Origin of the sequence: Actinomadura sp. WMMA1423 (assembly GCF_006547145.1) — a bacterium.
Lineage (GTDB): Bacteria > Actinomycetota > Actinomycetes > Streptosporangiales > Streptosporangiaceae > Spirillospora.
Genome location: NZ_CP041244.1, coordinates 6,593,644 through 6,648,515, shown reverse-complemented (window position 1 = coordinate 6,648,515; position 54,872 = coordinate 6,593,644). Strand labels below are relative to the sequence as shown.

64 protein-coding genes, 1 tRNA gene and 1 pseudogene (2 of these 66 only partly in view) are annotated in these 54,872 nt (G+C 71.6%); 26 read left to right on the top strand and 40 right to left on the bottom strand.

The annotated features are described in order from the left end of the window. From FKD65_RS30855 to FKD65_RS30810, 11 genes are all read right to left on the bottom strand, one after another. Positions 1–1,023: the 5' portion of a glycosyltransferase family 4 protein gene (locus tag FKD65_RS30855; RefSeq protein WP_141581411.1), read on the bottom strand. It extends 162 nt beyond the left edge of the window; only the first 1,023 of its 1,185 coding nucleotides appear in the window; the start codon lies at positions 1,021–1,023; its stop codon lies off the left edge, out of view. Further along, on the bottom strand, positions 1,020–1,958 hold the full coding sequence (locus FKD65_RS30850; protein WP_141581409.1) for a glycosyltransferase: 939 nt from the start codon (positions 1,956–1,958) through the stop codon (positions 1,020–1,022). Before FKD65_RS30850 ends, FKD65_RS30855 begins: the two co-directional genes overlap by 4 nt. 13 nt (positions 1,959–1,971) lie before the next feature. Then, entirely contained in the window at positions 1,972–2,103 is a 132-nt protein-coding gene (locus tag FKD65_RS46370; protein WP_268843230.1) for a hypothetical protein, read from the bottom strand. Continuing rightward, positions 2,103–3,815, bottom strand: a complete 1,713-nt coding sequence (locus FKD65_RS30845; RefSeq protein ID WP_141581406.1) for a hypothetical protein — start codon at positions 3,813–3,815, stop codon at positions 2,103–2,105. Before FKD65_RS30845 ends, FKD65_RS46370 begins: the two co-directional genes overlap by 1 nt. 30 nt (positions 3,816–3,845) lie before the next feature. Further along, positions 3,846–5,981 (bottom strand): acyl-CoA dehydrogenase, encoded by a 2,136-nt coding sequence (locus tag FKD65_RS30840; RefSeq protein WP_141581403.1) that lies wholly within the window; start codon positions 5,979–5,981, stop codon positions 3,846–3,848. A 95-nt stretch (positions 5,982–6,076) separates the two neighbouring features. After that, the gene (locus tag FKD65_RS30835; RefSeq protein WP_141581400.1) at positions 6,077–7,390 is read right to left on the bottom strand and encodes a hypothetical protein; all 1,314 of its coding nucleotides are present in this window, start codon (positions 7,388–7,390) and stop codon (positions 6,077–6,079) included. 149 nt (positions 7,391–7,539) lie between these two features. Then, positions 7,540–8,472, bottom strand: coding sequence for an EI24 domain-containing protein (locus tag FKD65_RS30830; protein ID WP_240809680.1), 933 nt, complete (start codon positions 8,470–8,472; stop codon positions 7,540–7,542). A gap of 11 nt (positions 8,473–8,483) precedes the next feature. Further along, positions 8,484–9,353 (bottom strand): SDR family NAD(P)-dependent oxidoreductase, encoded by an 870-nt coding sequence (locus FKD65_RS30825; protein WP_141581398.1) that lies wholly within the window; start codon positions 9,351–9,353, stop codon positions 8,484–8,486. A 73-nt stretch (positions 9,354–9,426) separates the two neighbouring features. Further along, positions 9,427–11,601 (bottom strand): hypothetical protein, encoded by a 2,175-nt coding sequence (locus FKD65_RS30820; RefSeq protein ID WP_141581394.1) that lies wholly within the window; start codon positions 11,599–11,601, stop codon positions 9,427–9,429. Next, positions 11,598–12,359: a hypothetical protein gene (locus FKD65_RS30815; protein WP_141581391.1), complete on the bottom strand. Its 762-nt coding sequence runs from the start codon at positions 12,357–12,359 to the stop codon at positions 11,598–11,600. The genes FKD65_RS30820 and FKD65_RS30815 overlap by 4 nt, the downstream gene beginning before the upstream one ends. A gap of 67 nt (positions 12,360–12,426) precedes the next feature. Next, the gene (locus FKD65_RS30810) at positions 12,427–13,056 is read right to left on the bottom strand and encodes a Crp/Fnr family transcriptional regulator (RefSeq protein WP_141581387.1); all 630 of its coding nucleotides are present in this window, start codon (positions 13,054–13,056) and stop codon (positions 12,427–12,429) included. A gap of 66 nt (positions 13,057–13,122) precedes the next feature. On the opposite strand from FKD65_RS30810, the gene FKD65_RS30805 reads away from it, so the two are divergent. From FKD65_RS30805 to FKD65_RS30785, 5 genes are all read left to right on the top strand, one after another. Then, complete coding sequence (locus FKD65_RS30805) at positions 13,123–13,989, top strand: TIGR03619 family F420-dependent LLM class oxidoreductase (RefSeq protein WP_141581384.1); 867 nt, start codon at positions 13,123–13,125, stop codon at positions 13,987–13,989. 23 nt (positions 13,990–14,012) lie between these two features. Beyond that, positions 14,013–14,450, top strand: a complete 438-nt coding sequence (locus FKD65_RS30800) for a nuclear transport factor 2 family protein (RefSeq protein ID WP_240809679.1) — start codon at positions 14,013–14,015, stop codon at positions 14,448–14,450. Positions 14,451–14,551: 101 nt separating this feature from the next. Further along, positions 14,552–14,905, top strand: coding sequence for a helix-turn-helix transcriptional regulator (locus FKD65_RS30795; RefSeq protein ID WP_141581382.1), 354 nt, complete (start codon positions 14,552–14,554; stop codon positions 14,903–14,905). Then, entirely contained in the window at positions 14,902–15,399 is a 498-nt protein-coding gene (locus tag FKD65_RS30790; protein WP_141581380.1) for an SRPBCC family protein, read from the top strand. Before FKD65_RS30795 ends, FKD65_RS30790 begins: the two co-directional genes overlap by 4 nt. Further along, the gene (locus FKD65_RS30785; RefSeq protein WP_141581375.1) at positions 15,396–15,803 is read left to right on the top strand and encodes a VOC family protein; all 408 of its coding nucleotides are present in this window, start codon (positions 15,396–15,398) and stop codon (positions 15,801–15,803) included. Before FKD65_RS30790 ends, FKD65_RS30785 begins: the two co-directional genes overlap by 4 nt. Positions 15,804–15,844: 41 nt before the next feature. Here the strand turns inward: FKD65_RS30785 and FKD65_RS30780 are convergent, their stop codons facing one another. Beyond that, the gene (locus tag FKD65_RS30780; protein ID WP_141581373.1) at positions 15,845–16,459 is read right to left on the bottom strand and encodes a hypothetical protein; all 615 of its coding nucleotides are present in this window, start codon (positions 16,457–16,459) and stop codon (positions 15,845–15,847) included. Positions 16,460–16,822: 363 nt separating this feature from the next. Here FKD65_RS30780 and FKD65_RS30775 point away from each other — a divergent pair, with 363 nt between their 5' ends. The 6 genes and pseudogenes from FKD65_RS30775 (at position 16,823) to FKD65_RS30750 (ending at position 22,510) form a co-directional block, all read left to right on the top strand. Further along, the gene (locus FKD65_RS30775; protein WP_141581370.1) at positions 16,823–17,383 is read left to right on the top strand and encodes a GNAT family N-acetyltransferase; all 561 of its coding nucleotides are present in this window, start codon (positions 16,823–16,825) and stop codon (positions 17,381–17,383) included. A 178-nt stretch (positions 17,384–17,561) separates the two neighbouring features. Continuing rightward, positions 17,562–17,988 (top strand): annotated as a pseudogene (locus FKD65_RS30770) (transposase); the annotation flags it as partial. 512 nt (positions 17,989–18,500) lie between these two features. Further along, on the top strand, positions 18,501–19,502 hold the full coding sequence (locus tag FKD65_RS30765; RefSeq protein WP_141581366.1) for a hypothetical protein: 1,002 nt from the start codon (positions 18,501–18,503) through the stop codon (positions 19,500–19,502). A 73-nt stretch (positions 19,503–19,575) separates the two neighbouring features. After that, positions 19,576–20,412: a helix-turn-helix domain-containing protein gene (locus tag FKD65_RS30760; protein WP_141581364.1), complete on the top strand. Its 837-nt coding sequence runs from the start codon at positions 19,576–19,578 to the stop codon at positions 20,410–20,412. A 74-nt stretch (positions 20,413–20,486) separates the two neighbouring features. Then, positions 20,487–21,098 carry a dihydrofolate reductase family protein gene (locus tag FKD65_RS30755; protein WP_141581362.1) on the top strand — a complete coding sequence of 204 codons (612 nt, stop codon included), beginning with the start codon at positions 20,487–20,489 and terminating at the stop codon, positions 21,096–21,098. 182 nt (positions 21,099–21,280) lie between these two features. Then, complete coding sequence (locus FKD65_RS30750; RefSeq protein ID WP_141581359.1) at positions 21,281–22,510, top strand: PP2C family protein-serine/threonine phosphatase; 1,230 nt, start codon at positions 21,281–21,283, stop codon at positions 22,508–22,510. Positions 22,511–22,534: 24 nt separating this feature from the next. Here the strand turns inward: FKD65_RS30750 and FKD65_RS30745 are convergent, their stop codons facing one another. Together FKD65_RS30745 and FKD65_RS30740 are read right to left on the bottom strand one after the other, a co-directional pair. Beyond that, positions 22,535–23,443 carry an alpha/beta hydrolase gene (locus FKD65_RS30745; RefSeq protein WP_141581355.1) on the bottom strand — a complete coding sequence of 303 codons (909 nt, stop codon included), beginning with the start codon at positions 23,441–23,443 and terminating at the stop codon, positions 22,535–22,537. Positions 23,444–23,468: 25 nt separating this feature from the next. Then, entirely contained in the window at positions 23,469–24,290 is an 822-nt protein-coding gene (locus tag FKD65_RS30740) for an MBL fold metallo-hydrolase (RefSeq protein WP_141581353.1), read from the bottom strand. A 92-nt stretch (positions 24,291–24,382) separates the two neighbouring features. On the opposite strand from FKD65_RS30740, the gene FKD65_RS30735 reads away from it, so the two are divergent. Then, positions 24,383–24,709 carry a helix-turn-helix domain-containing protein gene (locus tag FKD65_RS30735; RefSeq protein WP_141581349.1) on the top strand — a complete coding sequence of 109 codons (327 nt, stop codon included), beginning with the start codon at positions 24,383–24,385 and terminating at the stop codon, positions 24,707–24,709. Positions 24,710–24,783: 74 nt separating this feature from the next. Here FKD65_RS30735 and FKD65_RS30730 read toward each other — a convergent pair whose 3' ends face one another. Further along, positions 24,784–25,350 carry a GNAT family N-acetyltransferase gene (locus FKD65_RS30730; protein ID WP_141581344.1) on the bottom strand — a complete coding sequence of 189 codons (567 nt, stop codon included), beginning with the start codon at positions 25,348–25,350 and terminating at the stop codon, positions 24,784–24,786. After that, complete coding sequence (locus tag FKD65_RS30725) at positions 25,347–26,633, bottom strand: XRE family transcriptional regulator (RefSeq protein WP_141581340.1); 1,287 nt, start codon at positions 26,631–26,633, stop codon at positions 25,347–25,349. Before FKD65_RS30725 ends, FKD65_RS30730 begins: the two co-directional genes overlap by 4 nt. A 225-nt stretch (positions 26,634–26,858) precedes the next feature. Here FKD65_RS30725 and FKD65_RS30720 point away from each other — a divergent pair, with 225 nt between their 5' ends. From FKD65_RS30720 to FKD65_RS30705, 4 genes are all read left to right on the top strand, one after another. Continuing rightward, positions 26,859–27,302 (top strand): hypothetical protein, encoded by a 444-nt coding sequence (locus FKD65_RS30720; protein WP_141581337.1) that lies wholly within the window; start codon positions 26,859–26,861, stop codon positions 27,300–27,302. Continuing rightward, entirely contained in the window at positions 27,299–27,565 is a 267-nt protein-coding gene (locus FKD65_RS30715; RefSeq protein WP_141581332.1) for a hypothetical protein, read from the top strand. Before FKD65_RS30720 ends, FKD65_RS30715 begins: the two co-directional genes overlap by 4 nt. Before the next feature lie 135 nt (positions 27,566–27,700). Beyond that, entirely contained in the window at positions 27,701–28,249 is a 549-nt protein-coding gene (locus tag FKD65_RS30710) for a hypothetical protein (protein WP_141581328.1), read from the top strand. 11 nt (positions 28,250–28,260) lie between these two features. Continuing rightward, positions 28,261–29,067: a phosphotransferase gene (locus FKD65_RS30705; RefSeq protein WP_141581323.1), complete on the top strand. Its 807-nt coding sequence runs from the start codon at positions 28,261–28,263 to the stop codon at positions 29,065–29,067. Between the two features lie 350 nt (positions 29,068–29,417). On the opposite strand, the gene FKD65_RS30700 is transcribed toward FKD65_RS30705, so the two are convergent. Beyond that, a complete protein-coding gene (locus FKD65_RS30700) occupies positions 29,418–29,660 on the bottom strand; it encodes a hypothetical protein (protein WP_141581318.1) in 243 nt (80 codons plus the stop codon). Positions 29,661–29,839: 179 nt separating this feature from the next. Here FKD65_RS30700 and FKD65_RS30695 point away from each other — a divergent pair, with 179 nt between their 5' ends. From FKD65_RS30695 to FKD65_RS44510, 10 genes are all read left to right on the top strand, one after another. After that, positions 29,840–30,514 (top strand): hypothetical protein, encoded by a 675-nt coding sequence (locus tag FKD65_RS30695; protein ID WP_141581316.1) that lies wholly within the window; start codon positions 29,840–29,842, stop codon positions 30,512–30,514. Between the two features lie 78 nt (positions 30,515–30,592). Further along, on the top strand, positions 30,593–30,862 hold the full coding sequence (locus FKD65_RS30690) for a hypothetical protein (protein WP_141581314.1): 270 nt from the start codon (positions 30,593–30,595) through the stop codon (positions 30,860–30,862). Beyond that, entirely contained in the window at positions 30,859–31,326 is a 468-nt protein-coding gene (locus FKD65_RS45810; protein ID WP_240809678.1) for a DUF1707 domain-containing protein, read from the top strand. Before FKD65_RS30690 ends, FKD65_RS45810 begins: the two co-directional genes overlap by 4 nt. Continuing rightward, the gene (locus FKD65_RS30680; RefSeq protein ID WP_141581311.1) at positions 31,323–32,147 is read left to right on the top strand and encodes a DUF2637 domain-containing protein; all 825 of its coding nucleotides are present in this window, start codon (positions 31,323–31,325) and stop codon (positions 32,145–32,147) included. The genes FKD65_RS45810 and FKD65_RS30680 overlap by 4 nt, the downstream gene beginning before the upstream one ends. Further along, positions 32,144–34,258, top strand: a complete 2,115-nt coding sequence (locus FKD65_RS30675) for an FtsK/SpoIIIE domain-containing protein (protein ID WP_205718291.1) — start codon at positions 32,144–32,146, stop codon at positions 34,256–34,258. The genes FKD65_RS30680 and FKD65_RS30675 overlap by 4 nt, the downstream gene beginning before the upstream one ends. Before the next feature lie 186 nt (positions 34,259–34,444). Next, entirely contained in the window at positions 34,445–34,825 is a 381-nt protein-coding gene (locus FKD65_RS30670) for a hypothetical protein (RefSeq protein WP_141581308.1), read from the top strand. Between the two features lie 413 nt (positions 34,826–35,238). Next, complete coding sequence (locus FKD65_RS30665; RefSeq protein WP_240809677.1) at positions 35,239–36,414, top strand: helix-turn-helix transcriptional regulator; 1,176 nt, start codon at positions 35,239–35,241, stop codon at positions 36,412–36,414. 151 nt (positions 36,415–36,565) lie between these two features. Beyond that, positions 36,566–37,003: a hypothetical protein gene (locus tag FKD65_RS30660; RefSeq protein ID WP_141581303.1), complete on the top strand. Its 438-nt coding sequence runs from the start codon at positions 36,566–36,568 to the stop codon at positions 37,001–37,003. Next, positions 37,000–37,266, top strand: coding sequence for a hypothetical protein (locus tag FKD65_RS30655; RefSeq protein WP_141581300.1), 267 nt, complete (start codon positions 37,000–37,002; stop codon positions 37,264–37,266). Before FKD65_RS30660 ends, FKD65_RS30655 begins: the two co-directional genes overlap by 4 nt. A gap of 264 nt (positions 37,267–37,530) precedes the next feature. Further along, entirely contained in the window at positions 37,531–37,674 is a 144-nt protein-coding gene (locus FKD65_RS44510; protein WP_168221165.1) for a hypothetical protein, read from the top strand. Between the two features lie 196 nt (positions 37,675–37,870). Here FKD65_RS44510 and FKD65_RS30645 read toward each other — a convergent pair. The 23 genes from FKD65_RS30645 to FKD65_RS30535 all read right to left on the bottom strand — a co-directional run. Continuing rightward, a tRNA-OTHER gene (locus FKD65_RS30645) sits at positions 37,871–37,941 on the bottom strand. A gap of 93 nt (positions 37,942–38,034) precedes the next feature. Beyond that, positions 38,035–38,265, bottom strand: a complete 231-nt coding sequence (locus FKD65_RS30640) for a holin (RefSeq protein ID WP_141581294.1) — start codon at positions 38,263–38,265, stop codon at positions 38,035–38,037. A gap of 2 nt (positions 38,266–38,267) precedes the next feature. Beyond that, positions 38,268–38,810, bottom strand: a complete 543-nt coding sequence (locus tag FKD65_RS30635; RefSeq protein WP_141581291.1) for a 3'-5' exoribonuclease — start codon at positions 38,808–38,810, stop codon at positions 38,268–38,270. Position 38,811: 1 nt separating this feature from the next. Further along, positions 38,812–39,612 (bottom strand): CHAP domain-containing protein, encoded by an 801-nt coding sequence (locus FKD65_RS30630; RefSeq protein ID WP_168221166.1) that lies wholly within the window; start codon positions 39,610–39,612, stop codon positions 38,812–38,814. A 10-nt stretch (positions 39,613–39,622) separates the two neighbouring features. Then, positions 39,623–40,183 (bottom strand): collagen-like protein, encoded by a 561-nt coding sequence (locus FKD65_RS46365; protein ID WP_141579648.1) that lies wholly within the window; start codon positions 40,181–40,183, stop codon positions 39,623–39,625. Further along, entirely contained in the window at positions 40,183–40,485 is a 303-nt protein-coding gene (locus FKD65_RS30620; protein WP_141579649.1) for a hypothetical protein, read from the bottom strand. Before FKD65_RS30620 ends, FKD65_RS46365 begins: the two co-directional genes overlap by 1 nt. Positions 40,486–40,522: 37 nt before the next feature. After that, complete coding sequence (locus FKD65_RS30615) at positions 40,523–41,299, bottom strand: PIG-L deacetylase family protein (protein ID WP_141579650.1); 777 nt, start codon at positions 41,297–41,299, stop codon at positions 40,523–40,525. 26 nt (positions 41,300–41,325) lie between these two features. Then, entirely contained in the window at positions 41,326–41,787 is a 462-nt protein-coding gene (locus FKD65_RS30610; protein WP_141579651.1) for a hypothetical protein, read from the bottom strand. Between the two features lie 12 nt (positions 41,788–41,799). Then, entirely contained in the window at positions 41,800–43,992 is a 2,193-nt protein-coding gene (locus tag FKD65_RS30605) for a hypothetical protein (protein ID WP_141579652.1), read from the bottom strand. Further along, a complete protein-coding gene (locus tag FKD65_RS30600) occupies positions 43,992–44,450 on the bottom strand; it encodes a hypothetical protein (protein WP_141579653.1) in 459 nt (152 codons plus the stop codon). The genes FKD65_RS30605 and FKD65_RS30600 overlap by 1 nt, the downstream gene beginning before the upstream one ends. Further along, entirely contained in the window at positions 44,450–47,422 is a 2,973-nt protein-coding gene (locus tag FKD65_RS30595) for a phage tail tape measure protein (protein ID WP_141579654.1), read from the bottom strand. Before FKD65_RS30595 ends, FKD65_RS30600 begins: the two co-directional genes overlap by 1 nt. Positions 47,423–47,512: 90 nt before the next feature. Then, positions 47,513–48,004 carry a hypothetical protein gene (locus FKD65_RS30590; protein WP_141579655.1) on the bottom strand — a complete coding sequence of 164 codons (492 nt, stop codon included), beginning with the start codon at positions 48,002–48,004 and terminating at the stop codon, positions 47,513–47,515. Further along, positions 48,001–48,507, bottom strand: a complete 507-nt coding sequence (locus FKD65_RS30585) for a hypothetical protein (protein ID WP_141579656.1) — start codon at positions 48,505–48,507, stop codon at positions 48,001–48,003. Before FKD65_RS30585 ends, FKD65_RS30590 begins: the two co-directional genes overlap by 4 nt. Before the next feature lie 6 nt (positions 48,508–48,513). Further along, positions 48,514–49,293 carry an endonuclease VII domain-containing protein gene (locus tag FKD65_RS45080; RefSeq protein ID WP_240809577.1) on the bottom strand — a complete coding sequence of 260 codons (780 nt, stop codon included), beginning with the start codon at positions 49,291–49,293 and terminating at the stop codon, positions 48,514–48,516. 27 nt (positions 49,294–49,320) lie between these two features. Continuing rightward, a complete protein-coding gene (locus FKD65_RS30575; RefSeq protein ID WP_141579657.1) occupies positions 49,321–50,349 on the bottom strand; it encodes a phage tail tube protein in 1,029 nt (342 codons plus the stop codon). Next, positions 50,349–50,594 (bottom strand): hypothetical protein, encoded by a 246-nt coding sequence (locus tag FKD65_RS30570; RefSeq protein ID WP_141579658.1) that lies wholly within the window; start codon positions 50,592–50,594, stop codon positions 50,349–50,351. Before FKD65_RS30570 ends, FKD65_RS30575 begins: the two co-directional genes overlap by 1 nt. Positions 50,595–50,604: 10 nt before the next feature. Next, positions 50,605–51,075 (bottom strand): hypothetical protein, encoded by a 471-nt coding sequence (locus tag FKD65_RS30565; RefSeq protein WP_141579659.1) that lies wholly within the window; start codon positions 51,073–51,075, stop codon positions 50,605–50,607. Next, positions 51,072–51,653, bottom strand: coding sequence for a head-tail connector protein (locus tag FKD65_RS30560; protein ID WP_141579660.1), 582 nt, complete (start codon positions 51,651–51,653; stop codon positions 51,072–51,074). Before FKD65_RS30560 ends, FKD65_RS30565 begins: the two co-directional genes overlap by 4 nt. Before the next feature lie 3 nt (positions 51,654–51,656). After that, positions 51,657–51,980, bottom strand: coding sequence for a hypothetical protein (locus FKD65_RS30555; protein WP_141579661.1), 324 nt, complete (start codon positions 51,978–51,980; stop codon positions 51,657–51,659). Between the two features lie 62 nt (positions 51,981–52,042). Further along, entirely contained in the window at positions 52,043–53,539 is a 1,497-nt protein-coding gene (locus tag FKD65_RS30550) for a phage major capsid protein (RefSeq protein WP_141579662.1), read from the bottom strand. A 114-nt stretch (positions 53,540–53,653) separates the two neighbouring features. Further along, the gene (locus FKD65_RS30545; protein WP_141579663.1) at positions 53,654–54,127 is read right to left on the bottom strand and encodes a hypothetical protein; all 474 of its coding nucleotides are present in this window, start codon (positions 54,125–54,127) and stop codon (positions 53,654–53,656) included. 64 nt (positions 54,128–54,191) lie between these two features. Beyond that, positions 54,192–54,857 carry an HK97 family phage prohead protease gene (locus tag FKD65_RS30540; RefSeq protein ID WP_205718236.1) on the bottom strand — a complete coding sequence of 222 codons (666 nt, stop codon included), beginning with the start codon at positions 54,855–54,857 and terminating at the stop codon, positions 54,192–54,194. Further along, positions 54,857–54,872, bottom strand: partial view of a phage portal protein gene (locus tag FKD65_RS30535; RefSeq protein ID WP_141579665.1) — the 3' portion only. It continues 1,181 nt past the right edge of the window; the window shows 16 of its 1,197 coding nt (coding positions 1,182–1,197); the start codon falls outside the window, past its right edge — the gene reads right to left on this strand; it ends in the stop codon at positions 54,857–54,859. The genes FKD65_RS30540 and FKD65_RS30535 overlap by 1 nt, the downstream gene beginning before the upstream one ends.

Sequence of the window (54,872 nt, the reverse complement as noted above, 5' to 3'; positions counted from 1 at the left end):
GCGATCGGCCAGCTCCTTGAGCGCCCGCCGGACGACGTCGGCCTGGTCGTCGCCCTCGCGGACGAGCCATCCGGTGGCCCCGTCTCGGACGGCGTCGCGCAGGCCGTCCACGTCGTGGGCCACGGTCGGGACGCCGAGCGCCGCGGCCTCGATGACGCTGAGGCCCCAGCCCTCGCCCTGGGACGTGCTGAGGTGCAGGTCGGCACGGGCGACCAGGGCCGCCTTCATGTCCTCTGGCACGTAGCCGTGGGCGGTGACGACGCGCTCCAGCCCGCGGGCTCTGATCTCGGACGCGAGCATGCCCGCTTCGGGGCCGTCTCCGACGATGTGGAGCTTCAGCCCGGGATGGGTCCCGGCGAGGTCAGCGGCGAGGTCGAGGAGCAAGGAGAGGCGCTTGTGCGGGACGAGCCGGGTCACGCAGACGAGATCGGGGTCCCCGGCGGGCTCCGCGAGCACGCCTCCGGGTTCGGCGACCACCGTTCCGTTGGGGACGACGTGGGTCGGCCCCGTCCATCCCAGTCGCTCCCTAACGGCGCGCTGCGTGGACGGCGAGACGACCACGAACGCATGCCGCCGGTACGTCCAGCGGCTCACCGGTCCCTCCAGCACTTGGCCGACCCACGCGAGCCATCTGGGGAAGTACAGGCCGAACTGGGCGTCGTGCACATGGTGGATGACGCAGAACACCGGCACGCGGCGCGGCAGGACCCAGGGCGTGAAGAACGGGATGCCGTTCTGGCAGTCGATGACCACGTCGAAGCGGCCCCGCCGTAGGCGGAACGCCAGCATCCACAGCAGCACGAGGGGGTAGACGGTGAAGCGGCCGCCGAGACGCACGAACTCCACGTCCTCGACCCGCTCCCCGCGTTTCTGCCCCGGCGCCCTGCTCGTCACGTAATGGACGCGAGCCCCTTCGGCGGCGAACCGGCGCGCCAGCTCCCAGGCGTAGCGCTCGGCGCCGCCGGCGGACGGATGCCAGGGATCCCGCCAGTTGACGACCGCCAGCCGCAGGTTCCCGCTCATCCCGTCTTCGCGCGCGACGTGGAGGCGTTCTCCGGCAGGACCACCGGCTTCGAGAGGATGCCGGTGTTCGAGAGGGTCACGGCCTCCGCCCGCTCTACGGCCTCCGCCAGGATCACGGACTGCGCCAGAGCCACCGGGACGGGGCTCGGCTCCCCGAAGACCGCACGGAGCGGGACGATCGGGATGTTCGACACCAGCGGCACGGCGGGCAACCGGATTCCGGCGCGCGCCCGGATCCGGATCAGGTCGAACAGGCATTGCAGCGAATGCCGCCGGACCGAGAACGTCGACCCCGGCCGGTCGCGCCAGATCACCGGGATGTCCGTCACGGACGCCCCCCGCCGCACGCAGTGGGCGAGGAGTTCGACGTCGAACGAGAAGCCGTCCGTGCGCAGGTCCGCCGCCGCGGCCCGCCCCAGCGGGCCGTAGAAGAACTTGAACCCGCACTGGGTGTCGGGGATGCCGCCCACGAGGTCGCGGACGATCCGGTTGAACGTGATGGCGCCGAGGCGCCTGACGGGCAGCGTGTACCCCTGGACGACCGACCGACCGTGGCGCCTTGACCCGACCACGACCGGGCGGCCCTCGCGCAGCAGGACGATGGCTTCGTCCAGCGCGGCGAGGTCTGTTGCCATATCGGCGTCCATGAAGCCCACGTAAGGGGCCCGTGTGGCGAGCAGTCCGGCCCGGACCGCCGCCCCCTTTCCTCGGCGCTCGCAGCGCACCAGCCGGACGGGGACCGGCCCCTCGAAGGACTCGACGATGCCGGCCGTCCCGTCGGTGCTGGCGTTGTCGACGACGATGACCGCCGCGCGCACCGGCAGCCCGGCGAGCTTCGCGCACAGCAGATCAAGCCCCGCCGGAAGCCGGTCGGCCTCGTTGTAGGCGGGGACGACGATCTCCAGAAGCGCGGGCCGGTCACGCCGAGTCCCCATCAGGGCCTACACGTCACCGGGAGCCGTAGTTGTACAGCGGCTTGATGACGGGGTCCTTCTGGGAGGCGTTCGCGAGCTGGACGGCGCCGAACGACGCTCCGGCGGCCAGCAGGACGCCGACGATTGCGGCGATGGCGATGCGCATCAGGGGGTCCTTCGTCGGGGGTCGGATCTGCGGCGCGTGATACCGCCGAGTAACGGGAAGCTCAGAGTAGTCCCTGAGGGCGTGATTGACCAGAAAACGACCAGACTCGTCACCGCCCAGGCGGCCACCGCGGGCGCTGCGGGCACCTCGTCCTCGGCCCCGCCGCCGGCTCCTTCGATCCGGTAGACGGCCAGGTCAGGGCCGCGCAGCACCTCGGTGGCGGCACCGGAGGGCCGGTTCCGGCCCGGCTCCGCGTCCACGACGACGTACCGTACGCCCTCGTGACGCAGCGTGTCCACGGAGGGTGTTCCGGTCCGCGCGGCGGGTGCGAGCCTGACCGCCTTGGGGTCCTCGGGGGCGACGGTCGTGCCGCCCACGGTGACGGCGTCGTCCCCGATGACGCTGCGGTGCAGATAGCGGGGTAGCGGGTCGAGCACCCGGCGCCCGTTGTTCCACGGGTAGCTGCGGTAGGACGCCCACGGCAGGACCAGCACGTCCCCGGGCGCCGGGTCGCCGTCGATGATCTGCTTGGCGCGCGCCCAGTCGGCGGGGTATCGGACGGACCGCAAGTCGCCCGCCGCCCCCCACGCCAGCGTCGGCAGCAGCAGGACCGGAACGGCCGCCGCCGCGGCGGCCACTCCCGGCCACCGCGCCTCGGCCGCCCTGTCGGCGGCGACCCCGAGGCCAACGGCGACGACGACGGCGAGCGGGGCCGCGTACTGCTGCCCGTCGCGGAGGACGGCGAACCCCGGCCAGAGGTCGATGAGCGCTCCGAGGACCGGGGCGGCCACCGCGCCGAGAGCCGCGACGGCGAATCCGGCGACCGCCGCGACGCCCGCCCCCCGCCGCCAGACGGGCTCGCGGCACCATCGCCAGTAGGCGGCCAGCGCGACGACCACCACGACCAGCCAGATCGACGCGGTGACGGGTGCGCCGTAGCCGCGCGGCACCGTCTCGCCGTTCCAGACCCCGCCGAGCAGGAGCAGGCTCCCCAGCGTCCCGAACGGCGTGTCCGCCCTGGCGGCGAAAAGGTCGACGGCCGTCGCGTCCCCTGGAACGCCCGCCGGACGCAGGGCCCCCGGTATCAGCCAGGGCAGGCTCAGCACGCCCGCGGCCGCCACCACCCGCAGGCCGGCGCGGGGGCGCCGGGCCCTCGGCGGGGTGACGAGAGCGACGGCCAGGGCCGTCATGGCGGAGATCGTCAGGGCCGCGAAACCGCCGATCGCCGCGGGGATGAGGGCCCGGACGAGGCGGCGTCCACCGCCGGGCTCCTCCGTCCGCGCGGCCGCCGCGACGACCCAGGGCAGGGCCGCGTAACCGAGGAGGAGCGCCCACTGCCCCAGCAGCAGGCGTTCGGCGACGAACGGGTTCCAGGCGTAGCAGACGCCGGCGGCCAGGCGCGGCAGCAGGCGTGCCGAGGGGACCAGCGACGCCGCCGACGTGCACGCCATCACGAAGATCGCCAGCAGGACGAGCTTCTGCACCGCGTCCGCCGGCGCCGCGGTGGACAGCGCCGTGACGAACGCGTCGCTCGGCACGTGCCGGGGCACGATCCCGGTCAGCCCGAACGTCATGCGGGTGAACGCGGGATCGGGCACGAACACCATGTCGTAGGACAGCACGAAGCCGGGCGCGAGCCCCGGCCCCAGTGCCGCGAGCCCGAGCCCGAGGCCGGTGAGGGCGGCCACCAGGTGCCGCGTCCGGTCGGTCAAGCAGTCCGCTCCCGCATGTGAGCCTGGACGCTACCCGACCGGCTCGGGGTCCCGGGGCAGGCCGAGGATCCGCTCACCGATCACGTTCAGGTTGACCTCGGTGGTGCCGCCGCCGATCGTCATCGCCCGGGACGCGAGCAGGTAGCGGGTCCAGCGGGCGCGCAGCGGGTCGCGCCGCCCGCCGGTCAGGGCCCCCTCCTCGCCGAGCAGCGTGAACCCGAACTCGGTGACCTGCTGGCCGTGCTCCATCGCCACCAGCTTGCGGACGTTCGCCGTCGCGCCCGGGTCCGTGCCCGACAGCCGCTTGAGCGTGGCGCGCAGCCCGAGGAGGTTGAACGCGTGCTCGTCGCAGGCGAGGCGCCCGATCGCGTCGCGGACGACGGGGTCGGCGTCCAGGCCGAGCTCCGCGGCGAGTTCGAGGAGCTTGGGCAGGTCGCCGCCGAGCTGGAAGCTGCTCGTCAGGCCGACCCGCTCGTTCGCCAGCGTCGTTCGCGCGACGCGCCAGCCCTCGTTGACCGGGCCGACGACGAGGGCGTCCGGCACGAACACCCCGTCGAGGAACACCTCGTTGAACACGGCGTCGCCGGTGCACTCCCGCAGCGGGCGGACCTCGATGCCGGGCGAGGACATGTCGACGAGGAAGTAGGTGATCCCGTCGTGCTTGCGGCGGTCCGGATCGGTGCGCGCGACGCAGATCCCCCACTGCGCCTCGCGGGCCAGCGACGTCCAGATCTTCTGCCCGGTGATCTTCCAGCCGCCCTCGACGCGCTCGGCGCGGGTCCGCAGCCCGGCGAGGTCGGACCCCGCGCCCGGTTCGGAGAACAGCTGGCACCAGATGATCTCGCCGCGCAGCGTCGGCGGCAGGAACCGCTCCTGCTGCCCGGCCGTCCCGTACTGGACCAGCGACGGGACGACCCACGCCGCGATCATCAGCGGCACCGGCCGCACCTTCGCCGCCCTGAGCTCCTGCTGGATCACGATCTGCTCGAGGGGGCCGGCGCCGCGCCCCCACGGCTTCGGCAGGTGCGGCGTCACCCAGCCGCCCTCGGCCATCGCGGCGCGCTGTTCGAGCGGCTCCATCGCGGCCAGCTCCCCGACGCGGGACCGGATCTCCTCGCGGACCGGCGCGGCGTCCTCGTCCAGCTCGATGCTCATCGGACGCCGGACGCCCCCGACCGCCAGGGCGGCGACGCTCGCATGGTGCGTGGTCGTCCGCCCCAGGAGCGCACGGAGGGTCAGGGCGCGCCGGTAGAGGAGGTGGGCGTCGTGCTCGTAGGTGTAACCGATGCCTCCATGGACCTGGATGTTGCCCTCGGCGCAGGTCACGGCTGCGTCCGCGGCCAGAGCGGCGGCCACTGCGACGGCGTATGCGCGTTGTCCTTCTGGCTCGTCCAGAGCGCGCGCGGCGTCCCATATCGCCGCCCTGGCGCGCTCAACGGCGATGAGCATCCGCGCGCACCTGTGCTTGACGCCTTGGAACTGGCCGATAGGGCGGCCGAACTGCTCGCGCAGCTTCGCATAGGCGACGGCGTCGTCCAGGGCCCGCCCCGCCACACCGCATGCCTCGGCCCCGAGGAGGACGACGGCGAGAGCGTGCACGTCAACGCCCTCGATGAAGCGCTCGTCCGGGACGGACACGGCCTCCACCGTGACCGCCCCGACTGGACGGGTGATGTCGAGGGACTCCAGCGGTTCGACGGTGACATCGTCCCTTTCGAGGACGACCCAGCGGTCACCGGCGGGGAGCACGAAGAGGTCGGCCAGGGGCGCGCCGAGTACCGGCTGGACCGTCCCCGAGAGGGTGGTGGAGCCGCCCGTGCCGAGGCTGCCCGTGAGGCCGACCGCCGCCTTCCGGGTCCCCGCGACGAGCCCGCGCACCTCGGCTCCGGCCGCGTGCAGGATCGCGGACGCCAGCACGGTCGGGGCGTACGGGCCGGGGGCGAGCGCCCGGCCGAGCTCCTCCAGCGCGACGGCCTGCTCCAGGATCCCGAACCCCTCGCCGCCCGCGTCTTCGGGCAGGTGCAGCCCGAGCAGCCCCTGCTCGGCGAGCGCCGGCCAGAAGCCCGCGTCCGCGTCCCGGACGGCCTGCCGCGTGACGGCCCGCTCGGCGAAGCCGCGCACCGACGCCGCGAGCGCCTCGTGTTCCTCGGTCAGCCCGATGGCCATGGCCACACCTTTCTCGGAGGTGGCCCCAGCGTATTAGAACGCCATTCGGCTGTCAGGAGCCGCCCGGCCGGAACGGGACGGCCGGGGACGGCCGGTCAGGAGGCGATCTTGAGGTGGCCGACGAACTCGTTGACGTCGGCCCAGTGCTTGCGGTGCGTGTTCGGCATCGACGCGAAGACCACCGCCGGCGACTTGCGGCCGGTGTCGACCACCGCCATGGCGACGATCTCCCCGGTCGCGCGCACCCCGGCCCGCTTGTAGGTGAGGTAGGAGGCGACCAGCCAGCCCTTGTGCCCGTCCACGTTCAGGGCCTGCGACGCCAGGGGCGCCGACTTGTGCGGGAACGCGTAGTACTGCGCCTCGTATCCCTTGGCGGCCAGCCCGGCCACGCTCTTGACGCTGTCAGGCCCCTGGTAGGCGCTCTGCAGGGTCGGGATGAGCGTGCCGGTGAGGAGCTGCCCGTACCAGAGCCGCCCCGCCTGACGCTCGGTCACCAGGACCTGCTGCCCCGACCATCCCGGCGTGCCCAGCCTGTTCTTCTTGGTGGGCACCTGCCAGGGGGCGGCCAGCCGCGGGTACGACAGCCCGGAGTGGACGTCGTTGACCCGCCCGAGCATCCGGCTCGGCCTCCCGGGGAACGTCGCGAGGGGCTTGTCGGGCGGCATCTCCACCTGCGCCGCCTCGGACTGCTCCGCCGCGGCCCGCCGGTCGGCGTTGCCGGACGTCTCGGACGTGTCGGCGGGCTCGTCGTCGCCGCTCTTCATGTAGTACACGGCGCCGGCCGCCAGCAGCGCGGCCACCAGCAGGCCGATCCCGCCGAACAGGACGAGCCGGGAGCGGCCGCCGCCCTCGTCCAGGTCGTCGCGCCGCGGCTTCGGCGAGTCGCCGAGCTTGGCGTCGGCCGCGTTCTCGTCCGCCATCCAGTCGGGCATCTGCCAGTTGCCGCTGCTCGGCTTGCCGGGCTTCGCCGGCTGTCCGGAGCCGGTGGGGACGGCCGGCACGTACCGGTCGTCGCCGCCGCCGTCGTCGGCGCCCTCGTCGAAGAGCGACCCCTCCCACTGGGGCGCCTCCTCGGCCACGGGGGCGACCTTGACGTCCTCGGAGCCCGCCTCCTCGCCCGGCACGGCCTCGTCCTCCTGCCCGCCGCCGGTGACCGGAGCGGTGTCCCGGGGAGACGCGGTCTCCCTGGCCGGCGCGGTGTCCTGCGGCCCGGTCTCGACCTTGCCCCAGATGTCGTGGGTCCCGGCGCCCTCGCCAGAGGAGAACTCGGTGCGCCCCGTCGGCGGGGGCACCGGCACCTCCGGCACCTTCGGCTCGGGGAAGGCCGCCTGCGGCCCGGTCGCGCCGTCGCGCGGCTCGCTCTCGCTCATCTCGGTCCAGCGCGTACCGCGCTCCCCCTGATCGGACATGCGGCACACGTTACGCGAAGATCACCCGTGCCGTTCCGGCCGGTAATCACGCTCAGGACACATCTTCTTATCGCCTCAGTGATGGCTCCCGGGTTGGTGTCCCACCGCCCCGGCGCGAGCCTTCCGGCCGCAGGACCAATCGCCCGGCCTCAGTGTGCACTGGTCAGGCCATCCCCTGCGGGCGGCTCCGGGGGCGGCTCGCCGGCGAGGCGCTCGCGGGCCAGCAGCGTCCCGCCCGCGACCGCGCCCGGCATCGCGAGCACCGCGCCCAGCGGGATGAGAAACACCACAAAGGTCGCCGCGCCGAACCCGACGACGAGCGGCCGGTCGGCCTTCAGCCGCGCGAACCGGTCCCGGCGCCGCAGCCCGCGCCGCTCCAGCGCGATCGACGTCAGCTCGCCCGCGAGGAAGTAGCCCGACACCAGCGCCGCGACCACCGGCACGACCGTCTGCCCCACCACCGGCAGGAAGCCGCAGGCGAAGAACACGACCGCGAACACCAGCGCGACGGCGCCGAGGATCAGCGTGTCCTTGACCGCCCGCCCGATCTGGACCAGCAGCGGGACGTCCGGTTCCGGCGGCGCGCCGCCCTGCGACTCCTCCACATGGACCGCGATGGCCTCGTAGAACGGGTCGCCCACCAGCAGCGTCACCGCGGTGAACGTGATGATCGCGAGGAACAGGGCCGACCCGTACAGCGCGAGACCGGCGACGACCCGCGCCGAGGCGCGCGCGGCGTCCGGCCAGCCGTCGGCGAACCCCGTCACCCACCCGGCAAGGTCGTCGAGCCGGTACGCCAGCAAGACCAGCGCCGCGACGTACGCCGCCAGGACGATCAGGGCGGGGATCAGCCCGAACAGCCACTGGGCGGGGTGCCGCGCCACCCATGCGATGCCGCGCAGCAGGTAGCCGACTCCGTTGAACAGGTCCTTGAAGGCGGACGGGCGCGGCTCCGGCCGCGGGCCCGGCTGGGGATTCGGCTGGGGATTCGGCTGGGGGTCCGGCTGCCGGCCTGCCTGCTGGTGCTGCGGCGGACCGTTCCATGCGCCGGGCCGGCCCGGCGGTCCGTGCGGTTGGCTCACGCAGCCTGACCCTATAGGGCAGGCAGCCCCACAAGGCGGGCCGAACGGTCCCAAACCGCACGTCGGAGTTCCGGATCCTTCAGGGCCCCCACCATCGGCAGCATCCCCGCGCCCGGCGTCGAGCTGTAGAAACCGCCGCTGCGGCCCTCGAACTCGTCGTCCAGCGCCAGCCGCAGCGCCATCCGGGCGCCCTGCTCGGGGGTCCGCGTCACTGGAGTGCGCGAGAACAGGCCCATGACGCGCTCGGTCCCGCGGACGTCCCGGCCCAGGCTCGTCGCGACGAGACCCGGGCAGACCGCGTTCGCCGTGACGCCGCTGCCCTCCATCCGCCGGGCCAGCTCCTGCGCGAACAGGATGTTGAGCAGCTTCGACCGGCCGTACACCCGCAGCGCCCCGGCCGGGCCGTACGATCCGGGCTCGGCCATCCGCTCGACGTCGAGCCGGCCCGCGAACCGGTGCGCCTCCGACGCCACGACCACCACGCGCGACGGCGCGGCCTTCTCCAGCAGGCCCAGCAGCAGGTTCGTCAGCAGGAACGGCCCCAGATGGTTGGTCGCGACCACGCGGTCGTACCCGTCCGCGCTGACCTTGGCCCGCAGCAGGTAGACGCCCGCGTTGTCGACCAGCACGTCCAGCCGGTCGAACCGCTCCTCCAGCGACGCCGCGACCCGCCGGACGTCCAGCTGCACCGACAGGTCCCCGATGAACGTCTCGACACGCGCGCCCGGCACGTCCGCCGCCAGCTCCTCCACCGCCGCGGTGGCGCGCAGCTCGTTCCGGCAGACGATCCCCACCAGGAACCCCGCCCGCGCCAGCCCCCGTGCGATCTCCTTCCCGATCCCGGACGTCCCGCCGGTGACAATCGCGATCCTGCGCTCCATCCCTCCACCGAACCACCACCCGTAGTCCCGGGCAAACAGCACGGCGCCCCCGGGGGGAACGGCAGGGCGACGTTCAGTCGGCGCCCATCACCGCCCGCCTGACCTTCACCCAGACCTTGAACAGGAACCGCCGCAGCTCCGGTTGCAGCAGACGGACCAGCAGGTCCTCCTTGGTGGTACGGCACCGCCGACGGGTGCCCGCCCAGGTTTCGACGAGGTCCGTGAGGAAGGTCCGCCGCTCGGGGTCACCGTCCGCCATCGTGACGAACAGGGAGACGATCCCCGGCCGCAGGGCGGGACGCGCCGCCGCCGTCTCCAGCCACAGCGCGGCCACCTCGGTGAAACAGCCGAAGCCCGTCCCGGTGCTGAGCTCGGCGGTCAGCGCGACCGACCACGGAGGCGCACACGCCGGTGGCGGGACGGCCCCCGGGCCCGTCAGCACGGCGACGAGGCCCGCGGTGTCGGTCTCGGCCGCCAGATCCAGGAACAGCGCCGTGGCCATCCGGGCACGGGGCTCCGCCTCCGGGGGACGGCTGCCGTCGGCGTTGCGGGCCCAGGCGAGCATCAGGTCGAGCATCGCGCGGCGGTCGCGCGCCGCGAGCTCGCGCGCGGCGTCCAGCGCCGCCGCCCGGAGCCGCTCGCCGCCCCGGCGGGCCAGCAGGTCGACGGCGCCCAGCGCGGTGTTCCACAGCCACGGGTCGCGCGCCGGCGCGTCCGGCAGCAAGTCGACGAGCACCTGCAGGCCCGTCCGGGCGCGCCGCTCGGCGTCGGCCTCCATCCTCAGCGGCACCGACGACCCGCACCACACCGCGGCCGCGCGGACGACCTCCCGCCGGTTCGACTCCGCGAGTCTTCGCACCACGTCCAGGACCTCGTCCCGTACCTGCTCGTTGCCGTAGGTCGCGAGATGCTTCAGGCGCGTCAGGGCCACCGTCACGTCGGCTCCGGCGACCACCTCGCACACCCGGGCCACCGTGAGCTTCAGCGTCTGCGGGGTGTTCCGGTCCTTGGCCCATTCGTAAAGGCCCTTGCGCACCCAGCCGCCGACGAGCGGGTGCAGGCAGGTCCGTGCGAGCGCGATGCCGGCGAGGTCGGCCCGGCCGTCGCGGGCCCACCCCTCGGCCACCTGGACGATCTTCGCCGCCGCCCCGCTCTCGGCGGCGAGGTCGGCGAACACCTCGACGAGCCTCTGGCGGCGGCCGGGGTCGAGCGCCAGCACGGTGTCGCCCGGCAGGGCCGACAGCCACTCCAGCAGGTCGATCCGCACCAGCGGGTAGTCGTCGCAGACGTGCCGCAGGACCGAGGAGGCGTAGCCGTGCCGGCGGAACACGATCCGGTCCTCCACGCGGTCCGCGCCGAGCAGCTCGCTCAGCCCGGTGGTGGGGCACCAGGCCAGCCCGCCGCCCTCGACATTGATCTCCAGGTACCGCGCCAGCGACATCGCCGCGCCGTACACGCTCGTCTCGTCGGCCGGGCTGATCGCCGCGGCCGCGATCAGCAGGGCCCGGTCCCGGAGCCCGGAGTGCTCGGCGAACCAGCCGGACAGCTGGTCGCCCCAGCCCCGGTAGGCCCGCTCGACCTCCACCTCCTCGCCGATCGCGATGACCAGGTCGGCGAGGCGGCGGGCGTCGCCCGGTAACGCGCCCCGCAGCAGTTCGGCGGTGCGGGGCCAGGCCGCCCAGCGCGTACCGCCGAGACTCGCCCGGTGCAGCCGGCTCCGGTAGACGAGGTCGGCGGGCGGCGGGTCCACCTGCACGAACGGCAGGAACCTCTCGAACCGGCGGACCTCGGCCTCGTTACCGACGACGAGCAGGAATCCCCTGGCCTCCCTGATCCTTCCCACGCAGAGCGCCAGCCGCTTCGGGTCCTCCTCGGCCGCGCGCACCAGGTACCCGGCCCGCGCTCTCGGCCCGTCCTCCAGGTCGTCCTCCTCGGGGGAGAACAGATGGACGGGTAACCCCGGGCAGAGCTCCTGCAGCGCGGCGATCGCCGTGGTCGACACCCCGGCCCCCGGAGGACCGGCCAGCCCGATCGCGTGGTCGCGCCCCAGCGCGGCCACGATCTGGTCGTGGTTGCGGGCGCGCACGTACCCGGCGACGCGCTCGGCCACGTCGCGCTCCCCCAGCATCGTCGACCGGCGTCTGCGCACCTCGACGAGCTGCTGGACGATCAGGTCCCGGGACACCGTGTTCCCGATCAGGTTCTGGGCCCCGTCGCCGATGATCGTGAAGTCTTCCATCGTCGTCATCGGCGCTCCTGCCGGAAGTCCCCGCCGACGGTGTTCCCGATCGCGGTCTGGCCGTCGTCGCCGATGATCGTGACTCCGTTGACGGACGTCCCGCCGGACGGCGGCCGGGACGGGGGCGCGGTGGCGGCGTCCGGCGGCGGTTCCTCGCCGCGTCCCGCCGCGCGGCCGGCGGACGGGACGGGCACGTACAGGTAGGCGGGCCGGTCGAACTGCTTCACCTGGACCCTGACCTCGGTGAACTGGCTCTCGCGCAGGCCGCTCCGCCCGCCCGCGACGTAGGGGGTGAACAGCTCCGCCGAGAGCAGGAAGGCCGCGAAGGTCACCTCGGGGTCGCTGTCCTCGAGCGCGGCCCGCAGCGGCCTGCCGTCCAGCAGCCGGCAGGCGTCGATGACGGCGGTGGAGATGCCGGGCGCGTCGGGGCGCTCGTCGTCCACGAGTCCGACGTGGAGGGCGGCACGCAGCCGGAGCCGCAGTCCCCGCGCGCGCAGCCCCGGGGCACGCGCGGCCAGCGCGTCCTGGAGACGCCGGAGGAACGGATCGATGAGCGCGGGCACCGCCTCGTGCGGCAGGACGGCGAGGACCCCGTCCCCCGTGCTCTCCATGAACCGGACGTCGTCCCAGGTCTGGCCGAGGCCGCTCTCCGCGCAGGCCTCGTCCAGCACGCGCCGGATCTCCAGGTGGACGTCCGGCAGATCGGCGTCGCGGTGCGCGCTGAACTTCTCGGCGTCCACGACGAGAACAGCACGGTAGTGCTCCATAAGGCCCCCTCCACTCATGCGGACGGCAACCACTGTGGGGCCGATTCGCCGGAAGGACTGTCGGAATTCAGACAGAGCCGCGGCCCGATGCGGCCAGCTCGCGGAGGCGGGGAAGATCGGTGATCACGGTGCGGCCGCGCTCGGTGGAGACGACGCCGAGGTCGCGCAGCCGCGCCAGCTCGGCCGCGACGACGCCGCGGGAGAGTCCGACCGCCTGGCCGATCTCCTGCTGGCCGAGCCCCACGCCGAGCGGCCCGTCCCCGCTCGGCACGGCGAGGCGCAGGAGGGCCCGCATGACGCGGCGGCCGGCGGGCAGGGCCGCCGTCTCCGCCCGCCAGGCCTCCCCTTCGCGCAGGCGCCGCATCGCCCGCCGCAGCATCTCCTCCTCCGCTCCGGCCGAGCGCAGCAGGGAGCGGAAGCGGTCCGCGGGCAGGACGCGCGCGACGCACGGGTCCACCGCGACGACGGTCGCCGAGCGGTCGTCGCCGCCGAGCACGGCGATCTCCCCGAGGATCTCGCCCGGCCCGCGCACGGCGAGGAGCAGCACCTCGCCGTCCGGGAGGGTCAGCAGCGCCTTGATGCGGCCCCGCGTCAGGAGCAGGACGTGCGTCGCGGGCTCGCCCTGGCGGAGCAGGACCTCGCCCGCGGCGAAACGGCGTTCCGTCCCGGCCGCGACGAGCGCCTCCCAGATGCCCACCGCCCCATGATGCTCCGCCCCGGCGCACCCTGGCACCGAAGTGGAACACGTTCTACTATCTCGGCCATGAGGTTCACCTACGCCGAGGCCATGACGGATCCGTCGTTCTACCTGCCGCTGGCCAGGGCCGCCGAGCAGGCCGGGTACACGAGCATGTCGGTCGCCGACTCGCTGGTGTATCCGAAGGAGTCGGACTCGGTGTATCCGTACACCGCCGACGGCGACAGGGAGTTCCTGGAGGACAAGCCCTTCATCGAGACGTTCACGCTGATCGCGGCGATGGGGGCGGTGACCGAGCGGCTCCGGTTCACGCCGTTCGTCCTCAAGCTGCCAGTGCGTCCGCCCGTCCTGGTGGCGAAGCAGGCGACGTCGATCGCCTGCCTGACCGGCGGGCGGCTCGGCCTCGGCGTCGGGCTCAGCCCGTGGCGCGAGGACTTCGAGGTGATGGGCGTCCCGTGGGAGCGCCGGGGCAGGCGCATGGACGAGGCCATCGACATCGTGCGGGGGCTGAGCCGCGGCGAGTACTTCGAGTACCACGGCGAGCACTTCGACGTCCCGGCGCTCAAGATCTGCCCGGCGCGGCCCTTCCCGATCCTGGTCGGCGGGCACAGCGAGGCCGCGCTGCGCCGCGCCGTGGTGCGCGGGGACGGCTGGATGCACGCGGGCGGCGACGACCTCGACGACCTGCTCGCCAGGCTGGAGCGGATCCGCGAGGCGGAGGGCAAGGCCGGCGACCCCTTCGAGGTGCACGTCATCTCGATGGACGCCTACACGCCGGACGGGGTGAAGCGGCTGGAGGACAAGGGCGTCACCGACGTGATCGTCGGCTTCCGGATGCCCTACACCAAGGGCCCAGACACCGAGCCGCTGGACAAGAAGATCGAGCACCTCGAACGGTTCGCCGAGACCGTCATCGCCAGGACGGCCTCCTGACCCCGAAACGAGAACAAGTTACAGTGGATGCCATCACCTGGGACGCCCCCGACTCCGACCACCCGGCCCGGCGCGCCGCCCGCGCCTCCATGACCGCCGTGGCCGAGGGCCGCAAGGACGACTGGCTCGCCCTCTTCGCCCCGGACGCCCTCATCGAGGACCCGGTCGGCCCGTCCTTCCTCGACCCGGCGGGCGCCGGCCACCGGGGTCCGGACGGCATCGAGAACTTCTGGACCTCGTTCATCGCCACGATCGCCGGCTTCCGCTTCCACATCGCCGACTCCTTCGCCAACGGCCCCTGCTGCGCCAACGTCGCGACGATCACGACCACGACGCCCGACGGGGCCACGATGACCATCGACTGCGTCCTCGTCTACACGGTGGACGACGCGGGCAGGATCACGTCCCTGCGCGCCCACTGGGAGCCCGACCGCGCCATGGCCACCCTCACCACCGCCTGACATGCGGTGACGCCGGGTCGGCGCGCGCCGCCGGCCGCTTGACAGGGCGCGCCGTCCACCGATACAAAACCAACTGGTTATAGAACCGGAAGGTTGATCGAGTGGACACCAGCACCCTGGACGCGACGTTCGCCGCGCTCGCCGACCCGACCAGGCGGGCGATCCTGGCCCGGCTGACCCACGGCGAGGCGTCGGTCGGCGAGCTGGCCGCGCCGTTCTCGATGAGCCAGCCCGCCGTGTCCAAGCACCTGCGCGTGCTGGAGCGCGCGGGCCTGGTCTCGCGCGGCCGGGACGCGCAGCGGCGGCCCTGCCGGCTCGAGGCCCGCCCGCTCCAGGACGCCCTGGCCTGGCTCGCGGACTTCCGCCAGTACTGGGAGGAGAGCTACCAGCGGCTCGACGACCTGCTCGCAAGGCTCGGGGAGCAAGAGGGGCACGACGAGCGGGACGAGCCGTGACGACGTGGCCGCCTCGCGGCGCGGGCCTCGTGGTCGGCACGCCGTCCGACACCGAGATCCTGCTCAGCAGGACGTTCGAGGCGCCCCGGCGGCGGGTGTTCGACGCGTTCACCCGGCCGGAGCTGCTCAAGCGGTGGCACGGCGCCCGGGGCTGGCGGCTTTCCGTCTGCGAGATCGATCTGCGTCCCGGCGGCGCCTGGCGCTTCGTCTCCCACGGCCCGGACGGCGCCGAGATGGGCTACGGCGGCGTCTTCCTCGAGGTGGACGCGCCGGCGAGGCTGGTGCAGAGCGAGGTCCGCGACGGCTGGGAGGCCGGCGAAGCCCTGGTCACCACCGTCTTCGACGAGCGCGACGGCCGCACCGCCATGAACATCACCGTGCGCTACCCCACCCGCGAGATACGCGACAGCGTGCTCCGCACCCCCATGCGACGCGGCGCGGGCGAGTCCTACGACCGGCTCGACGCCTTGCTATCGAAAGGACACCACCCATGACCGAGTCCCCAGTGCTGCCCGTCCGGCCCGGAATGCTCCTGCTCGAACTCGTCCCGGTGCCCGTCAGCGACATAGACCGCGCCAAGGACTTCTACGCCTCTCTCGGCTTCCACGTCGACGTGGACGTGCGCCCGTCGGACGGCGTCCGGTACGTCCAGCTCACGCCACCGGGCTCGGCCTGCTCGATCGCGCTGACAGAGGGCCTCCCCGGAATGGACATGCCGGTCGGGACGCAGCGCGGCCTGCACCTGGTCGTCAGCGACATCGAACAGGCCAGGTCCGGCCTCGTCGAGCGCGGCGTGGACGTGAACCCGGTCGAGGACATGGGCGGCGTCTTCTACGCCTATTTCACCGACCCGGACGGCAACACCTGGACCCTCCAGCACATGCCCTGGCGCGACTGACCCCACCCGAAGGCCCCGGCCTGGTCTCGCCATGATCAGGCCTACTCCAGAAGGCCGGCCTCTATCCGCGCGGAGAACTCGGCCAGGACCTGACCACCGTTGTAGAGCTTGACGGCCACCTGGACCATCTCTTCGAGCCTCGGTACCTCGGGACCGTAGCCGGATCTCCTGAGAACGAAGAACCGGTCGGTCACCGGTGCCTCCACCGTCCTGCCGTCCGGGGCCGTGAAGGTGAGGCGCGTGCCGCCCGGCGGCACCCGGCCGGCCGAGTGCGACTCCCAGACCTGCTCGTCCGGGGGGCGGTCGGTGAACTGCGTGCCGCCGCCTCTCTGGTCGAAGAGAACCTCGTTCGGGACCTCCGAAAGCGGGACCGCCCAGGCCCTGGCGGGCGCATGAGGCAGATGGTCGTTCGGGCTGGGCCTGCCGGAAGCGTCGAGCAGGCAGAGCCGATGCGCCACCTTGCTGCCCAGCAGGACCGTGACCCCGCGGGAGTCGCGGACGGAGGTGGCCAGCACCCGGAAATCGGACACGCGTGTCCCCGGCCCGGTCGTCTTCAGCTCCGGTGGGCGCTTCCCGGTCGTCGAATAGATGGCCGGATCGCCGATCATGCACGCGCGGACCACGGCGCGCTGCCCGGCCGTATCGCGAGGCAGCACGAAGGGGCGGTCGCGAATCGGAGGCGCGGAGGATCTCGGCCCCGCCGCGGGGGGCTGGAGATCGGTCGCGGGATCCGACGAGCCCGAGGTGCCGGCGGAGATCAGCACCACCACGAGGGTCCCGGCCGCGACGGCAGCCGCCCCCACTCCCACCCAAGCCGCACCGCGTAGCCCGCCGCCCACGGCCACCTCTTTTCCGTCGGGCGCCGGTCGTCGAGCACCGCCGCGAGATCGGAACGAGAATGCACAACGGAGCCGACCGGCGCAAGGCGTCGCCCCGTCGCGGAACGTGGCGGTCCCGCAGGGCCGGGCGCGTGAGAAGATCCACTCGCAGTTCCTGCTGGTTATGACCGTGGAGGCGAGATGTACGCGGTGTCCCTTGGTGACGACGGCGCGGAGTTGCGGCCGCTCGAACCGTGGCAGGCGGACGAGTTCCTGGCGCACATCGACCGGGGACGGGACTTCATCGGGCAGCATGTCGGGCTCCCGGAGCGCGTCGGGGACCTGGAGTCCAGCCGCTCGCACCTCCAGGCGTACGCCGACAAGGCCGCCGCCGACAAGGGACGCATCTACGGAATCTGGGCGGACGGCCGGCTGGTCGGCGGGGTCCTCTTCGTGACGATGGACGCCGAGCAGGGCACCGCCGAGGCCGGGTGCTGGCTCGAACCGTCGGCGGCGGGCAGGGGCCTGGTGACCAGGGCGGTCCGCGCCATCATCGACTGGGCCGTCGAGGAGCGCGGCATCCACCGGGTGGAATGGCACGTCTCGTCCGCCAACCAGCCCAGCATCGCCGTGGCGAAGCGGCTCGGAATGACGAAAGAGGGCACGCTCCGGGAAAGCTACCTCTACCGAGGAGAGCGCCAGAACATAGAGGTCTGGTCAGTACTCGCCCCGGAATGGCGAGCCGCCAAGCAGTCGTCCTAGCCTCGCGCTATCATGGCGGGTTGATGCCGCTTGGTCGTTGACATGAGAAAAGTGCTCCTGAACTGGGAGGATAGGGCTTGCTGAAGGTCCTGTCCGCGCCGAGTTCTGGAGCACTTTCCAAGTGAAGACTACCGGCCGCGAGGCCAAGATCGTGGTGTCCGGGGACGGTGCGGGGATCGCGCAGCTGCGGTTCACCGACCTCGACGGGCACCGCTTCACGTGTTTCGTCACCGGCACCCGGCACGGACAGCTCGCCGATCTGGGGCTTCGCCACCGCCGCCGGGCCCGCTGCGAGGACCGCATCCGGTGCGCCAAGGACGCCGGCCTGCGCAACCTGCCCCTGCACGGCGCCGCCGCCAACCAGATCTGGCTGGAGGTTCGTCGCACTGGCCGCCGACCTGACCGCCTGAACCCAGATGCTTGCCCTGACCGGCCACCCGGCCCGCACATGGGAACCCAAACGCCTTCGGCTGCGGGTCTTCTCCGCCGCCGGGCGCCTGGTCCGCGGCGGCAGGCGCCTCCGGCTTCGGCTCAGTGACCGCTGGCCCTGGACCGACCTGATCACCACCGCGATCATCCGGCTGCAGATGGTGCCCGCACCCTGACCAGCGACAAGCCGTCCCATCAAACCCAGGAAGGAAACCCCAGGGCCCGTGGAACCCCGCCCACCCGACGCGTCAGTCGGGCCGAGCGGCTGACCCGCCACTGAAAACAAAGAGTCGGTTGGGTCGCTCCGCGACCCAACCGACCTCACGAAAGATCGAGGCTAGACGCCGTACCCGAGCACCCCCGCAGGGCGGAACCCGGCGGACTCGCGACCGCCGTCTTTCAGTACGCCTCCGTGCCCGAATCTCGCCCCTTCTCACCGCAGCCATCGCGAGGCGCCGAAGCCGCACCGTCCGGTCCCGTCCGGTCCCGGATCTTGGCCGGATCGCCATCTCCGTACCGAGCGCGCCTGACAAGAAAGGCGTCCCCGCCATCCCGTCCACTATCGGTCATTGAACGGGCCGGACTCTGCCATCGCCTTGCTGGCGGAGGATAGGCACCAAACCATGGCTGTCATGCTGGCAGCGGTGATATCAAGATCAGAATTTCCACATGCACGGGGACGGCGTCCTTGAGCAGCGCAATGGTAGGCCTGCTCGGAGTCTTCATCGGCGCGCTCCTTGCCGGGCCTGTGAACGCATGGACGGAGTGGCGCGGGCGGCTGTCGAAATCAAAGGCCGCGGCGCGCACGCTGGCGGAGGGCCTGAGAAACGCCGCAATGAGGATGTCCGGATGGGCAGAGGAAGGGCGTTTCTCGAACGAGCCGCTGTCACTTCCCTTCTGGAAGGACCTGCAGGAACAGCTCGCCGAATTCCTCACAAACGATACATACGGGAAGGCCGCATCAGCCTACGCACTTGTGGAGATCTCCGAAGGCCAGCGTCAAGAGACGATTGCCGCCGGCCAACACGGCCTGGACCGGCAGGTGTTCTCTGAGCGCGCCAGGGCATTGGAGCGGGTGAGCCAGGAACTCCTCTGGGACATGGAGCGGAAATTCCGGTGGCTGGCCCGCCCGGCCGTCAATGCCCTCCGGGTGGTCGCTGTGCTCTCGTCGGTCGCACTGCTCGTAGTGCTGGTGGCGCCCCGCGATGATCTTAATGAGGTCACCGTCGCCAAGGCGATCCAATCAGGGATGGGCGACCGGGTCATAGTCGAATGTGATCCCGACGGCGCCGACTGGGTCTGTGTCGTCCACTATCTCCTCGACTCACGGCGCGCGTGCCTGTTAGCGGCCTCGACCACAGCCGGCTCGGTCACGATCGCTACGCCCTCCTCAGGCCCCGCCCTCACCCGCTCCCCGTCCTCGGCTTCGGCCTCACCCTCGACTTCGGCCTCGACTTCGACCTCAGCGCCGACTTCGCGACCTTCGCCCACCCAACAGTCCGGGTCCGGTCCCACGCCTCCCGGCTGCCGGGAGTCCCAGCCGAGCGCCCAGGTCAACGCCAGTTCCGTCGATGGCAGGATCGAGTTGACGCCTTTCAGCACCGCCGAGACCAGAGCGCACATGGACAGGATCATGTCGCTCCGCGGGCCCCCCAAGAAGAGCTGGCTCTTGAGGCTGCTCCGCCTCTGACGACCTGATGACTTCCCGAGGGAACGCGAGGGCCCCGGCGGCGGGAGGGGCCGGGTTCGGACACACTGGGGCCATGGAGTACGTCGCTCGGGTGCCCGCGCCGCCGCTCGACGGGTTCATCGACGACATCTACTGCCTCAGCGGGGTGCCCCGGCACCGCCGGATGAACGTGCCGCCGATGCCTTCGGCGCACCTGTTCGTCAACCTGGGCGAACCCGCGCGGCTGCGCGACTCCGACCCCTCGGTGCCGTCGGCGCTGTTCGCCGACGGGTGGTTCATGGGCCTGTGGACGCGGCGCTTCCTCATCGAGTACCCCGCGCGGGTACGGCTGGTCGGGGTGCACTTCAAGCCCTGGGGGCTTTCGCCGTTCGTCGGCATGCCGGTGACCGGGCTGCGGGACCGGTGGGTGCCGGTCGACGACGTCTGGCGCCGGTCCCTGGACCGCATCCGCAACCAGTTGGGGGACGTCGCGTCCGCCGCCGAGGCCCTGCGCCTGGTGGAGGCGGAGCTGCGTTCGCGACTCGCCGAGTCGCGCGGTCTCGGCCTGGTCCACCACGTCGGGCAGCGCCTGGAGTTCTCCCACGGCGCCGTCCCGATCGGTGCGCTGGCCGATGCCGCCGGGGTGAGCGGCAACCATCTGGCCACGCAGTTCAAGTCCCATGTCGGGGTCACACCGAAGCGGGTGGCGCGGATCTACCGCTTCGCGCGGCTGATCCTCTCCGTGGACGCCCCGCGTCCGGTCGACTGGTCGGATCTCGCCCAGGCGGCGGGCTACTTCGACCGGGCCCACTTCAGCCGGGAGTTCAAGGACTTCACCGGCCACACCCCGGCGGAGTACCTGGCCCTGCGGCGCCGCTTCCCCGCCGAGGCCGGCTTCCCACCGGACAGCGGCCCGATGCCCGCCGAGTGATTTCTTACAAGCCCCGGCGCCCTCGGGAGCGACAAGATCGGAGACGAGCGGCAAGCGAACCCGAGGAGGACCCCGTGGGCAAAGTGATCATGAACAGCTCGGTGTCGGTCGACGGCTTCATCGCCGACGGGAAGGATGACGTCGGACCTCTCCACGACTGGTACTCCAACGGGGACGTCCCGATCACCGATGGCGGTGACGGGGAGTACGACCATTCCGGGGGCGGGACCGGCTTCAGGGTCTCGGCGGCGTCGGCGGAGTACGTCCGCTCGACGTGGGCCACGATCGGCGCGATCGTGATGGGGCGCACTCTGTTCGACCTGGTGAACGGCTGGGAAGGCCGGCCGCCGGCGGGTGACCATGTGGTCGTGGTGTCCCACCGGCCCAAGCCCGAGGGCTGGCATCCCGAGGCCTCGTACCACTTCGTCGACGACGCGGCGGCCGCGATCGGCAGGGCCCGGGAGCTGGCCGGGGAGCGGACCGTCGCGGTGAACGCCGGCGACGTCGGCGGGCAGATCCTCGCGGCCGGTCTCGTGGACGAGGTGGCGATGGACGTGGTGCCGGTGGTGTTCGGGTCGGGCAAGCGGTTCTTCGGCGGCATCGACCGGCGGCATCTGCTGGAGGATCCCCACGTGGTCATCCAGGGCGACCGGGTGCTGCACCTGAGGTTCAGGGTCCGCCGCTAGTCCGTGATCGCGCGTGCGTTGGACGGCGCGGCCGCGCCGGGCCGTCGCTCTGGAGCCGCAGGGCGGCGCTGAGCTGCGGAGGCGGCGGGCCCGCGGGCGCAGTGGCCCTGGGCCCCGTCCCCTGTCTGTGCTTACTGTGGGAAGGAGCAGGAAGACGGTTCTGGGGGCATTCGGGGGCAGGTGTGAGCGGGGCCGAGATCGACTACGGGGCGGTGTACCGGGCGCTGCCGACCGCGGTGGCGCTCCTCAGCCCGGACCTGGTGTACGCCGACGTCAACGAGGCGTACGCGCGGTTGTCGGGGCGCAGGCGCGAGCAGCTGGTCGGCCGGTACCTGTTCGACGTCTTCCCCGACAACCCCAACGACCCCACCGCCACCGGCATGCGCAACCTGCACGCGTCGCTGCGGCGGGTGGCAGCCACCGGGGAACGCGACGCCATGGCGTTGCAGCGCTACGACGTGGAGGATCCGGAGCGTCCCGGGGTGTGGCAGGAGCGGTACTGGAGTCCGGTCAACACCCCCGTCCACGGTCCCGACGGGAAGGTCGCGCTGCTGCTGCACCGGGTGGAGGAGGTCACCGAACTCATCCGCGCCCGAGGCGCCCGCCTCGGCGAGGACCGGACCCAGGTGCTGGAGGCCGACCTGTACACCCGGGCCAAGGAACTGCAGCAGGTCAACGAGCGGCTGCGGCGAGCGCATGCCCGCGAGCGCGAGGTCGCCCTGGCCCTGCAGGAGGCGATGCTTCCCGCCGCCCGGGAGATCGGCGGTCACCGCGCCGCCGTGCGCTACCGACCCGCGATCGGCTCGCTGAACGTCTGCGGCGACTGGTACGACCTGGTCGATCTGGACGGCGACCGGATCGCGGTCGCCGTAGGCGACGTCGTCGGCCACGGCCTGACCGCGGCCAAGGTGATGGGTCAGCTGCGCGCGGCGCTGGGCTCCACCTCCCGCGTCGCCGAGGGCCCCGCCCAAGCCCTGGAAGCCCTCGGCCTGTACGCCCGGTCCGTGGACGGCGCCGAGGCCGCCACCGCGGTCAGCGTCTTCATCGACTGGACGGCCCGCGCCCTCACCTACAGCAGCGCGGGGCACCTCCCGCCCGCCCTGCTGAACCGCGACGCCACCGTCTCGTTCCTCGACCAGGCCACCGACCCCCCGCTGGCGGCCGCCTTCGAGCACACCTCCCGCCGGCAGGCCGACTGCGCCTTCGCCGAGGGATCGGTCCTGGTCCTGTACACCGACGGCCTCATCGAGCGCCGCCGCGAGGACATCGACACCGGCCTGTCCCGGCTGGCCGGCTCCCTCGTCCGGCACCGGCACTCCGATCCCGAGGCCCTCGCCGACGCCCTGCTGCGGGACATGCTGCCCTCAGGCGGCATCACCGACGACACCGCCCTGGTCATCATGCGCCTGTGACAGGGCGCCCCCGATCGGCGTCTCTCACCCCGGCGCGTCCGGGCCTGCGGATCCGAGTCCACGGAAGAGGAAGTCGGCGGTCGCCCGGGCGGCCCGGGTGACGTGCGGTTCCACGTCGTAGAGATCGATGTGCCGGTCCGTGTCCAGCCAGAGGATCTCCTTGGCGCCCGGCTTGCGTTCGTAGAACTCCCGAGCCTGCTCGGGTGAGCAGTAGGCGTCGGACTTTCCGTGGACGACGAGGAGCGGGGTGGCGGCGAGGAGGTCCGCCGCGCCGAGGGCGTCGAAGGTCATCAGGGAGTGCAGCGATCCTCTGGTGACCTCGTTGCGCCAGTCGGGCGAGGCGGACCGCGCGGTGCCGTAGTACTCGTACGGCTCGTCGCCCGCCATCGCCGCTTCGGCACCGCCGGGCGCGACGGCGGGAAGGTACTCGTCGTACCGGTCCAGGAAGCCGCCGAGCGCGGACCGGTAGGCGTCGACGCCCATCGCCTGGACGATCCGCGCCGGGCTGTTGTAGGCGCCCGCGATTCCCGCCACCGCCTTCACGCGGGGGTCCGCGGCGGCGGCCCGTACGGCGTAACCGCCGCCGAGGCAGACCCCGACCACGCCGATCCGGTCCGGGTCGGCCTCGGGCCGGCCGGCCAGCACGCCGACCGCGGCCCTCAGATCGGCCAGTTTCCCCTGGCCGTCCTCATGCCCGCGGGGCCCGCCGCTCTCCCCGAAGCCCCGGTGGTCGAAGGCCAGCGTGACCAGCCCCGCCTGCGCGAGCAACTCGGCGTAGGTGCCCACCACCTGGTCTTTCACCCCGGTGAAGGGGCCGGTGAACGCGACGGCGGGCCGTGCGCCGGCGGCGTCCGCCTCCGGGATCCGGAGCGCGCCCACCAGCTCGGTCCCCTCGCTGTCGAAAGTGATCCGTTCGGTTCTGACGGTGGCCATGACTCTCCTGGGCGTCGGTCGGGGATCAGGCGGCGAGCTCGGCGGCGACGGCGTCCGCGCCCAGCCCCACCAGCCAGTCGAGGGGCGCCTCCGGCAGGTAGCGGGCCATGAGCCGCGTCAGCTCCAGCTTCTGGGCCTCGCTCAGACTCGGCGCGCCGGCGGCCGCACGAGCCACCGCCTCCCGGTACATCAGCAGGTACTGCCGCTGCCGCGTCAGAAGGCCCGTGTCGCCGGGCGCGCCGTGGCCCGGGTAGAGCGGGATCCCGGCAAGCTCGTCCACCAGCCGGTCGAGCGCGTCCAGCCACGCGCCGGAGTGGCCGTCCGCCGTGTAGGAGTGCACACCGTCGAAGGCGAGGTCGCCGATGAAGGCGCACCGCTTCTCGCCGGCCTCGACGAGGAGGTAGGAGTCTGCGTGGCTCTCGGCGCCTCCGACGTCGTGCACCTGGATCCGCAGCCCGGCGACGTCCACGGTTCCGCCGCCGTCCAGCGGCCGATCCGGCACCCGGAACCGGTCCGGCCACTCCGCGCCGTAGGTGGGCTGCCACTGCTCGCGCTTGGCGACCGCGGTCCGCTCGATCGTCTCGGCGACCGGCGCCGTCGCGTAGACCGGAACGTCGTCGCCGGCCAGGTACGGCAGCCCGTTGTAGTGGTCCGGATGGGGATGCGTCACGAACGCCGCGAGCAGCGGCTTGCGCAGCGCCTCGATCCGCGCGGCCAGCGCCCGCGCGTCCGACACCAGCAGCCCCGCGTCGACGAGCACCACGCCGTCCGCCGCCTCCAGCAGATAGCTGTTGACGAAGATCCCGGGCTCTGCTGCCGTGTAGGTGTGAATTCTCAGCTCTGTCATGCCCGGGACACTAGGCACCCGGCTCCCGGACCGGCCAGAAGGCACTTCCAGGTGCCCATCCGCCTTCAGGCGCCCCGCCGGAGGGAGAGCCCGTGGAACTGGTGATACCCGACGTCCTTGAGGAGAGCTGCGCGACCCGGCAGGCGCTGGAGCGGCTGGCCGCGAAATGGCGGGTCCTGCTGATCTACGCGCTGCTCGCCGGACCGCAGCGGCACGCGGAACTGCGCCGCAGGCTGCCCGGCATCACCCAGAAGGTGCTGACCGAGACCCTCCGGAGCATGGAAGGCGACGGGCTGGTCGAGCGGCGAGTCCTCAAGGAGACCGCCCCGCAGCACGTCGAATACACCCTGACCGCACTAGGCAGAACCCTGCAAGAACCCCTCTCCGCCATCTGCGCCTGGGCCCTGGAACACCCCTAACCCCTCACGCGAGGCCACCCGCCCGGCCGACATTCGAGCACGAGCAGTACGGCGAGGATGCACGGCCCGCGAACTCACGGCACGCGGCGGCCACCCAGCGGCAGATCAACGATCATCACATCGAAGTGCGGCGAATCGGGAAACGGCTGCGCCCTGCCCGCCTTGCGCCACCCCCACCGCGCGTACGCGCGCTGCGCGGAGTCGTTGTCCTGCCGGACCAGGAGCGTCGCCCGCTCCTCAGCCCGGCCCTCCAGCAGCGCATCGTGGAGCGAGTGCGCCACCCCCTTGCCCTGCCACTCCGGGACGACCATCAGCTCGTTGAACGCGAACGTCCTCGACCCGGTCTCGACGGTGAACCCGTCCGGGACCGGCGTGGTCAGTCCGTCCCACCAGCGCGTCTTCGCCGGCAAGGTGCATCCGAACGCCTGCCCGACCGGCTCGTCCCCGACGTGCGCGACGACGAGCTGGAACCCGGGAACTCTGATGTAGCTGAGGACTCGCTCACCGAATCGCTCCGCGGAGTAGAACGGCTGGTCGACCGCGTCCCGGTGAGAGGCGACGTAGACCGGCACGATCACGGTGCCGAGGATCTTCTCCGCGTCAGCCGGGTCATGGCGGGTGAAGGTGAGGTCTGGGGTCATCGGTCTCCTGTCGATGCCAGTAGTTCCCGTGCTCGGCGAATGGAAGAGCGCCCTGCTTGAGCGGGCGCTGCGAACCGCAACGAGGTGAGCGCACTACCTCGCAGAAGACCGTCGCCGCGCTGTTCGGGCGGCAGCGCCTCCAGGACCCGCGTCATGTGTTCGGCGCCTTCGTCGACGTCGCCAATGTGGATCAGTACGCCGGCGCGCTGCATCTCGATCTGGCCGCGGAACTTCCAACTCTGGGCCGAGCAGACCGCCAACCCTGCCTCCTGGGCTTGCATCGCCGGCTCCACGTTTCCGGCGCAGGTGCGGACGAGGCTGGTGACGAAGTGGAGCCGACCGACCGACCAGCCCCAACTACCCCGGTCCTTTCGGACGGCTTCGGGGAGTTGCTCGAAGACGCCGCAAAGGTCCTCGAGGGCGTCGGCGGCCTCGTCATGTCTTCCGAGCTCAGCGAGTGCCTGAGCTTTGGCGGCGTGCCCGTTGACGACGCTGGCGGCGATGCCTCGCCCGACGGCGATCGCCTCCTCGGCCGCTTCAATGACCGACAGGCGGGGTGTCTCGGTGTAGAGGGAGATGAGGGCGGCGCGACCTCGGACGCGGGCGGCGATGGCGTGGTCACCGGTCCGGTCGGCGGCGCGGGAGGCGGTGCGCCACCAGCGGCGCGCGGCGCGGTCCTCGCCGAGGCTGGTCAGGTTGATCGCCATGAGCGCGGCGAGTTGGGCGGCGACGTGGATCAGGCGGAGCTCGGCGGTCCCGCGAGCGGAGGGGACGAGGCGGGTCAACTCGGCGAAGTCCGCCGCGAGTTCCGGCTGCAGGACGGCGGCGGGAGACCAGCCGACCTCATGGGCGTAGTCGTAGGCGACGCGCTCCCAGGTGTCGGCGTCGCGGTCGCCGGCGTCGGCGGCGACCGCGACCTCGAATGCTTCCCGCAGGGGTGCTGCGTCGCGGGCTAAGGAGCTGGCTGCGGCGGCGGTGGCCGCGAGGCCGAGGAGTGTGCGGCGGTCCACGTCCCCATTGTCATGGCCATCGTCAAGTCGCCCAAACAGCTCAACTTCTCCGATTTCGAATGCTGCCGCGTATGCGGTGGCCCACTCACGGGGGAAGTGCTCGCCCCTCTCGTACTTGCGGATCTGGCGGGCGAGCGATTCCACCTGTGTGCGGTTAGGCCGCAGGTCACGGGCACTGTACAAGGCGCGCGCCATCCTCGGCTTCGACCATCCGCGGGCTTCGCGCTCGGTGTTCAAGCGCGCCGCCCAGCGCGGGAGTTCTGTGTCGGCCATGCGTGCACCATTCGCCGGGACCGGTCAGGCGGACCCTCTGAACAGCCCGCCTCCTGACCGCCAGTATCCGCCTACCAGCGCACGGTGACATGGCTTTCACTGAGGCGTAACGGGGCGGCCGCTCGAAATCGTGAAGGCGTGCCCCGAGCCGATACAAGTGCGGCCCCGGCCCGGCGCGCGAACGCCGGGAGGTTCCGGGGCCTGACCCGAACGGGAGTCGGGCTGATGAGCAACGTACCCAAGGCCGGCGGCGCCGACGACATCGGCGAGCGGCTCACCGGTCTCAGTGAGGAGTTCCCTGGCTGGACGGTCAAGCTGACCGACACCGCGCACGCCCCCTTCCAGGCCGTCCAGGACGCCGCGGACGGGTCGCTGACGCTCGGCGCCGGGACCGTTGACGGATTAGCGGTTCTGCTCGACGAGGCCGACGCGCTCGGCTGCGGGCGCGCCCGGCACGCCCTGCGCGACGCGCTCCGCGCCCGCGGCGCCGAGGCCTACCTGAGCGCGGTCAGCATCGCCATCAGGGCCAGGACCGGGGTCCCGCGCACTATCGGCGCGTACCGGGGAAGGTTCACCTGGCACGACGGCGGCAATCTCGGCCCCATCGCCGACGTGGACCAGGTCGCCGACGAGGTCATGCGCCGCTTGGACCTGGAGGACCGGCGGTGACCGACTACGCCGACTCCAAGGCCCGGCTCGCCGCACTCCATGCGCACCTCGCCGCGCGCGGGCTCGACGTCGAGCTGGACGGGCATCTCACCGTGAGGGTGAAGGCCGAGATCCCCCGCGCCGTGCACATCACCTCCCGCCCGCGCGACAAGGACGGCCGGCAACTCTGGTTCTTCACCCACTGGGGCGAGCCGCTCGCCCCAGCCCACGACATCATCGGCGCCGCCGTCGCCATCACCGGACTGTTGGCGGTACGGGCATGAGCCCGGGCGGCGCGACCGGTGGAGATCGCCCCCCGTTCTCCCGGCCGCGCCGCTCCCTCGACACCGCGGCCCCGGGTTGAAGGCGCGCACCCGGGACTGCGGTCCAACCCTCATAGAGCGCGCCTGGAGGTTCCAATGACCACCACCCTCGAACGGGCGGCCGGCCCCAACGCCTTAGCGGCCACGGACCCGCGCGAACTGATCCCCGCATGGGCGTTCGACCTGCTCACGCACGACTTCCGCAAGAAGCACCACACATCCCACGCCTACACCGAGCGCGTGATCGGCCAGATGCTGGTCTTCCTCATGGCCGCCGGGCAGATCCGCCGCCAGGCCCGCAAGGATCCGGCCGCCTACGTCAGGATCGTCCTCACCCGGCCAGTCGACGAGGCGTGGCACGAGGCGCTCCAGCGGACCGAGGTATACCTTCGGATTGGTCTGGCGTTCGCAGGCTCGGTGATCCACCACCGGCCCGTGATGGACGATGACATCCGCTCGGGTGCCGCCCTCGCCCGCACCATCCCGTACCTGAAGGCCACCGGCCTGTACGTCGATCCCGAGTTCTGGGACGACGAGTCAGGGTCGTCCTGCTGTCCGCCGGAGTGCAACGACATGGGCGGCAAGGTGGCCACGCGCAGTTGGGACGGGCTGGTGCCGGAGGGGCCGCTCACCATCCGATTGTGACGAGGAGCCTCATGCGCAGCGACTGGATCGATCTGCCGCCCGAGGTGCTCGGCACGATCGAGGCGCACACCGGCCCGATCCGCAAGGTCGAGCCCGCACCGGCCGGGAATCACGCCGACGTCGCCGCCACCGTCCACACAGCGGGCGGAAGGGTGTTCATCAAGGCCGCGCGGAAGGTGGCGGCTGACACCGATGGCCCGGAAGTCCGGTCGTTGCGTAACGAGGCCAGGATCGTCCCGCACATGAACGAGTTCGCCCCCCGGCTCCACTGGACGGTTGATGCCGGGGGGTGGCTCGCGCTGGGGTTCGAGCACGTGGACGGGCGGCACGCCGACTTCGCGCCCGGTTCACCCGACCTGGACCTCCTCGCCAAGACGGTGCACGCGCTCCAGGTGGCCCGATGCCCGGAGGTCGTACGGATGCGGGTGGAGCGCCGCTGGGAGAGCGTCGCCGAAGACGTGTCGCCAATGTCCGGGGCGGCGCTACTGCACACCGACGTCAACGCCGAGAACTTGCTGATCACTCCCGATGGTCGGGCCGTGCTGGTCGACTGGGCGTTCGCGTCTCGCGGTGCCGCGTGGGTGGAGCTGGGACTGCTGCTGCCGTGGCTGCTCAAGGCAGGTCATAGCCCGGCCGGCGCGGCGGACTGGCTGGCTCGATTCCCGTCATGGACGGCGGCGGACCCGGCTGACGTCGACCTGTTCTCGGCAGTGTTCGCCGAGCGGTGGCGGCGTCACGCCGAGCGGGATCCGGCCGCCTGGGTGGTGTTGCACGCCGACCTGACCCGGCGATGGGCGAAGTTCCGGCGAGAAGGATGACGGGGGGTTCGGGGGTCGCCCCCCGGAAAACACAACGGGCCACCGGGAAGGCGCCTCAAGGCGCCGAACACGGTGGCCCGACACGGGGGGGTCGGGGGGTCGCCCCCCGGAAAACACAACGGGCCACCGGGAAGGCGCCTCAAGGGCGCCGAACGCGGTGGCCCGACTCGTGGAGGTGGCGGGAATCGAACCCGCGTCCTTCCAGACAGCCCGGACGATCATCTTGGGCTGTCGTTGGCGATCGTGGTTTTACCAGCGTAAGCGGCGCTTCTCAGTGTGTGTATCCGTTGACTGCCGTTGGCTGTTGGCGGTCATATTCCGGGCGTAAAACGGGCGCAAACGTGGCGCCCTCATGCGCCCTTCGGCGGCCGACCGCCCTTGCGGGCCCGCCGCTCGGCAAGCTCTTGCTCCGCCTCATCCAGCATGGCCAACTCGTCCGCGTTCCCGTACTCGCGGATCCGTGCGCGCATGTGGTCGAGGAGGTCCGGCGTGCGGTCGGTGCCGAGTCTCTCGCACACGCGGCCGTAGGCGTCCCACAGCGGGATGGGCACCCGGATGGGTCTGGTCGGGGTCCTGCGGGACTTCTCGGCCATGGGGGCACTCCTCCGCACGTCGTGTAGCTACGGAGAATCCTTGCACAGGACTTGTGTAGCTACCAGCTTTCTGTTTACTCTGTAGCTACCAAGTTCGATCCCCCGCCAATACGGCGGGCCCCGGCAAGCGTCACCACCGCAAACCGAGGCCCTTGACCAGGACGAGGAGGTCCTGACCCATGGGCAACACTACTGACGCCGACAGGCCGCAGGAGGCGGTCGAGGCGAGCATCGCCGGCAGCTGGCCCGGAGGCGAGCCGGACACGGTCCGCGCCGCCGAGACGAACGGTCCGCGGCCGACCTGGCTGCCCAACGGCTGCCCGGCCTGGTGCGACGCCCCGGAGTTGCACGTCGAGCACGACCACTACGACGACCGCCTGCACACCGGTGCGGGCCGCTCGGTGATCCTCACCGCGGCGGACGAGTGCGAGTCCCGCGAGGGCGATCCCCCCGACGAGGCGCGCATGTTCCTGCGCCAGCACTACCGCGAGATCGGCCCGCGCATCGAGCTGGGCCGCGACGACAAGCCGACCGGCATCCAGTTCACCCCGGACGAGGCCGAGGAGTTCGCGGCCCGCCTCCTGGAGCTGGTCGCCATCGCACGGGCCGGGCAGGGCGTGAAGACGGTCGACGGGCACCCGGCGTGGTGCGCGGAGCACCACGAGGAGGTGCACCTGCTGAGCGTGGAGGGCAGGCCGGGGCCGGTGCACATGCAGATGGTCCCCGGCCTGGAGCCCGACCTGTCCATCCAGATCGACAGCGACCGGGTGATGAGCATCGCCGAGGCCGAGGGCCTCACGCGGACGCTGCTGGACCTGACCAGCGCCGCCCGCCGCAACCGCCCCGTCGAGTAACGACACCAGCGGGACCCGCCCGGCGACCCTACCGCCGGGCGGGCCCCTAGATCCCGACCTTCCAAGGAGGTCTGAACCATGCAGGAGAACCTACCGGCCGACGTCGGCCCGTACGAGACCGACCAGCAGGCCGCCGACACCGTCTCCCACGTCTACGCGCACGCCCGCACCGCGCCCGGCACCATGGGGCGCCTGTCCCTCGACCAGCTCACCGCGGCGTGCGAGGCCGCCGGCGTCGAGCTCGGCGCCTACGACCGGCGCATCCTGGAGTGGCTGGCCGGGTGGGAGCCCGAGACGTGCGCGGTCATCACCGGGATCATCCTGCGCGCGGGGAAGGTGTCCCGGTGAGGCGCCGCGGCCGTGAGCCGGGGGACGTGCTGTTCGGCGTGCTGCTCCTGGCCGCCGCCGTCCTGCTCGGCACCGGGTTGTTCGCCTTCTTCATCGCGCACCCGATCGTGTCGGCGCTGTGGGCGCTCGGGACGACGGGCGGGACGGTGTGGTTCGCGTGCCTGTGGTCGGCGCGGATCTACCAGGACCGGATGCGCGCCCTGACCGCCGAGCGCCAGCGCCGGGCCGTGCCCGTGTTACAGACGGAGACGGTGTCCAGTGTCCTGCTGTCGTGCCGGAAGGGCGCCCGGATCGGCGACGCCGAGCGCGACGTGTTCGTGGAGGCGCTCCACAGCCACTTCGCCGCCGGCCGCCTGGACGTCGGCGAACTCTCCGACCGGCTCGCCGCCGCGCTCGCGGCCCGGACCATCGAGGACCTGCGCTGGACCGTGGACGGCCTGCCGAGTGAGGTGACGGGGCGATGAACCGCACCACCCGCATCGCGCACCTGGCGTCCGTCGCGCTCATGGCCGCCGGCGTCCTGGCCGCCACCGGCGTCGGGTTCGCCCAGTCCTGGGCGGGCCTGTACGGCTGGGCGATCGAGCACGGCCTCAACGACTGGAAGGCCATGTCGTTCCCGGCCATGGTCGACGTGTTCATCGGCGTCGGTGAGCTCGGCCTGTTCGCCCTCACGCTGGAGGGCCACCGCCTCCGCAAGAGCGCCCTGTCGTGGGCGGATCTGTTCCTGCCCGGGGCGATCGCGACCACCGGATGGGGTGTCTCGCTGGCGTTCAACGTCGGGCACGTCGACCACGAGCTGAGCGACCAGCTCACCGCGGCGGTGCCTCCGGTCGCTTCGATGCTCGGCCTCCTCGTCCTGCTGCGCACCCTTCACCGGCTCGTCACGCGAGCCCCTGTCGCGACCACCGGTCTCGACGCCGAGCTTGCGGCGCCGGACGGTGGAGCCGCAACGGTCGTTGCGTCGCCGTCCTGGTGGCCGCTCCCGGACCTCGGGTCCGCTGGTCAGGCGGCGGACGGGTACGCGCTGTGGGACGAGATCGAGCCCTCTCGCGAGACGCTCCCGCCCGCGCTCCCGGAGGCGCCGGACGACGAGCCGGAGCAGTGCGAGGAACCCCCCGTCGAGCCGGACCTCGTCCCGGTGGTCGCGACCGCCCGGGACCGGTATGCCGAGGTGCTCGCGACCGGTGCTCTCCCCTCGGTCCGCCAGCTCCGGCGCGAGCTCCGGATCGGGCACCCGAAGGCCCGGCTCGTCCGTGAGGCTCTCGCCGTGGAGGGGGCTCCGTGACGCGGACACCCCGCCTGTACGTCGTCCCCGAAAGCGTGTCTTTGGGGAAGGACGACGCCGAGGAGGAGGCTCTCGAAGGGGAGATCGTCGACCTCGACGAGGAGGACGGCAAGGGCCCGGCCGGTGTCCTGGACGTCGTCTACTCCGTCGTGGACAGCCCGGCCGCGCGGCTGCTCGCCGAGCACGGCGGCTACGTCGTGACCGGCGTCGTCGTGGTCGCCGGCCGAGCGTGGGAGCGGCGGACCGGCGGCCGGTATGAGCGGATGCTCCGCGCCGCCGAAGCCATGGGCGACCACGCCGCCGCCCTCGATTGGGAGGAGAAGGCGGCGGAGTGGCGACGCGACCGGCACCAGCGCCGCATGGACCTGATCGAGATCCCCGGCCGGGTCATCACGGCCGCGCCGAAGGCCGGCCTGGTCACGGTCGGTGGGCTCGGCGCGGTCGGTGTGCTGCTCGCCGTCGCGCGCCAGGACGTGACGCAGGTCGTGACGCCGTTCGTCGCGGTCGCCGAAGTCACCGAGTTCACCGTCGTGGTGGTGACGCTGCTGTGGCTCCCCGTCGCGCTGGTGGCGCCGCTGGTGGTGCTGCTGGCGCTGTGGGGCATCGGCCTGCGTCACGAGAACCGCGACGAAGCCCGCTGGGTCGGGACGGCCGGTGACGTCGACATGGACGTTCAGATCGACGAGACGACGATTGCGAGGGCGCTGGAGGCGCTGCGCATCCCGCAGATCACCGCCTACCTCAAGGACGGCCTGCCGCTCCAGTACATCACCACCGCCCGCCGCGACGGCCGGGGGACGCATGCGGTGTTGAGGCTGCCCGCCGGCGTCACCGCCGACCGCATCGCGCGGCGCCGCGCCGACCTGGCGTCCGGTCTCTACCGGCTCGCAAAGGAAGTGTGGCCCTCGACCGGCGGTGAGGCCGGGGTCCTGGATCTGTGGGTCGCCGACAAGGGCGCCCTTGAGGAGGGCGCGGGCCCGTACCCGCTCCTCGACGAGGGCCTGGTCGACGTGTTCAAGGGCGTCCCGTTCGGGCGGACGCTGCGCGGTGACCCGACCGTCGCGCCGCTGATCGGCCGGAACACCATCGTCGGCGGCATCCCCGGGCAGGGGAAGTCCAGCGCGGCGCGGGTCATCATGGCCGGCGCCGCCCTGGACCCCACGGCCGAGCTGCGCATCTGGGTCCCGGACTCCAACTACGACTTCGAGAGCTTCCGTCCGAGGTGCGCGCGGTACGTGATGGGCGCCGAAGACGAGCGGATCGAGGAGATTCTCGTCGACCTGCGCGAGCTGCACGCCGAGGTCCAGGACCGCGGGCAGTTGCTGGTGCAGTGCCAGGAACCCGAGGTGACGCGGACCGTGGCCGACAAGGTGCCGGGGCTTCACCCGCTGGTGTGCCTGCTGGAGGAGGCGCACGTCGCGCTGAACCACCGCGAGCACGGCGACGAGATCTCATGGCTGGTCGTCGAGATCGTCAAGCTGGGCCGCAAGCGCGGCATCCACTTCATCGTCTCCACGCAGGCGCCGACGTCGACGAGCATGCCGCGGGACGTGACCCGCAACTGCTCCAACGGCATCGCGTTCGCGGTCGGTGACCACGTCGCCAACGACGCGCTGCTCGGGCAGGGCGCGTACCGGGGCGGGCACCGCGCCACCGACCTCATCCCTGGCACCGACAAGGGAACCGCGCTGGTCAAGGGCTTCTCCGGGGAACGCTCGGAGATGGTCCAGGCCTACTTCCTCAGCGTCGCCAAGGACCACGACCAGGTGACGCCGCTCGTCGACCGGGCCCTGACCGAGCTTCGGCGCAGGAACCGCCAGGTGCCCGGCACCGATCGGGCGCGGCCGGCGATCGAGGAGCGCGACCTGCTGGCCGACCTCGACGAGGTGCTCGGCGCCGAGCGCGTCCGGCTCGCCGACGTGCCCGCGCTGCTGCGCGACCTCGCCCCGCACTGGGCGCCCTATCGGACGCTGAACGGCACGGCTCTGAGGGAGCGCCTGGAGGACGAGGGCGTGCCCACCACCAACGCCGGCAACGTCCGCCGACTCGACCCCGGGCAACTCCGCAAGGCCATCGCGGACCGGTCGACCGCCGACCTCGACGAGCAGTGAGTGACCTCCCCCGCACACCCCCGGAGACGCGCCCTGGGGGCCTGTGCGGGGCCCGCACCTCACTGCCCCAACCCACCTAACCCACCTAACTCTTCGCAGGCCAGAGCACGAGTGACCGCCGCACAGGGCGGCGGTTACGGAACTAACCCGATCCGGCGGACCTAACCCGCCACCGAAGGGAAGATCATGCCTCCGAGAAAGCCCACCGGCCGCACCCAGCAGAAGCCGCGGGTCACCTCCTACGTCCGCAAGGACGGCACCCGCGTCCGCTCGCACACCCGCTCCGCGCACTGGGCACGCTCGCGCGCCGCGTGGGCCGGCGCCGGGTTCGCCGGCCTCAGCGCCACGGCGATCCTGGTGGAGTTCGGGTTCACCCTGATCTCGACCGTCTGCGTCGTGCTGATCGCTGCACTGACCGGCGCGGCCGTCCTCGCCGGCACCTACGCCGAGCGCAACCGCAAGACCATGGCCCGCCAGCAGAAGCGGCGGCGCCGCACCGCCAGGACCCGGCGCACGCCGAGCAGCAGCTCCGGGCGCCGCACCTCGTCGAGCAGCCGACGACGGTAGCCGCGGCCACCACGCCGAGAGCCCCGTCAGGTCACCGACCGGCGGGGCTCGCTGCTGCTCGTCGAGTGCCCGGCCCGTGCGCGCGGGGGCGGGCGCATCACTTCGCCAAGTGGGGAAGTGATGGCGGTGTCCGGGTCGTGCGCAGATCTGCGCGAGACGCATCACTTTGGCAACCACCACAGTGATGGCGGGTCCGGCCCGTGCGCGGGCGTAGGCATCACTTCGGCGATCACCGAAGTGATAGCGGCGGGAGGTCCGGCCCGTGCGCGCGGGGGGCTCTTGCACGTCCGGAATCCCTGTCACGCGAAGGGCCCCGCGACCTACGCTGAGAGTGTCGACGTCTCAGGAGGTGCGGGGCTATGCCCAACACTAACAGCGCAGGACTTGCTCCAGATGCCCCCTTTGCCCAGCGGTTGGCGTATTACCGCGAGCGGACCGGCAGGAGCCGCGCCGTGCTCGGCGGGCTGGTCGGGCGATCCGCCGAATGGGTGAAGGGCCTGGAAACCGGACGGCTCGGCCTCCCCCGGTTGCCGATGCTGATCCGCTTGGCCGACGTCCTCGGCCTGGACGACCTCGCGGACCTGGTGGGCGATCAGCGGCTGTCGCGCGCCGCCTACACCAAGCACGCGCACGAGTCGTTGGACGTCATCCGCAACAGCCTGGCCGCCTACCCCGTCACGGCCGGGGACGACCCGATGCCGGCGGACGTGCTCACCGGGCGGGTCGAGCAGGCGTGGCGGCTGTGGCACACCAAGAAGCACGAGCGCGGCGCGGTCGCTGGCCGACTGCCGGGGCTGATCGCCGATGCCCGCGCCTCCGCCCGCGCCCTGGACGGGGCCGAGCGCCGCCAGGCGTCCCGGCAGCTCGCGCAGGTCTACCACCTCGCGCAGCTCTACACGACGTTCCAGCCCGCGCCGGAGCTGGTCTACCTGACCAGTGACCGGGCGATGCACGCCGCGGCTGACGCCGACGACCCGGCGGCCATCGCGGGCGCCGCCTGGTACCTCAACCACGTGTGGCGCGACGCGGGCGAGGCGGCCGACGCGCGTGTGGAGCTGGCCCGCGACGTCGCCGATATGCTCCGCCCCGGCAAGAGCGCCGAGCAGTTGGCGCTGTTCAGCCTGATGCACCTGGCCATCGCGTTGTCGCATGCCAAGGTCGGCCGGGAGGGTGATGCGTGGCGTCACCACGATGAGGCCGAGCGTGCCGCCCGGGGCCTGCCGGCCGGGTACGCGCACCCGTGGCTGATGATCGGCCGGGGGATGGTCGAGCACTACGCGGTGACCATGCATCTCGACCTGCAGAAGCCGGGTCTGGCGTTGCGTGCGGCGGACCGGATCGACCCGGCCGCGATCCCGAGCCGTACCCGCCAGTCGCGGTACCTGGTCGAGGTCGCGCGCGCTCACCACCGTGAGGGCGATGACGTCGCCGCCGTGCACCTGATGCGTAAGGCGGAGGGGATCTCGGCCGACACGTTCGCGTTCTCGTTGTTCGCGCGGTCGATGGTGGCCGAGCTGCTGGTGTCTCCGCCGGCGACGGTAGCCGATGAGGTCCGCGACCTGGCGCGGTCGCTGCGGCTGATCGTCTAGGGGGTACGGACTGTACCCCTCGGCAGCGGGGTAGGGAGTGGACCCCTCACCCGGTCGGGCGTGCGCTTGTGTGTCTTGGGACACACAAGGCGGCCCCGGCCGGCGGTGAAGCGCCGGTGGTTCCGGGGCCTGACCCGAAAGGAGTCGGGCTATGGGGAAGATACCCAAGACCGGCACCGCCGACGACATCGGCGAGCGTCTCGCCGACCTCAGCGAGGAGTTCCCCGGCTGGATCGTCAAGGTGACCGACCAGGCGCACGCCCCCTTCCAGGCGGTCAAGGACGGCGCGGACGGGTCGCTGACCCTCGGCGCCGGGAGCGTCGGCGGCCTGGCGGAGCTGCTCGACGAGGCCGACGCTGTCGACTGCGGGCGGGCCCGGCACGCCCTGCGCGACGCGCTCCGGGTCCGCGGCGTCGAGGCGTACCTGAGCGCGGTCAGCATCGCCACCAGAACCCGGAGCGGCGTCCCTCGCACGATCGGCGCGTACCGGGGCCGGTTCACCTGGCACCACGGCGACGACCTCGGCCCCATCGCCGACGTGGACGCCGTCGCCGACGAGGTCATGCGGCGGCTGGACGTGAAGCGGTGACCGACTACGCCGACACCAGGGACCGGCTCGCCGCGCTCCACGCGCACCTGGCCGCCCGCGGCCTCGACGTCGCCCTCGACGGGCAGCTCATCGTCAAGGCCGCGGGCGAGGTCCCCCGCGCCGTGCGGATCACCTGCCGCCGCCGCGAAGACGACGCCGGGCGCCTGTGGTTCTGGACGCACTGGGGTGAGCCGCTCGCCGAGGCGCACGACGTCATCAGCGCGGCCGTCGCCATCACCGGACTCCTCGCGGTCCGCACCTAGACCCGCGGCCCCGGTCATCCCCGGCGCGGTGGGACCCGGGGCCGCGGATTCCATCCCAACCACGAGCAGACACGAGGAGGCTACGCTCAGCAAACATGTGGAAGTTCAGCGAGGAAGGACGGCGCCTCGCCAAGGCACCCTGCCCCATGGGCGGCAAGCACGAAGCCGACCCGGCGCGGGCACGCGAGGACACCTTCGGGTGCCGCAAGTGCGGCGTCATCCCCAAGGACAGCGAAGAGTACCGCGAGATGATGGAGGCCCCCGATGCGAGAGATCCTTTCCCCGATCGTCTATGAGAAGCGCACCGCGCCCTGCCCCGCCTGCGAAGGCAAGGGCTTCACCAAGTCGGGCACCTGCACCACCTGCAAGGGCAACAAGACGATCACCGTCGAATTCCCCGACGACTGACCCCGGACGCAGCGAAGCGGCCCCGCCTCCCGGAGGAGACGGGGCCGTTCGCGTCGGTCGGGCTTCCCCACCCGCCGACGCATCACACACTACCTGCGCAAATGCGAAACGCCCCCGCCCTGATGGACGGGGGCGCTCGTGCTGCTTGCGCCGGATCACCGGGCGCCAGGGTTTCCCGTGGCAGCAGCGGCGCCGCTGCCGGTGCCCGGTATCGAACCGGGGTCCACGCCCGCCAACGCGGGCCGCTCTGCCGTTGAGCTACACCGGACGGCCAGACCAGGATACGGCGAAACGCCCCCCGCCCTCCCGGAGGAGAGCGAGGGGCGTTCGCGTCGGGCGGCTCGGGGGGACCGCCCGCGATCAGAGGCGCGGCGCGGGCGGCACCTGCGCCGGGGCGCGCGGGGTGTGCTTGGTCAGCCACCCCGTCACCGCGCCGACCGCCGTCGCGATCCCGCCGATGATGAGCGCCTGGAGGACGTCGGCGAGCCCGGCCAGCGCCGGGACCTCCACCACGATCCACGCGACGACGAAGCCAGCGACGAGCGTCGCGAGGCTCTGCGCCTTGACCTTGGCTTCCACGGGTGCGGACATGCTCACTCCTTCTTGCCAGTTGGCATGACGGTCAGGAACTCCGCCACGGTCTTCACGTGGCGGGCGTCCGCCAGCGCGTTGTGGAACCCGCCCGCCTGCTCAGGCAGCGGCGGGTTACCGAGCCGCGCGGCCTCCTGCTGAAGGTCGCGCGTGAACATCGGCACGCCGTCCGGCAGGTCGACCATCGCGCCCCAGAGCTGGCACAGGACAACGTGGTCGTATGCGCCGTAGGACGCCCACAGCTCCACGTCGGGCGTCGCCTGGAGGAAGTCGCGGACCTCGTCGGCGATCCGGGCGCGGCGCTTCACGTCCGGGTGCGCACGGTCGAGGAAAGGCTTCCGCAACGGGCGGATGCCGTCGTGCCGGACGACCGGCAGGGACGGGACGACGTTCGCGCGGAGCCACTCGTGCCGCACGATGCGGCGCCACGGCATGTCCCAGTTCACCGCGTAGTACTCGCGGCCGTCCTCGGCCACCAGACCGATCGAGATCAGCTCGATCGTCCGGCCGTCCTCCAGGAACTCCGAGTCGTAGTAGATCCGCATGTCAGGCGGTCGACTCGTCGGCGACGTCGAGGCGAACCGTGACGTTCTCGATCGCGGACGTGATCCGCTGGACCAGGGCGTCCGGGTCGACCTGCTGACCCCGGTCGGCGGCGAGCTGCGCGACGGCCTTCGACAGCTCGATGACCGTCGCCTGCGTCGCGGCCTGCTCGCGCTGGACGCGCCGCACCCACATGTAGGTCTCACGCAGGTAGGAGTCCGGCCGCCAGGTGGGGTTCTTCGGGTTGAGGGGCTTGCCGTCCGGGCCGGCGGGCGCCTCGATCCCGTCCCACTGCCAGAGCGCCTTCTCGCTGGGCATGTCGTCCTCCTCGTAGTCGGGGCGGCCGTAGCCGTAGATGCGGTCAGAGTTGCGCGCGACGGTCTTGCGGTACACGCCGTCGCCGTTGAAGTAGCGGCCCTCGAGGGAACCGGAGGTGTTGCCGCCGATCGTCGTGATGGAACTCGAGGAGACGGCGACGACGAGCTCGACGTGCGTGCCGCCGCGCGGGCCGTAGAACACCCAGTCCCCGACGTGCGGGGTGGAGCTCCACCGCTCGTGCGCCTTGAACCACCCGACGGCGACCTCACACCCGGCCGTGCGCGGGTAGTCGCGGTTGGCCTCGCCCTCCGCCTGGTCGGCCACCCAGCCCTGAAACGAGCAGCACCAGGCGTAGCCGTAGCCGCCATGCGGGTAGCCGGGGATCGCGCCGAGCCAGTGGTTGTAGGGGGTGTTGTTCGTGCCGGTCTCGCGGGTCCCGAGTTCGCCCTCGGCCGCCTTGATCGCGGCGGCGGCGGTGTAGCTCACATGCTCTCCTTCAGTCCTTGACGCATATCGCAGAGTCGGTCGGGCCGCCCGCCGTGACGACCGGGACCGTCTCCTGGTGGTAGCCCTCCGGGCACACCGGCCCCGCCGGGCCGGACGGCCCCCGCTCGCCCGGGTCGCCCTTCGGGCCGGCCGGACCCGCGGGCCCCTGCGGTCCCGTCGCACCGGACGCGCCGTCCTTGCCCGGCTGCCCCGCCGCGCCAGGCGTCCCCGGCTGACCGGACGGCCCGGCCCGCCCGGGCGAACCTGCCGCACCCGCCGACCCTGCCGGGCCGCGCGAACCCGGCGCACCCGAGGCGCCTGGCGAGCCAGGACGGCCCTCCGCACCCGGCGTGCCCGGTGATCCCGCCGGGCCGGGCGTAGGCGACTTCAGCGGCACCCCACCCATCTGCCGCACCTGCTGCGCGAGGAGGTCGCGGTCGCGCCGCATCTCCCGGTTGTCGCCCTTCAGGTCGCCGACCGCCGACCACGTCCACGCGGCCAGCACCAGGAACGCCACACCCACCGCCATCACCCCGAAGTTCCGGCGCACCCACCCCACCCGCTCAGCCATCACTTGCCGCCCTTGAGCTGGAGGAGGATGCCGACCAGGAACAGCGCGCCGGGGATGACACCCGCGTAGATCGCCTGCCGCCAGTTCGACCCCTGGCCGGTGATCTCCGCCTTGAGATCCCGGTCGGCCTCCTTGCGGGCGAGCTTCTCCTCGGCGAGCTGCGCGCGGAGTTCGGCGATGTCCCGCTCGATCTCGGCGCGGTCGCGGGAGTACAGGTCCATGGGCACGACCCGGTTGCCGAGGTCACGGACGGCGTTCTCGATCTGTGCCAGGCGCCAGGCGATCGTGGACTCATCGGCCATCGTCACCCCCGTCCATCACCTCTCCGATCCGGCTGCGCTACGGCTTGACGATGTAGTTCGCGGTCCCGTTCTCGGGCCCCGTGAAGTACGAGACGGAGTGGTAGCCGACCGCGTAGCAGGCGGGGGGCTGCCAGGACCGGTAGCACCAGCCGGCGCGGCGGGCCATCTGCACGGCCATCGCCGAGTACGTCGCCGAGATCGTGTAGGCCGCCGCGCCCGCCGCGCTGGCCTGCTCGGGCTTCACCAGCCATCGCGCGTCCACGAACGCGGCCGGGGCCGAGCTGCGGAGGGACTTCAGCGCGTTGCCCAGGGCGGCGTGATCGGCGTGGTTGTCGCCCCACCACATCGTGTAGTGCCCCACGGACGGCCAGCCCTCGGCGGCGAAGCGCGTCGCCCACGACTGCATGACGTCCGTCGCCCAGCTGGTGGAGATGCCGTCCGGCAGGTCCGCCGACGTCGCCGCGGGCGCGTCCGCGCGGCCGAGGTGAACCCGTTCCGCCGGCACTCCGAGCTGCGCGCACGCCGCCACGAACTCCCGCGTCCGGGCGAGCCCGAAGTCGTCCTCGCTCAGCGGCGCGTACCCCTCGCGCGGCGGGTAGTGGTAGCCGCCCCAGAACCCGCTGCTCGCCGTGCCGTTGAGCATCGCGCGGGCTCCGGACAGGGCCCCGTTGCACAGCAGCACCACGTGCACCTCACGGCCCGCGAGGGCGTGGTGCGCGATGGCCTGCCCCATGAACAGGGTCTCGTCGTCCTGATGGGGCGAATAGAAAACGATCGGTTTGCCGGTCGGGTTCGCCGGAACAGGGTCGCTCACTGGATACTCCTCAAACTGCCGGGGGGTCACTTACGGAACGCGAGCCACTCCACTTCGATATTCGTCCACGTGCCGGTGGACCCGTTCGTGCTGAACACGAAGATCGTGAAATTGGTCGCGGAGATTTCGGTGATGCGCGCCACCCACATTTCGGTGGCCCCGGCACCTGTCGCGATGTTCACACACATCGACGGCGCCGCCCCGAACGCGGTCGGGAAGTTCACCACCAGCGAATGCTTGGTCTTGCTGCTGAAGCTCACGAGCTGGATGCCGGACTGCCAGGTCGGGCGCCACGCCGTCCCGTCGTAGTACCAGAGCTTCCCGGTGTCGCGGGCGACCGCGTGCTGTCCCGTCTCCGGGCTCGTGATACCGGCGATGATCGCCGCGCTGGATGAGAACGCGGGAATGGTCTGCCGCATCAGATAGCCGTTGACGTCGGCTGCGCCGAGCACCTCACCGACCGCGAAGGTCTTGAATCCCAGACCCATATCCCATCCTCCTTAGTAGGCCAGCCGGTTACTGCCGAGCTGCCCGAGTAGCACGTCATCGAGCACCAGGAACCGCCCGTACCGGGTCGCGGACTGCAACGTCCATTTCGTTGTCCACTCCTCGCCGCCGAACTCGTGCACGATCCCGCGGATGAAGCAGTCCATTTCGATGGGGTCGCCGCCGCCGGGCGGCCGCCGGATGACGGTGATCCGGTCCCCGATCTGCCGGCCGAGGGCCTGCGGCCACAGCTCGGCCGGCTGGACGGCGGGTTCGATGACCAGTTCGGTGAACCGGAGCTCGGGCTCGGCGGAGACGCTGACGAGCCACTGCGCGTACGCCGCGGCGTCGGTGTCGGCCATCAGGACCGGCGCGGACGGCGGGGTGAAGGTCCGCTTGTAGAACAGCGCCTGCGACGCGCCGTCCGAGGCGACCTGCTCGACCGGCTCGTCCGGCGGGTCGCCCTCGTCGGTGGCGCGGGCGGCGCGGGTCACGCGGACCTCGTTGTAGAACGTCGCGTCGTCGGTCGCGACGGCGAGGTCCTTGTAGGGGAGTTCGTTTCCGTCGTCGCCGAAGGTGGCCTGGGAGGTGTTGGAGCGTTCGTCTTGCAGCAGGGCGTTGCGGGCCCGGAACCGGACGCGGCCGCCGCCGTCGACGTACAGCTCGCCGATCTCGGAGTCGGCGACGAGCTGGAGCTCGCCGAGCGCCTCACCCTCCAGGGCGGTCTGCTGGACGGCGGTGTCGCCGTCGTCGATGATGCGGTCCAGCGGGCCCCATCCGGCCGAGTCGAGGATCCGGTTGATGCGGGCGCCGCTGCTCTCGCCTTCACCGGCCGGGGGGACCGCGCCGCGGGAGATACCGGCCAGGACCTTGAAGGCGTCGGTGGCGGTGAGGGTGGTGACCGCCTGCCCGGGGTCCTGGTAGGCGACCAGCCACTGGTCGGCCGTGCCCTGGAACAGCTCGTAGGTGACGTCCGCCCACGTCGCACGGACCCGGACGGCGCGCATCGCGGTGACGCGGCTGGTGCCGTTCAGCGGGTCGACGTGCGGACCGTTCAGGTTGGAGGGGTCGAGGTCGCGGTCGCGGTTGGCGAGCGGTACTGACAGGGTCCCGGGGTCGTAGGTGACGATCGGGGAGTCGACCCGCTGGGACCCGCGGATGACGCTGCCCGTGCCCTCGGTGGCGCGGTCGGCGAGCTCCACCCAGGTCGGGTCCGAGGCGGTGCCGTCGCCGAGGGTGCCGGTGTTCAGCCGGCCGCGGGTCGGGTCGTCCAGCGTCAGCAGCGTCGACGTGGATGCCCCCGAGGCGAACGCGGCCTCGATCGACAGGACAGGGAACACCGCCTGCCCGGAGGAGGCGGTGAACACCTCGACCGGCCGGGCCGTCCCGGTGCCGGTGACGCGGCCGACGACGTGCAGCTGCGTCGTGGTGACCGGCCGGGCGGTGCCGGTCCCGGTGACACGTCCTGCCGTGAGGGTCTTGGCGGCGGTGACGGGCCGCGCGGTCCCGGTGCCGGTCACCCGCCCGGCGCTGGCGTTGATCGACGTCGGCGCGGGCCGCAGGGACACCGTCCAGACCAGGACGTTCGCGCTCGCGAACGCGTTGGTCGACGTCCAGTTCGGCGGCGTCACCGTCGCGCCAGCCGAACGGGTGGTGGCCAGCCCGTCGTCGGCGATCGCTCCGACCGTACCGCCGGTGCCGGTGGCCAGAGTGGTGGAGTCGGCGCGCTCGGTGTACCCGCTGGGGGGCGTCCAGCCGGTGGTGCCGCTGGAGGCGCGCTCGGAGATCGCGGTCACGATCCCGCAGTTGGCGTATCCGAGCGTCACGCCGGGGCAGGCGTGCGAGGACACCGCCGAGGCCTCGTCGCGGACCTGCCAGGTGTCGATCGGGGAGGTGGTGTGCGCGCCGCGGATGACGACCCATTCGGCCGACTGCCGGTTCGCGGCGGACCCGTTGAGGGTGATCGTCCCGGACTCGGCGCCGGTGCAGACCTTGACGTAGAACCCGACCTGCATGGACCCGGAGTCGCCGACCTGGAGGGACACCTGCGTCGCGCCGCCCGGGGAGGTGTCGGGGGTCGAGGTGTTCTGCATCGTCCACCACAGGAGGAACACGTCCCCGGCCGCGACTCCCGCGGGCCAGGACGTGCCGGACAGCGACGAGGCGTTAGCCCCGTCGCTGCCTGCGCCGACGATGCTGAAGGCCATCAGGTCGCCCGGTAGAACCCGCCGGAGGGAAACGCGATGTTCAGCGTCGTGCCATCGGTCGTCACCGAGATGTCGTGTGCGGTGAGGGGGATCAGGTCCGCGTCGGTGCCGCCCGTGGTGTCCGGGTCGTAGCAGATGAGCAGCTTGCCGAGGGTGTTGTTCGATGCGCCGCCGGCCGTCGCCCAGGACAGGTCATCGGCGTCGACGTCGACCCGGTCGTTGGTGTCGTCGACCGTGGCGGTCACGCTGGTGAGGGTCTTGCGGGCGTAGTTGGTGAACGTCGCCTCGTCGGTCGTCCCGGCCAGCAGGACCGACAGGTTGTCGTAGTCCTTCAGGGCACCGTCCGCCTCCAGCCCAGACGACTTCAGCAGGACCGCGATCAGCGCGTCATTCGCTGCCGGCAAGGCTGCGTAGTACGCCATGCGGCCCTTGACGATGTTGAACTCGAAGTCGGCCATCAGGCCCGCCCTCCCGCCGCGGCGAGGCGCCCGCCGCGCTTCTTGTACTCGAACAGGCACTCGTTGATCTCGCGGCCGATCGCGCCCTTGTCGACGGTCGGCGGGACCTTCACGGTCACGTCGATGTGCTGGTGGACCACGACGACCTTCGACCCGGCGCGGTGCACCGTCCCGGCCGAGGCCGGGACCATCACCTCGGCCGACTCCTCACCCACCAGGTAGGGGGTCCCGAACCCGACGCGGCCGCCGCGCTTGCGGCGCCGTCCGGGGTTGCCGAGCATCCCGAGCTGCTCGGCCCTCACCCGCTGCCGGGTCGCCCCGTACATCGCCGCCCTCGCGGCCTGCCCGACCGCGCCGCCGGTGTAGAACCGCGCGCCGTTGGGCCACCGCCAGGCGTAACCGCGGCCGGACGCGACCTCCTGGACGTGGGACCCGGTGAACGGCGCCTGGATGATGTGGCCCGGCTTGTCGCTGGCGATGACGACATGGCCCATGTGCGGGAACCCCAGCGCCCCGGGGCGCCTGGAGGTGGCGTGGGAGTTGGGGAACTGGCTGTAGGTATCGCCGCCGATGGAGACCTTCGCGCCCTTCCACCACGCGTACTCAGTGAGGCCCGAGCAGTCGAAGCCATAGGTGCCGGCGCCCCGGCCGATGCCGTAGGAGGGTCCGCCCTTACCGCCGCCGCCCCAGCTGTAGGGGTAGCCGATCATGGACCGGGCCGCGGCGACGACGCCGTTCGCGCCACCGAACATCTTCGCCAGCGTCTTGGCGATCTGGAGGAACAGCTTCGTCATCCCGGCGGGGATCGGCGCGAGGTCCTGGCGGATCGCCCGGACGTTCGGGGTGGTGGCCGTCAGGCCCATCCCCTGGGACACCCGACCGCCGCCGGAGTAGCCCTTCAGCAGCCCCTTGCGGGCCAGGGCGCGGAGCCGGAGCATCGCGCCGTGCCCACCGACGTCATCGACCTCCTCCGGCGTCCACACGTGCTCGTCCACCCTCAGCAGCGCCGGGACCGAGTCGTAGGCGCGCGACGATTCGGGGCCGATGCTGGGGATCGGGCCGCCCTTGGCCTTGGCCAGGCCGGGGAACCGGCGGGCGGGGTCGTGGGCGTTGACCCACAGCCCCCGCGCGTTGACGGTCATGTTCACGTTCCGCTTGGCGGTGATCTTGCCGATCTCGTCGTTGACGTCCTTGCGGAACTTCTCCATGGCCTTCGCGGCGCCCTTGAGCTTGCCGCCCAGGCCGGGCACCCACCCGAAGGCCTTCGCCGCGCCCTTCACCACGTTGGTCGCGAAGTTCAGAAACATCCGGGTCATCGTGGTCGTGGACCGCACGACCGCGTCCTTGATCTTGTCGATCGCGGGCTTGGCCTTGCCGTAGTACTCCAGCCACGCCTTCCAGCCCTTCTTGATCGACGCCCAGCCGATCTCCAGGACCTTCCACAGCAACCGGAAACTCTTGATCGAGTAGACGATCCACGTCCCCACGATCTTCAGCGCGATCTTGAACTCGACCGACCACATCTTCAGGAAGAACTTGATCACGAACTCGTAGATCCGCCGGAAGACCTTGAGGATCTTCTCCCACGGAACGTCGCTCTTGGCGATCTCGCCGTAGATGCGGCGGAGCTGAGCGAACAGATCCTTCAGCGCCGTCTTGTAGAACTTGGTGATCGCCGGGGCGATCTTCTTGGAGATCCAGTCGCCCATGTCGCGCAGCGCCGGGACGAGCTTGCTGCGCGCCCAGTCCGCGACCTTCCGCAGTTCGACCCCGAACCGCTGCCAGTCGTTGACGGCCTTGCCCGTCTTCGGGAGCTGGAAGCCCTTGCGGATCTGCCCGCCGAACTTCGCCAGCCCGTCCAAGGCCTTCGCGGCGACCTGGGTCACCTGCGTCTCGACGGTCCGCTTGAACCCCGTCAGCCGCGCCTTGAACGTGCCGTGCAGCGCCTTCCCGGCCCGGTCCGTCGCCCCGGTGAACTGGCCCATCTTCTTCGTGGCCTCGGACGGGTCGATCTTCAGCAGCGCCTTGCCCATGTCCTCGCTCTGGGTGCCGAGGATCTGCTGCGCGAGCGCGTACCGCTTGGTGGGGTCGGTGACCTTGCGGAGCCGGTCGGTGATCTGGTCGAGGGCCTGCCGCGCGACCGGGCCGCCCTTGCCGAACGCGGCCGCCATCTTGTCCGCGTTCAGGCCGAGCTTCTCCAGCGCGGGCGCCGCGGACATGTCCTGGACGCGGATGTTCAGTTCCTTCATCGCGTCAGCGACGACATCGGCGTCCCTCGCGCCGCCCTGCAAGCCCTGCTGGATGATGCCCATGGCCTGCGCGCCCGACAGGCCCAAGTCGCGGAACTGAGTGCTGTACTCGTTGAACGTCTCCAACAAGTCTTCGGCCTTGTTGGCGCCCATCTGCGCGCCGCGCGTCAGGATGTCGAAGGCCTCGCGCGAGTTCTTGGCCAGGCCGGTCTTCATCATCTGACCGACCGCGACCGTGACCGGCCCGACCTCCTCGCCCATCACCGCGGCCAGGTCCATCGCGCGCTTGCTGGTGGCCTGCAAATCCGCCGAGCTCGCGGTCCGCATGCCGTCCATGTTCTGGATGACCTTGGTGATGGACTCGCGGACCTCGTCCATGTTCTCGCCGTAGGCCTTGGAGTACAGCCGCCCGGCGACCCCGCCGATCCGCTGCGACTCCTTGGCCGTGACGCCCAGTTGCGCCTGGAGCTTCGCGCCGGCCTCTTGGGCGTCCAGGCCCTTGGCGATGGCCGGGCCGATGAGCGCCGCGGCGCCGGCGACCGCGCCGAGGATCGGGCCGAGCTTCCCGGCGACCGCGCCGAGCTTGCCCATCTTCCCCGAGCCGGCCTCCACGCCATCGTTCATGTCCTCGATGGCTTCGCCGGTCTCGCGGGTCGTGCGCTGCACGCCCCGGTCCCGGGCGATGAAGTCGAACTGGATTCTCCTGGTTTCAGTACTCGCCACGGTTCGCCTCCTCCCTCTCCTCGCGCCTGCGCTGGTCGATGAACTGGACGAGCCCCACGAACTCGGGCGGGGTCAGGTCCCAGACGGTGATCAGGGTGAGGCCGAACCACCGCCAGAGTCCGTCTGCGTAGGCGATGACTTGGGCTTGGACGCCTCCCCGGTCGCGGGGCCAGATGCCGGAGCGTCCGGCGCCGCCGCCTCGTGGGGGTGGGAGGGCGGAGTCGGGTCGGGGTCTTTTCCCTCGCCGTCCTCCGCGGCCTCGCCGGGCTCGTCGTTGTCCTCCAGGTCGCCGTCCGCCACGTCCAGCTTGAAGTCGCTGGGGTCGATGTCGATGTCCTCGAAGGGCACCTTGACGCCTTCACGGCGATGCAGCATGTCGACCATCGCCAGCACCGCATCGATCGCCGCGCTGGTGATGCCGGTGTCCAGCGCGTCGTCCAGGCCGCCGGCGAACTGGTCGACGCCGATCCCGGCGATCTTCTCCATTCGCTGGAACTCGCGGAGGGTGGGCGTCTCGAACTCCCACTTGTGGCTCGCGCCCTCGCATGCGGGAACGAGGCATTTCTGAATCGTGATGATCATGTGCCGCCGCCTAGCTCGTCCATCGTTTCCTTGATCACCTTCGCGACCTCGGCCTGCACGGCAGGGATGTGCGGCCGGATGGTCACGAAGAAGTAGGGGTGGGCCCGCTGCACCTTCCACGGGTCGTGGCCCCACGACGGGGACCGCCACCGCGGCAGCGTCCCCTCCAGGTACTTGGGGAGGTTCTTCTCCCCGTCCGGGAAATGGCGGGTGTCCACCCGCAGGCGGACGCCGGCGTACTTCCCGGTGAGGCTCGCCTTGACCTGGACGCCGCGGGCGGTCGCGTCGCGCAGCCGGCGGGGCCGAGCAGCCCGCGCCGCGACCGACCGGCCCTCGCTCGTCCCGCCCGGCGTCGCCTTCACTGCCCGCTTGATCTCCGGCGCGATCGGCTGCACGCTCCGCCGCATCCGCTTCAGCGCTTCCTTCTTCAGGTCCTTGCGGCCCGCACGCTGAAGGTCCCGGCCGAGGCGGGCCAGGTCACGGGATGAGACGGAGACGTGCATCAGAGATCACCCGCCTTCGAGGTACTCCGCAGCGCGCCGAAGAAGGACCGGATCATCGCCGAACCTCCCGAGCGCCGTGTTGCAGTCGCCGCACAGAAGGCCGCGCACCCGCCCCGTTCGGTGGCAGTGGTCCACGTGCAGCCCCGTCCTGCCGCCCCAGCCTCTCCATTCCTGTCGGCAGAGCGCACAGACGCCGCCTTGGCGCTCCATGAGCGCCCGGTATTCCTGGTAGGTCAGGCCGTACCGTCGCAGCCGCTGATACATCCGCCTGCATTCGAGCGTGCAGTAGTACTGCTTGCCGCCCGGCTTGGGGACAACGGTGAACGTCTGGCCGCACGTGAGACACAGGCGCTCGTACGGCTCTGCGTCCTTCCGCTTCTCCTCCCACATCGCGCGGAGCGACTGAGACAGATTCTGGGAATGCTCCAGCGTCCTTACTGAGGGACGACCAGCGATCATCTTCTCGATGTGCGCGCGCCGATCCTCGGGCGACCTTCGCGCCCACGCCTCGCGATGCTTGCTGGCTCTGTGCTCTCGATCCCCGATCACATGGAGTTCGCCGTACTTGCGTAGCTGATTCCCGTGCGCCTTGCAGAGATCGTGGGCTTCTGCTGGGCGCGAGCACTCGGGACCGGTACACGTCGAACTGGTCTGCGAGGCGGAACGGCGCAATGGCCGCAACTCCTCCCCGCGAAGCTGCATCCGGCGATGCGTCGCACACAAGCCGGTGCCACTGTGCCGCATCTTGTTCTTGCATCCGTCGAACGAACATTGCGCCGTGTTCACCCCCTACATGTTAGTAGTAGTTATCGCTCAGAGAGTGGTATCTGTACTGACGTACCGGAACTGGTAGGCCGGGTCAACGCCGTTGTCGTAGACCTCGAAGTCCACGCTGGCCTTGACCAGGCCGGGGCCGTCCACGCTCGGCCCGGACTCCTTGAACTTGATCGCCGGGGCGATGAAGCTGAGGTGGAACGGCTCGCCGGTGTCGGCCTCCCCGAACTCCAGGGTGAGTTCCAGCGCGAGCGCCTGGTAGGCCTTGTACACGTCGTACAGTTCGGCCTTGGCGAACTCGGCGTCGAGGCTGCCGGTGACGGTGGGGTAGTCGTTCTCCAACTGCTCGGCCTTCAGGCCGGCGTTCCCCACGCCGTACCTGTCCACGGCCATCGGCGACTCGCCCTTGAGCTGGATCTGGTTGACGACCGCGGCGACGGCGGTGCCGCCGGTGATGGTCGTCGCGCCGCCTGCGGTGGCCGGGGTGCCTCCCAGGCGCAGCGTGGCGTGGGAGAAGTTGAACAACTCCGCCCCGCTGGCGTAGCTCGCGGTGGCCAGCGCCGTGCCGGTGTCCTCGTCCCGGCCGTCCATCGTCACGCTGAGCTTGAGGTGGTCGCCGTCCTGGACGGTCATCTCCCACTGGGTGACCTTGCAGCCGGTGTAGGTGAACGGCCGCACCGTGCCGGTGCCTGGCTCGGGCCGCCCCACCTGAACCGTGAGCGACTTGCCGAACATGTCGCCGGGGGTGTGGATCTGCTCGTAGGCGTCCGACGAACCGATCTGCGTCGCCGTCGCCGACGACCCGATCATCGCCTTCAGCAGCAGGCCAAGGCCCTTGTTGGGGACCTTGATGTCGACCTTGCCGTTGACGTCCTTCCGGCTGACCGAGACGCGGGAGGCGCGCTTGAACTTGCGGCCGGCGCGCAGGCCTTCGCCTTCCAGCCACGTCGGCATGAACTTCATGTCTTCGTTGTCGAACTCGACGAACCGCGTCGGCGTGACGCCGGTCCCGAACGTGACCTCCGGCGCGAACCCCAGCTGCGCGTCCAGACCGCTCCGGGTCCCCATCAGTCCTCACCCTTCTTGGTCTTCACGGGGGCGACGTCGGTGACGTCCTCCCACAGGTCCGCCGGCCAGACCGGCGCCGGGTCGTCGTCGCTCCCCGCGCACAGGGCGTCGGGGATGTCGATGACCTCGCCGGAGCGGACGTTGCCGACGTAGCTGCCTCGCACGTTGATCTCGTGGCCGAGGTCGACCTTCTTGCCGGCCTCGTCGCGGCCCGGGTTCGCCGGGCCGATGAACCTCTTGCGCATCGACTCCTCCTCAGGTGATCCGGGACCGGACCGGGATGTTGATCGTGAACACCAGGACCGCCGCCAGGCCCTGGCTGTTGGTGGGGTAGCGCAGCGCCACGTCGCTCACGGCGGCCGCGCCGCCGGTGGTGAAACCGCCCAGACCGGGGTCGGCGCGCAGACCGTCCTCGATCGCCTTCAGCAGCGCCGTAGCCGCCTCCCGCCGGGGCCGTAGCGTCGTCTCCGCGTTCCCCGTGCTGGAGCCGACCGCGCACACGACGTCGATCGACTCGTCGCGCACGAGCGCGCCCAGGCCTTTCCACGCCTGGGTGGAGCGGGCGGCGTCCTCCTCCTCGTCGACCGGGCCGTCCCCGCCGACCACCGCCCACTCCCCGGTGGGGAAGGACACCTGCGGGCCGTCCGCGACGAGCGTCCCGGCCGGCAGCGAGGCCTCGAAGAGGGCAACGAGGCGGTCGATCGCGTCGGGAATCTGCGTGCTCACGCGAACCCCGCCCACTCGCCGATCTCGACGCCAAGCAGCTCCTGCGCCCGGCGCGGCACGCTGTAGGCGTACCGGGGATCGAAGTCGTCGGAGGCCTGCGAGAACGGGCCCGCGGCCGCCGGGCGCTGCGTCTCCCACATGTGCTGAAGGATGATCAGCCCGGCCAGCCGAACCTCCGCCAGCTCGTCCTTCACGGCCGTGGTGTCGGCGACCTTCCCCGCGACGTAGACCACCTGGACGCTCTGCAAGCCCGGCAGGAACGCCGTCCGCGCCGCCCCCGCCACCCGCGACAGCACACCCGACTCCGTCGCCGAGTAGGCGCCGGCCTCGAGGTCGGTCCCGCTGTCGGTGACGGTGGTGACCGACGCGACCGGGATGTTCGACAGCAGCACCTCGCCGGCGCCGCCGTCGAACTGCTCGGTCACGGTCCGGTGGATGACCGCGCCGACGTACCGCTCGACGACGCGCGTGACGCCGCTGATGTACCCGGCCAGCTCCGCGTCGGAGTCGGTGTTGTCCGGGTCGATGTTCAGCTGCGCCTTGGCGTCCTCGAGGGTGAACAGGTCGGTCGCGGCCATCGGCTACGCCCGTTCCTTCGGCGTCTTGTCCTCGGCGGTCTCCTTGCGGGGCCGGCCCGGGCCGCGCTTGGGCCGCGCCTCGGCCGGCAGCACCTCGCGGTACTCGCGGGCCTTGACGCGCGCCTCGGCCGCGCGGACGTCCTGCCCGGCCTCCTCGTGCCCGGCCGCCTCGCGCTCCAGGCCCTCGGCCGCCTCGCGGATCTCGTCCTCCACTCGCGTGATCTCCTTGCGCACCAGGCCGGCGCGCTCGTCCAGGCCGCGCGCCTCGCACGTCGCCAGCTCGTCGCGGTAGCCCTGAAGCTCCGCCGCCAGGTCGTGGTCAGCCATGTCCACCTCCCTGCTATGAGGGCGGCCCCCGCTCGGGGGCCCAGGGGCCGCCCAGCCTGTGATCAGTAACCGGCCGGCGGGATCACGCCGGTACCGGAGACGACGGAGATGGCCTCGGGACGCCGGTTCGCCATGAACGCGACGTAGTTGTAGACCTGGAACCGGACCTGGAGCGTCCCGGACAGGACCTCCTGAAGGACCCGGGTCCGCATCGACCCCTCCCACAGGTACAGGTCGGGGAACCGCGCCACGATCACGCGGGACTCGTTGGTGCCCGTACCGAGGTTGGAGGGCAGGTTCCCGTCCAGCACGGCGGGCAGGCCGATTGACAGCATCCCGACCGGGCCCTCGGTGCCCAGGCCGTTCTGGTCGGCCATCGGGTTGGACGCCACCGCGGGCGGCACGATCAGCGGCCGGTTGGTCGTGTCGAGCTGCGCCGTCCCCCAGTACCAGATGGAGGGCAGCAGCACCGCCGCCGTGGCGGGCATCTTGCGGCCGGTGTAGACCTTGCTCGCGGCCTGCGCCAGCGGCGGGTACAGCTCCGGCAGCGTCGGCGACGCGTCGGTGTAGGTCACCGAGTTGATCGACCCGACGTTCAGGATCCCGGTGACCTGCCCGTTGGAGCCGGTGCCGGCGAGGACCTGGACGTCGACGCGCTGGTTGTAGTCGGCGATCAGGTCCGAGAACACGATCTCGTCGAACCCGATCGGGGACTGGTCCAGCAGCTGGATCGCGACGTCCTGCTGACCGGCGATCGTGCGGACCGGCGCGCTCACCGTCGCGTCCGTCATGTCGGTCGAGGTGACCGATCCGGCGTCGGCGGTCTGCACGCCGGTGGCGGTGCCGGTCGCGACCTTCGGCATGTTGATCGAGTCGGTGCCGCCCGGCAGCGTCATGTTCCGGCACAGGTTCGCGGTCGGCCGCCCGTACCGCGGCAGGTCCACGTAGTCGTCGATCAGCCACAGCGGCGGCACGAAGTAGCCGCCCTGCCCGTCCGTCCTGTTCGGGTTCGTGCGCCTCTCGAACGCGCTCTCCCGCGCCCGCTCCGACAGGTCGCCCAGGCCGCGCAGCTCGCGGCGGGCGGCCTCCTCGCGGCGCTTCTCCCGGGCGGGCATCTCCACCCGCAGCTCGGCGGCGTGCCGCTGGAGCCGATCGGCCGCGCCGGAGTCACTGCGCAGCTGCGCGCGGGCCAGGTCGAGGAAGTAGGAGTGCGGGCCGCCGCGCTGGTAGGTGAGCGGCTCGTTCACCTGCGCGCCGGCGGTGCGGCGCTCGGTGGGGGCGTCGGGCTTCTCGGCGCCGTACTTGGCGCGCAGCTCGTTGGCGGCCTGCTCGCGCTTGGCCTGGTCCTCCAGCTCGGCGATCCGGGCCTGGAGGGGCTTGATCTCCTCGTCGTCCAGCTTGACGATCGCGTCGCGCTTCTCGGTCCAGACCTTCGCCTCGTCGGCGTTCAGGTCGCGCTTCTCGGCGGTCGGCGCCTTCAGGACCTCGTCGAGGTCGGCCTTCAGGTTGGCGCGCTTCTCCAGCAGCTTCTCCAGCTGCTCGCGGAGGAATTTGAGCATCGGTAGCTCCATCAGGGAACGGCAATGAACGCCCGGTCCCCTGATGGGTGGGAACTCCCGTGGTGCTCACACGATCTGAGTCCGGCGGGGTCCCCGGCGCGTCTTAGACGCGGGCTACTGATCGGAAGTGTACTTCGGTCGGGCTTGTTGGCAAATAAGACAGGACGGGCCGCGGTGCGTCGGCCGCTCCTGGCAGTGCACGCAGGGCATTTGCGCCCGCTGCTCGGGCGTCGCGGCGTAGTAGGCCCGGCGCCGGGCCTTCAGCGTCCCGGGCGTCACACCGCGCGGCTTCGGCTGCGCGAGGACGCTCGCGCCCGACCGCTCCGCCAGCGGCAGCGCCCGCTCCGGATTGTGCTGCTGGTTGTACGGCGGCCGGAACCGCCGGATCAGGTCGGCCTCCCGGGCGAGCACCTCGTCCCGCGTCGCGAAGTGCTCCAGCGTGCACCCGACCGCCAGCTCCCACCAGTCCTTCAGGTCCGCGTGCTCGTGCGCCCGCCGGACACCCCGCTCGGTGATCCCGACGTACAGCAGTTGCCCGCTGACGCCGAAGTACTGGTAGACGGTGCAGGGTTTCGTAGACTCGGCCATGTCGACCTCTCATCCAGGTTGGCCACGCCCCGGGGGTGTTCCAGCACCCGCCGGGGCTCTTTGTTCACAGACCCAGCAGTTCACTCTCGGCGGTCACGGCGCCAAGTGGAAGCCCGGCCGCCGGCGCGGCGGCGAACCGGCGGCCGAGCCGCTCATAGAGGGACAGCGCGTCCTCGTCGGACATGCGGTCCCAGTCCTGCGACCTCATCGCCACGTTGGTCGCCGGGTTCGCCCCGAAGTTCACCACCGACACGTCGCCGCGGTGCATGTCCACTTCGTAGATGTCGCGCTGGTCGTAGTCCGGGCTCCACTGCTGCCGGATCACGCGGAACGCGAAGCTCATCTCGTCGACCGCGCCGTCCTCGATCGCCGTGAGCATGTCACGGACGTCCGTGCGGATCGGGTTGACGTCGGCGGACATGTGCAGGCCCTGGCTGTCCTCGGCCAACCGGAGCGTCCCGGCCTTGGTGTAGGCCATCGACACGCCGCCATGGTTGAGTAGCAGCTGCACCTGCGGGTGCTCCGACAGGGTCTTCTTGAACGCACCCTCGCGCATGACCTCGGTGTAGGCGCCGAACGGGTCCCACATCTCGAAGCCGTGCTCGGTCACCGAGGCGTAGCCCTCGACGGTGGTCGGCCCGTCGCCGCTGGCGGCCTTGCGGACCTCCAACTGGATGCCGTAGTGGCGGCGCTCGACGCCCTTCCGCACGGCGCGGTCAGCCTTGTTCATCAGTTCTGCACCTTC

Bases quoted from the DNA above. Each gene is read 5' to 3' on its own strand.
- FKD65_RS30540 (WP_205718236.1), bottom strand. From the start codon at position 54,857: ATGAACAAGGCTGACCGCGCCGTGCGGAAGGGCGTCGAGCGCCGCCAC.
- FKD65_RS30850 (WP_141581409.1), bottom strand. From the start codon at position 1,958: ATGGGGACTCGGCGTGACCGGCCCGCGCTTCTGGAGATCGTCGTCCCC.
- FKD65_RS30785 (WP_141581375.1), top strand. From the start codon at position 15,396: ATGACCGAGTCCCCAGTGCTGCCCGTCCGGCCCGGAATGCTCCTGCTC.
- FKD65_RS30550 (WP_141579662.1), bottom strand. From the start codon at position 53,539: ATGCTCAAATTCCTCCGCGAGCAGCTGGAGAAGCTGCTGGAGAAGCGC.
- FKD65_RS30725 (WP_141581340.1), bottom strand. From the start codon at position 26,633: ATGGCCGACACAGAACTCCCGCGCTGGGCGGCGCGCTTGAACACCGAG.
- FKD65_RS30610 (WP_141579651.1), bottom strand. From the start codon at position 41,787: ATGGGTCTGGGATTCAAGACCTTCGCGGTCGGTGAGGTGCTCGGCGCA.
- FKD65_RS30635 (WP_141581291.1), bottom strand. From the start codon at position 38,810: ATGCGGATCTACTACGACTCGGAGTTCCTGGAGGACGGCCGGACGATC.
- FKD65_RS30545 (WP_141579663.1), bottom strand. From the start codon at position 54,127: ATGGCCGAGTCTACGAAACCCTGCACCGTCTACCAGTACTTCGGCGTC.
- FKD65_RS30805 (WP_141581384.1), top strand. From the start codon at position 13,123: ATGAGGTTCACCTACGCCGAGGCCATGACGGATCCGTCGTTCTACCTG.
- FKD65_RS30605 (WP_141579652.1), bottom strand. From the start codon at position 43,992: ATGGCCTTCAGCATCGTCGGCGCAGGCAGCGACGGGGCTAACGCCTCG.
- FKD65_RS30590 (WP_141579655.1), bottom strand. From the start codon at position 48,004: ATGATCATCACGATTCAGAAATGCCTCGTTCCCGCATGCGAGGGCGCG.
- FKD65_RS30740 (WP_141581353.1), bottom strand. From the start codon at position 24,290: ATGACAGAGCTGAGAATTCACACCTACACGGCAGCAGAGCCCGGGATC.
- FKD65_RS30660 (WP_141581303.1), top strand. From the start codon at position 36,566: ATGGGGAAGATACCCAAGACCGGCACCGCCGACGACATCGGCGAGCGT.
- FKD65_RS30600 (WP_141579653.1), bottom strand. From the start codon at position 44,450: ATGGCCGACTTCGAGTTCAACATCGTCAAGGGCCGCATGGCGTACTAC.
- FKD65_RS30775 (WP_141581370.1), top strand. From the start codon at position 16,823: ATGTACGCGGTGTCCCTTGGTGACGACGGCGCGGAGTTGCGGCCGCTC.
- FKD65_RS30760 (WP_141581364.1), top strand. From the start codon at position 19,576: ATGGAGTACGTCGCTCGGGTGCCCGCGCCGCCGCTCGACGGGTTCATC.
- FKD65_RS30705 (WP_141581323.1), top strand. From the start codon at position 28,261: ATGCGCAGCGACTGGATCGATCTGCCGCCCGAGGTGCTCGGCACGATC.
- FKD65_RS30680 (WP_141581311.1), top strand. From the start codon at position 31,323: ATGAACCGCACCACCCGCATCGCGCACCTGGCGTCCGTCGCGCTCATG.
- FKD65_RS30730 (WP_141581344.1), bottom strand. From the start codon at position 25,350: ATGACCCCAGACCTCACCTTCACCCGCCATGACCCGGCTGACGCGGAG.
- FKD65_RS46365 (WP_141579648.1), bottom strand. From the start codon at position 40,183: ATGGCTGAGCGGGTGGGGTGGGTGCGCCGGAACTTCGGGGTGATGGCG.
- FKD65_RS30710 (WP_141581328.1), top strand. From the start codon at position 27,701: ATGACCACCACCCTCGAACGGGCGGCCGGCCCCAACGCCTTAGCGGCC.
- FKD65_RS30670 (WP_141581308.1), top strand. From the start codon at position 34,445: ATGCCTCCGAGAAAGCCCACCGGCCGCACCCAGCAGAAGCCGCGGGTC.
- FKD65_RS30825 (WP_141581398.1), bottom strand. From the start codon at position 9,353: ATGGAGCGCAGGATCGCGATTGTCACCGGCGGGACGTCCGGGATCGGG.
- FKD65_RS30820 (WP_141581394.1), bottom strand. From the start codon at position 11,601: ATGACGACGATGGAAGACTTCACGATCATCGGCGACGGGGCCCAGAAC.
- FKD65_RS30840 (WP_141581403.1), bottom strand. From the start codon at position 5,981: ATGGCCATCGGGCTGACCGAGGAACACGAGGCGCTCGCGGCGTCGGTG.
- FKD65_RS30570 (WP_141579658.1), bottom strand. From the start codon at position 50,594: ATGCGCAAGAGGTTCATCGGCCCGGCGAACCCGGGCCGCGACGAGGCC.
- FKD65_RS30695 (WP_141581316.1), top strand. From the start codon at position 29,840: ATGGGCAACACTACTGACGCCGACAGGCCGCAGGAGGCGGTCGAGGCG.
- FKD65_RS30690 (WP_141581314.1), top strand. From the start codon at position 30,593: ATGCAGGAGAACCTACCGGCCGACGTCGGCCCGTACGAGACCGACCAG.
- FKD65_RS30835 (WP_141581400.1), bottom strand. From the start codon at position 7,390: ATGTCCGATCAGGGGGAGCGCGGTACGCGCTGGACCGAGATGAGCGAG.
- FKD65_RS30700 (WP_141581318.1), bottom strand. From the start codon at position 29,660: ATGGCCGAGAAGTCCCGCAGGACCCCGACCAGACCCATCCGGGTGCCC.
- FKD65_RS30720 (WP_141581337.1), top strand. From the start codon at position 26,859: ATGAGCAACGTACCCAAGGCCGGCGGCGCCGACGACATCGGCGAGCGG.
- FKD65_RS46370 (WP_268843230.1), bottom strand. From the start codon at position 2,103: ATGCGCATCGCCATCGCCGCAATCGTCGGCGTCCTGCTGGCCGCCGGA.
- FKD65_RS30560 (WP_141579660.1), bottom strand. From the start codon at position 51,653: ATGGCCGCGACCGACCTGTTCACCCTCGAGGACGCCAAGGCGCAGCTG.
- FKD65_RS30620 (WP_141579649.1), bottom strand. From the start codon at position 40,485: ATGGCCGATGAGTCCACGATCGCCTGGCGCCTGGCACAGATCGAGAAC.
- FKD65_RS30555 (WP_141579661.1), bottom strand. From the start codon at position 51,980: ATGGCTGACCACGACCTGGCGGCGGAGCTTCAGGGCTACCGCGACGAG.
- FKD65_RS30640 (WP_141581294.1), bottom strand. From the start codon at position 38,265: ATGTCCGCACCCGTGGAAGCCAAGGTCAAGGCGCAGAGCCTCGCGACG.
- FKD65_RS30575 (WP_141579657.1), bottom strand. From the start codon at position 50,349: ATGGGGACCCGGAGCGGTCTGGACGCGCAGCTGGGGTTCGCGCCGGAG.
- FKD65_RS30585 (WP_141579656.1), bottom strand. From the start codon at position 48,507: ATGCACGTCTCCGTCTCATCCCGTGACCTGGCCCGCCTCGGCCGGGAC.
- FKD65_RS44510 (WP_168221165.1), top strand. From the start codon at position 37,531: ATGCGAGAGATCCTTTCCCCGATCGTCTATGAGAAGCGCACCGCGCCC.
- FKD65_RS30815 (WP_141581391.1), bottom strand. From the start codon at position 12,359: ATGGAGCACTACCGTGCTGTTCTCGTCGTGGACGCCGAGAAGTTCAGC.
- FKD65_RS30745 (WP_141581355.1), bottom strand. From the start codon at position 23,443: ATGGCCACCGTCAGAACCGAACGGATCACTTTCGACAGCGAGGGGACC.